Source organism: Pseudomonas azotoformans (genome assembly GCF_001579805.1).
Lineage (GTDB): Bacteria > Pseudomonadota > Gammaproteobacteria > Pseudomonadales > Pseudomonadaceae > Aquipseudomonas > Aquipseudomonas azotoformans_A.
In genome coordinates, this window is record NZ_CP014546.1 from 5314953 (window position 1) to 5372623 (window position 57671).

Here is a 57671-nt window from a genome sequence, read left to right on the forward strand (position 1 = left end):
CATCATCACCACCGCCAAGGGCCTGACCTCCGGCTACCTGCCGCTGGGCGCGTGCATTTTCTCGCAGCGTATCTGGCAAGTCATCGGTGAACCGGGCAAGGGTCGCTGCTTCACCCACGGTTTCACCTACAGCGGGCATCCGGTGAGTTGTGTGGCGGCACTGAAAAATATCGAAATCATCGAGCGGGAAAACCTGCTGGCCCATGTCGAAGAGGTTGGCGTGTATCTGGAACAACGCCTGAAAACCCTGGCCGACTTGCCCCTGGTAGGCGACATCCGCTGCCAGCGCCTGATGGCCTGCATTGAGTTCGTGGCGGATAAACGCACCAAGGCGCTGTTGCCGGACGCGGTCAACATCGGCGAAAAAATCCACCTGCGCGCCCAGGCCAAAGGCTTGTTGGTGCGCCCCATCGGCCATCTGAACGTGATGTCACCGCCACTGATCATCACCCACGCCCAGGTCGATGAGGTGGTGGAGACCCTGCGCCAGTGCATCCTCGACACGGCAGCCGAACTGCGCGCCAGCGGCGAGTACCAGGGCCGATGACCTATAGCGCCGAGCCCGTCTCGGCGTTGTGGCCTGGGCATCGACGGCCGGGTAGACTGGCCGTCATGACAACCACCAGCCCCGCCCCCTCCCTGCAGCAACTGGAAGCCTGGCACCACGCCCTGGGCCAGGCGCTTATTCATGTGGACGAGGCTTCGTTCCTCGAACACCTGGCCAGCGCGCTCTGCACGCTCACGCCCATCGAATCGATGATGATCAGCCTGGAGCGTCAGGGCCTGCCGCCGCACTTGCTGTACCAGCAAGGCATTCCCCGCACCTACCAGGACGAGATCATCCACCGCTACTTTTCCCGTGGCTACTTGCTCGATCCCTTTTGCCTGGCAGTGGACAAAGGCCTGGCCGAAGGTTTCTACCCCCTGGCCGAGATTGCCCCGGACGATTTTTTCAACAGCGAGTACTACAAGACCTATTACCTGCGCAGCGGCGGCGCCCAGGAGAGCTACTACATTGTCGACCTGTGTCCCCAGAGCAAGATTTCTCTGTGCATGTTCCAAGGCTTGAGCGCCGGGCAATTCACTGAGCCACAACTGGCGCTGCAGAAAGCCACCCAAGCCATGGTCCGCGAATTACTGCGCCGTTTCGGCACGAGCGGTGGCCTGACCAAAGTGATCAGCGACGACGCCTTCACCCAGACCCAAGCCCATCAGCAGATTGAAGCTGCATTCATGGAGTTCGGCAGCGGCGTATTGACCGTGCGGGAGCGTGAGATCGCCCACTTGATCCTGCGCGGGCATTCGGTGAAATCCACCGCGCAAGTGCTGGGCATTTCGCCGGAAACCGTGCGCATGCACCGTAAGAATCTGTACACCAAGCTGGCGATCAATTCCCAGGCCGAGCTGTTTGCGCTGTTTATCGAATGGCTGACCCGCAGTGGCGCCATGGCCCGCAGTTGAACCACTCAGGCAATCGGCGGGAACTTTGCCAGGAAATAACCGCCTGAATCCGGTAGGCTCACCCTTTTCATTCAAGGAGTTACTTCCCATGGCCAAAGCCACCGCCCGTCACATCCTCGTTTCCACTGAAGACAAGTGCAACGAACTCAAGGCCCAAATCGAAGGCGGCGCCGATTTCGCAGAGATCGCCAAAGCCAACTCCAGCTGCCCGTCCAGCCGCGACGGCGGCAACCTGGGTTCGTTTGGTCCAGGCCAGATGGTCAAGGAATTCGACACTGTCGTCTTCAGCGCCCCGGTCAACACCGTGCAAGGCCCTGTGAAAACCCAGTTCGGCTACCACCTGCTGGAAGTCACCAGCCGCCAGGACTGATCCAGTCCGCGCTGATGCTTTAAACAACGGCCCGCCTTTTGGTGGGCCGTTGTGCATGTGATGACTGGCGACGCTGATGCCGTTAGCGTACAAATCCCTTTTCTACTTCACACGGCGTTCAAGGCTGACAATGCGATTGGCTTTTTCCTACATTTTGAGTTCGACCCTGGCCCTGCTGCTGGCCAGCACCGCCGTGATCGCGGCACCTCAACCGTACCTGACCGTGTACGGCGAACCGGCCAAATACCCCGCCGGCTTTACCCATTTTGACTATGCCAACCCGAACGCCCCCAAAGGCGGCAGCCTGCGCCGCTCGGCCATCGAGATCGGGCGCTTTGACCACGTGTTGCCCTATATCGACAAAGGCATCGGCGTTTCCCAGGTCGACGGCTGGCTGTATGCGCCCCTGGCCCAGCGCTCCCTGGACGAGCCCTACACCGTTTACGGCCTGGTGGCCGAAAAGATGGAGCGCGCCGACGACGGCCTGTCGCTGCGTTTTTTCCTCAACCCCAAGGCCCGCTTTGCCGACGGCAAGGCCATCACCGCCGAAGATGTGCGCTACAGCTTCGAACTGCTGATGACCCAAGGCAGCCTGCGCTTTCGCACCCTGTTTGCCGACGTCAAGCACGTCGAAGTCGAGGGCGAACGCCAAGTGCGTTTCGATTTCTCCAGCAATGAAAACCGCACCCTGCCCCTGGACATCGCCACCCTGCCGGTCTTCCCGGAACACTGGTGGAAGACCCGCGACTTCGCCAATGGCGGCGGCTATGAGGCGCCTCTGGGCAGCGGCCCCTATAAAGTCAGCAAGATCGACTCCGGCAGCACCATCACCTTTACCCGCGATCCGAACTGGTGGGGCAAGGACCTGCCCGTCAGTCGTGGCCTGTATAACTTCGATCACCTGAGCCTGGAGTACTTCGGCGACACCGAAGTGGCCCGCCAGGTATTGCGCGGCGGTGCCTACGATTTCAACCGCGAGTTTTCCGCCACCGGTTACTCCATCGGCTACAACGGCCCGGCCTTGGATGACGGTCGCCTGCAACGCGCGCACCTGGCCAAGGAAATGCCGCAACCGGCCCAGGGTTATGTGTTCAATGTGCAAAAGCCGATGTTCAAGGACCGCCGCGTGCGCCAGGCCCTGGCGATGCTGTGGGACTTCGAATGGGCCAACCGACAGATGATGCGCAACATGTACATCCGCCAGCAGAGCTTCTTCTCCAACAGCCCGCTGGCGGCCAGCCAGCCGCCGACCCCAGAAGAACTGGCGATTCTTGAACCCTTGCGCGGCCAGGTGCCGGACGAGGTGTTCACCCAGGTGTTCAAGGCGCCGGTCACCGACGGCAGCGGCATGATCCGCGACAAGCAATTGCAGGCCCTGGCCTTGCTGGAGGAAGCCGGCTGGAAACCGGACGGCGACAAACTGGTGAATGCCGAGGGCGAACCGCTGGAATTCACTTTCCTTAATGCCCAAAGCGGCATGGAACGCCTGCTGCTGCCGTACAAGCGCAACCTGGCGCAAATCGGTATCACCCTGAATATCCGTCGTATCGACTCCTCCCAGTATGTGAACCGCGTGATGGCACGGGACTACGACATGATCGTCACCGGTTTCCCGGTCACCACCTCGCCCGGTATGGAGCTGTACAACTACTTCGGCTCGGCCGCCGCGTTCGATCCCGGCGCCAACAACTACATGGTGCTCAAGGACCCGGCCGTCGACAGCCTGATCAAGGGCTTGGTCAAGGCCGACAACCAGGCGCAGATGCTCACCTACGCCCACGCGCTGGACCGGGTGCTGCAATGGAATTACCTGTGGATTCCCAACTACTACCCGCCCGGCACGTCCGCCGCGTGGTGGAACCGCTTCGGCCGCCCGGCCATCGAGGCGAAAAACGACGAAGCCCTGGAAACCTGGTGGGAAATCAGCCCCACGCCCCTGACCAACGAACAAATGAACGCTGAGTTGAAAAAACGCGGAGGTGCGCGCTGATGTTTGCCTATATCGTGCGGCGCCTGCTGCTGATCATCCCGACGCTGGTGATCATCCTGCTGGTGAATTTCGTGATCGTACAAGCCGCGCCCGGCGGCCCGGTGGAGCAAGCCATTGCCCATTTGCAAGGCATTGGCGGCGGTGGCGTCGGTGGTTCCTCCGGCGAAGGCATCAGCGGCGGCTCCCGCGCCAGCCGTGGCCTGGACCCGAAGTTGATCGCGGACATCGAAAAACAGTACGGCTTCGACAAGCCTGCGCCGGAACGCCTGTGGCTGATGCTCAAGAGCTACGCGCAGCTGGACTTTGGTAACAGTTTTTTTCGCGGCAAGACGGTGATCGACCTGATCCTGGAAAAGATGCCGGTGACCATCTCCCTCGGCCTGTGGGCAACGCTGATCACCTACCTGGTGTCGATCCCCTTGGGGATTCGCAAGGCGGTGCGCCACGGCAGCAGCTTTGATGTGTGGAGCAGCACCGCGATTGTCATCGGCTATGCGATGCCGGCGTTTCTGTTTGCGATGTTCCTGATCGTGGTGTTTGCCGGCGGTACGTCGCTGAACTGGTTTCCGGTGCGCGGGCTGGTGTCGGAGAACTTCGAAGAACTCAGCACCGTGGGCAAGATTGCCGACTATTTCTGGCACCTCGTATTGCCAGTCACCTCGCTGGTCATCGGCGGGTTTGCCACGCTGACCATCCTCACCAAAAACTCGTTCTTGAACGAAATCACGCGCCAGTATGTGGTGACCGCCCGTGCCAAGGGCCTGAGCGAACGGCGCGTGTTGTACGGCCATGTGTTCCGTAACGCGATGTTGCTGGTGATCTCGGGGATTCCCCAGGCATTCATCGCCGTGTTCTTCGCCGGTTCCCTGCTGATCGAGGTGATCTTCTCCCTCGATGGCCTGGGCCGCATGAGCTACGAAGCCGCCGTCTCCCGCGATTACCCGGTGGTCTTCGGTTCGTTGTTTATCTTCACGTTGTTCGGCCTCTTGATAAAACTCATCGGTGACCTCTGCTACACCCTGGTGGACCCGCGTATCGACTTCGCCGCGAGGAACGCCTGATGCTAAACCTGTCTCCGGTGGCGCGCCGCCGTTTCGAGCGCTTCAAGAAAAACCGACGCGGCTGGTGGTCGCTGTGGCTGTTTATCGGTCTGTTTATCCTGACCCTCGGCGGTGAGTTGATCGCCAACGACAAACCCCTGGTGTTGAGTTTCAAGAACGAACTGTATTTCCCGGTGTTCAAGCGTTACACCGAGCAACAGTTCGGCGGCCAGTTGCCCTTCCAGGCTGACTACCGCAGTGACTACGTGAAAAAGCTGATCGAGCAGGACGGCGGCTGGATGTTGTTCCCACCAATCCCGTTCAGCGACGACACGCCCAACTACGAACTGACCCGCCCTGCCCCCAGCCCGCCCTCGGCGGTGAACTGGCTGGGCACCGACGATCAGTCGCGGGATGTGTTGGCGCGGGTGATCTTTGGTGCGCGGGTGTCGATCCTGTTTGCCCTGGCGCTCACCGCGATCAGCGCCGCCATCGGTATTGCAGCCGGTGCGTTGCAGGGTTATTACGGCGGCTGGGTGGATTTGATTGGCCAGCGCGTGCTGGAGGTGTGGTCCGGGCTGCCGGTGCTGTACCTGCTGATCATCCTGTCTGGTTTTGTCGAGCCCAATTTCTGGTGGCTGCTGGGGATCATGGCGCTGTTTTCCTGGCTGGCCCTGGTGGACGTGGTGCGCGCCGAGTTCCTGCGCGGGCGCAACCTGGAATACGTCAAGGCCGCACGGGCCTTGGGTTTGGGTGATGGCAAGATCATTCGCCGGCATATCCTGCCCAATGCCATGACCGCGACCTTGAGCTACCTGCCGTTCATCCTGACCGGCGCGATTTCTACCCTGAGCGCCCTGGATTTCCTCGGTTTCGGCATGCCGGCAGGCAGCGCCTCCCTGGGCGAGCTGATTGCCCAGGGCAAGCAGAACCTGCAAGCGCCCTGGCTGGGCCTGACGGCGTTCTTCACACTGGCGCTGATCCTGTCGCTGCTGGTGTTTATCGGCGAGGCATTGCGTGATGCCTTCGACCCACGCTCATGAGTGACCGCCTATGAACCTGATCGAAATCCGCGACCTCAGCGTCGCCTTCAGCGGCCAGACCGTGGTGCGCAACCTGAGCCTGGACGTACGCCCCGGCGAGTGCCTGGCGCTGGTCGGCGAGTCGGGCTCGGGCAAGTCGGTGACCGCCCACTCGATCCTGCAATTGCTGCCCGAAGCCGGCACCGAAACCACCGGCTCTATCCGCTACCGCGGCCAGGAGCTGATTGGCGCATCGGCGGCGACCCTGCAGAAGCTGCGCGGCAACCGTATTGCGATGATCTTCCAGGAGCCGATGACCTCCCTGAACCCGTTGCACAGCATCGAAAAGCAGATCGGGGAAACCCTGCTGTTGCACAAGGGCCTGGGAGGCAAGGCGGCCCAGGCGCGCATCCTCGAATTGCTTGACCTGGTGGGCATTCAGAAACCCCAGGAACGGCTCAAGGCCTATCCCCATCAACTGTCCGGCGGGCAACGCCAGCGGGTGATGATCGCCATGGCCCTGGCCTGCGAGCCGGAACTGCTGATCGCCGACGAACCCACCACCGCGTTGGACGTGACCGTGCAGCGCAAGATCCTGCTGCTGCTCAAGTCCCTGCAACAACGCCTGGGCATGTCGCTGCTGCTGATCAGCCACGACCTCAACCTGGTGCGCAGCATTGCCCAGCGCGTGTGCGTGATGCGCGCGGGTGAGATTGTCGAGCAGGCCGACTGCCAGAGCCTGTTCAATGCGCCCCAACATCCTTACAGCCGTTTGCTGCTGGATGCCGAGCCGGACGGTGATGCGCTGTGCAGCAATGAGCGCGAAACCGTGTTGCAGGTTGACGACCTGACCGTGCAATTCCCCCTCGGCGGCGGGTTGTTCCGGCGCAAGACCTACCTGCGTGCGGTGGACGGCATCAGCCTCAGCGTGCAACGCGGCAAGACCCTGGGGATTGTCGGTGAGTCCGGCTCGGGCAAATCCACCCTGGGCCAGGCGATCCTGCGGCTGCTGGACTCTACCGGCAGCATCCGCTTCCAGGGTGAAGCCCTCGACCCGCTGAATAACCAGCAGATGCGTCCATGGCGCAAGCAGATGCAGGTGGTGTTCCAGGACCCTTACGGCAGCCTCAGCCCACGCATGACCGTGGAGCAGATCATCAGCGAAGGCCTGGAGGTGCACGCGCCGTGCAGCCTGGCCGACCGTGATGCGCAGGTGATCCAGGTGCTCAAGGATGTGGGCCTCGACCCTGCCAGCCGCCACCGTTACCCCCATGAGTTTTCCGGCGGCCAGCGCCAACGCATTGCCATCGCCCGCGCCTTGGTGCTCAAGCCGGCGCTGATGCTGCTCGACGAACCCACCTCGGCCCTTGACCGCACCGTGCAGAAGCAAGTGGTGGCGCTGCTGCGTGAACTGCAGGAGAAATACGGCCTGACTTACCTGTTCATCAGCCATGACCTGGCGGTGGTGCGCGCGATGGCCCACGACATGATCGTGATCAAGGACGGCAAGGTCGTTGAGGCTGGCGCAAGCCATCGGGTGTTTGACGCGCCGCAGCATCCCTACACCCAGGAATTGCTGGCGGCCGCCTGCGGATTATCCTCATGAGTACCAGCCTCACGGATTACCAACAGGTTCGTGGCCTGGCCATTCAGTCGCTGTTCGAGATCATCGAGCAGTCCAGCGAAGGCACGGTGATTGTCGACCGCGACGCGAACATCGTGTGGATGAACGAACGCTACGCCAAACGCTTTGGCCTGAAAAGTGCCGACGAAGCCATCGGCCAGCCCTGCGAGCAGGTGATTTCCAACAGCCTGTTGCGCCAGGTGGTGCGCAATGATCAGCCGATCCTGTTGGACATCCAGGACACGCCCAAAGGCCCGCTGGTGGTGATGCGTTTGCCGATCCACAACGATGCCGGCGCGGTGATCGGCGCGATTGGCTTTGCATTGTTCGATGAACTGCGCAACCTGTCACCGCTGATCGAGCGCTACCTGAGCATGCAGCAGGAGTTGGCCTCGACACGCTCGTTGCTGCGCTCGCGCCAGAGCAAATACAACTTCGCGCACTTTATCGGCACCAGCGCCGCCAGCCTCGAAGTCAAGCGCCGGGCGCGGCGCAGTGCCAGCGCCGAGTCGCCGGTGTTGCTGCTGGGCGAGACCGGCACCGGCAAGGAATTGCTGGCCCAGGCGATTCACGGCGCTTCAAGCCGTGCGCATAAGGCCTTTGTCAGCATCAACAGTGCAGCGATTCCCGCTGACCTGCTGGAGGCCGAGTTCTTCGGCACCGCACCGGGCGCGTTTACCGGCGCCGACCGCAAGGGTCGTGCGGGCAAATTCCAGATTGCCCAGGGCGGCACGCTGTTCCTCGATGAAATCGGCGACATGCCGCTGCCGCTGCAAAGCAAATTGCTGCGGGTGTTGCAGGAGAAGGAATTCGAGCCGGTGGGCTCCAACGAGATGCTGCACAGCGATGTGCGGGTGATTGCGGCCACGTCCATGGATCTTGAAGCGGCGATCAAACGCGGTGAGTTTCGCGCCGACCTGTATTACCGGCTGAATGTGCTGCCGATCCAGGTGCCGCCGTTGCGTGAGCGGCTGGAGGATATTCCAGCGTTGAGCGAGGCGATTCTTGAGGAGTTGCGCAGCCAGCATGAGTTGGACCGCGAAGCCTTGGCCCTGCTGGCGCAGCATGCGTGGCCGGGGAACATCCGTGAGCTGCGCAATGTGTTGGAACGCGCGGCGCTGCTGAGTGATGACCTGGTGCTGAATGCCAGGGAAATACGGGCGGCCATTGGTACCTTTACGCCGGTGGCGCGTAACAGCGCCGTCGCGACGGTTGAGGGGGAAAGTTTCAACACAGCGCGGGAACGGTTTGATCGGCAGATCATCACGGCAGCGTTGAGGGCGTGTGAAGGCAATGTGGTGGAGGCAGCCAAGCAGCTCGGGCTTGGGCGGTCGACGCTGTACAAGAAGATGGTGGCGTTGGATCTTGCCCAGTCTCAATAGAGAGACACAATTCCATATACGAAGACATTTCAATGTGGGAGCGGGCTTGCTCGCGAATATGGTGTGCCAGCCGCCTGATTCTTGGTTGATACAGCGCATTCGCGAGCAAGCCCGCTCCCACATTTGATCTTCATAAGTCTCAAATAAGGGACAAATCTGATAGCGCCAATCCAATATCTGAAATTTATTCATATATTTCAAAAGCTTAGCTAGTTGGCACATATCTCGCTATAGCCCCTTCCTACAGCAACACCCCACAAAAATAACAATCCGATGGAGACACACCATGAGTGTGATCATTGCCCTGGCAGCGCTCGCGTTGCTGATGCTGGCTGCCTACCGTGGCTATAGCGTTATCCTGTTTGCCCCCATTGCCGCCCTAGGCGCTGTGCTGCTCACTGACCCCTCCGCCGTCGCGCCTGCCTTTACCGGGGTGTTCATGGAGAAGATGGTCGGCTTTATCAAACTGTATTTCCCGGTGTTCCTGCTCGGCGCGGTGTTCGGCAAGCTGATCGAGCTGTCGGGCTTTTCGCGCTCCATCGTTGCCGCAGCGATCCGCTTGCTCGGCACGCGCCAGGCGATGCTGGTGATCGTCCTGGTCTGCGCCCTGCTCACCTATGGTGGCGTGTCGCTGTTTGTGGTGGTGTTTGCGGTGTACCCGTTCGCGGCGGAGATGTTCCGCCAGAGCAATATCCCCAAGCGCCTGATCCCGGCGACCATCGCCCTCGGCGCGTTCTCGTTCACCATGGACGCCCTGCCCGGCACGCCGCAGATCCAGAACATCATCCCCAGCACCTTCTTCAACACTACGGCCTGGGCCGCGCCATGGCTGGGCCTGATTGGCACGATCTTCGTGTTCTGCGCCGGCATGCTGTACCTGGCACGCCAGCGCAACAAGGCGCAACGGGCCGGTGAAGGCTACGGCACCGAGCTGCGCAACGAGCCGGAAACGGCCGACAACCTGGCGCTGCCCAACCCCTGGATCGCGCTTTCGCCGCTGATTCTGGTGGGCGTGATGAACCTGCTGTTCACCCATTGGATCCCGCAGTGGTACGGCAAGACCCACAGCCTCGCCCTGCCAGGGATGACCACGCCGGTGACCACCGAAATCGCCAAGCTCACCGCGATCTGGGCGGTGCAAGCGGCGTTGCTGGTGGGCATCGTCATGGTGTTGGTGTTTGGCTGGTCGGCCATCAAAAGCAAACTCGCCGAAGGCAGCAAAAGCGCGGTCAGCGGTGCGTTGCTGGCGGCGATGAACACCGCTTCCGAATACGGCTTTGGTGCCGTGATCGCCTCGCTGCCAGGCTTTCTGGTGTTGGCGGACTGGCTCAAGGGCATCCCTAACCCACTGGTCAACGAAGCGATCACCGTAACCCTGCTGGCCGGTATCACCGGCTCGGCGTCGGGTGGGATGAGCATCGCCCTGGCGGCCATGTCCGAGAGCTTTATTTCGGCGGCCCATGCGGCCAATATCCCCCTTGAAGTGCTGCACCGCGTCGCGGCCATGGCCAGCGGCGGCATGGACACCCTGCCCCACAACGGCGCGGTGATCACGCTGCTGGCGGTCACCGGCCTGACGCACCGCGAAGCCTACAAGGACATTTTCGGCATCACGATCATCAAGACCCTTGCGGTGTTCGTGGTGATCGGTACTTTCTACGCCACCGGCATTGTGTGAGGTTTTCATGACGACATTGAACGGCAAGACCGCCCTGGTCACCGGCTCCACCAGCGGCATCGGCCTGGGGATTGCACTGAGCCTGGCCAAGGCCGGCGCCAACCTGATCCTCAACGGCTTCGGCGACGCCAGCGCGGTGATCGCCCAGGTACAGGCGTTCGGCGGCAAGGTCGGCCATCACCCGGCGGACGTCAGCGACCCGGCGCAAATCGCCGACATGATCGCCTACGCCGAGCGTGAATTCGGCGGCGTGGATATCCTGGTGAACAATGCCGGCATCCAGCATGTGGCGGCGGTGGAAGACTTTCCGGCCGAGCGCTGGGACTCGATCATTGCAATCAACCTGTCGTCGGTGTTCCACAGCACGCGGTTGAGCTTGCCAGGCATGAAAGCCAAGGGCTGGGGGCGTATCGTCAATATCGCCTCGGTGCATGGCCAGGTCGGTTCGGTGGGCAAGGCCGCCTATGTGGCAGCCAAACACGGTGTGATTGGCTTGACCAAGGTCGTCGGCCTGGAAACCGCCACCAGCAACGTGACGTGCAACGCCATCTGCCCCGGCTGGGTGCTGACGCCGCTGGTGCAGAAGCAGATTGATGACCGTGCCGCCGCCGGCGTTGACCCGCAGCAGGCGCAGCATGATCTGCTGGCGGAGAAGCAGCCGTCCCTGGAGTTTGTCACGCCGCCGCAACTGGGCGAGCTGGTGCTGTTCTTGTGCAGCGAAGCCGGCAGCCAGGTGCGCGGCGCCGCGTGGAATATCGACGGCGGCTGGCTGGCACAATAACAAGAGGCCCACTATGTCCGAGATCCTCTGGCAACCCTCCCCGGAACGCATCGCCCACACGCGGATGGACCAGTTCCGGCGCTACATCAACCAGCGCTACAGCGTGCAACTGAGCGACTACCCGGCGCTGCATCAGTGGAGCATCGACCAGCGCGCGGATTTCTGGCGGGCGATCGTGGAATACTTCGACGTGCAATTTCGCAATCCGCCCACGGCGGTGCTGATCGAAGACGCCGAGATGCCCAGCGCCCAATGGTTTCCCGGCGCGACCCTGAACTTCGCCGAGCACCTGTTGCGCCGTCGCGACGATCACCCCGCTGTGGTCGCCCTCAGCGAAGACGGCCAGCGCGAGCAATTGACCTACGCCGAACTGGCGGCCCATGTCGCCGGCCTGCAAAACAGCCTGCGGGCCGCCGGTGTCGTGCAGGGTGACCGCGTCGCGGCCTGCATGCCCAACACCTGGCAAACCCTGGTGGGCATGCTTGCCACCACCAGCCTGGGCGCGATCTGGTCATGTTCGTCGCCGGACTTCGGCACCCAGGGCGTGATCGACCGGTTCGGCCAGATCGAACCCAAGGTGCTGATCACTTGCGCCGGTTATCGTTATGCCGGCAAAACCATCGACCAGACCGCCAAGCTCAATGAAATCCTCGAACGCCTGCCGTCCCTGGAGCAGTTGATCGTCGTGCCGTACGCGCGGCACCAGGCAAGGATCGAGGACTATCAAACCCACGCCCGCGTCGCGCTGTGGCAGGACTTCTACCAGCCCGGCGGCGCGCCTGAATTCGTCGCGGTGCCGTTCGACCATCCGCTGTACATCCTCTATTCCAGCGGCACCACCGGCGTGCCCAAGTGCATCATCCACGGCACCGGCGGCGTGCTGCTCACCCACCTCAAGGAACACGGCCTGCATGCCGACCTGTCCCGCGAGGACTGCCTGTTCTACTACACCACCTGCGGCTGGATGATGTGGAACTGGCTGGTTTCGGTCTTGGCGATCGGCGCCACGGCGGTACTGTATGACGGTTCGCCGTTTCATCCGGGGCCCGAGCGTTTGATCGACCTGATCGATGTCGAGAAGATCAGCGTGTTCGGCACCAGCCCCAAGTTTCTCGCCACCTTGGAAAAGGCCGGCTTGCAACCGCGCCTGAGCCACGACCTGAGCAGTCTCAAAGGCTTGATTTCGACCGGTTCGCCCCTGTCGCCGCAGAGCTACGACTACGTGTACCGCGAGATCAAGGGCGAGCTGTGCCTTTCCTCCATGTCTGGCGGCACCGATATCGTCTCCTGTTTTGTGATCGGCAATCCGGTGCTGCCGGTGCGTCGCGGCGAAATGCAGTGCAAGAGCCTGGCGATGGCCATTGAGGTGTGGGACGACCAGGGCCAGCCGTTGGTCGGCGAAAAAGGCGAACTGGTGTGCACCCGGCATTTCCCGGCCATGCCGATTGGCTTGTGGAATGACCCGGAGCGTAAAAAACTGCGCGCTTCGTATTTCAGCCAGTTTCCCGGCGTCTGGGCCCAAGGGGACTACGCCGAACAGCGCCCCAACGGCAGCCTGCTGATCCACGGGCGCTCCGACGCGGTGCTCAACCCCGGCGGCGTGCGGATCGGCACGGCCGAGATTTATCGCCAGGTGGAAAAAGTCCCACAGGTGCAGGAAAGCCTGGCCATCGGCCAACGCTGGCAGGACGACGTGCGCGTGGTGCTGTTCGTACGCCTCAACGAGGGTGTCGAGCTGGACGACGCGCTGGAGCAGCAGATCCGCCAGGTGATCCGCGCCAACACCACACCGCGCCATGTGCCGGCGAAGATCCTCGCTGTCACCGATATCCCCCGCACCATCAGCGGCAAGATCGTCGAATTGGCGGTGCGCAATGTGGTGCACGGTGAGCCGGTGAAGAACACCGACGCCCTGGCCAATCCGCAGGCGCTGGAGCAGTTTCGCGACCGGCCTGAACTGGCGAACGGATGAAAGGTTTCAGCGCTGACGCACTCATTTGAAGACAAACCCCGAATGCATGCTATTTTTCGGGGGTAGTCACCCATTCCCAAGTCACGGGATAATGGGTGTTGTCATCTTTCAAAGCGTTACGCTCAGGGCTTTTTCATGATTGGAACATCCACCGGTAGCGAAGCCGCTGCATTGATTGCGCGGCTGGACTGGGCGCAAAGCCCGCTCGGTGAGGCCACTGATTGGCCGCAAAGCCTGCGCACCGCCGTGGATATCGTTGTCCACTCGCCGATGCCGATGCTCCTGCTGTGGGGCAGCCAGCTCACGCAGCTTTACAACGACGGCTTCGCCCAACTCGCCGGCAACAAACACCCTGAAGCGATGGGCCAGCCGGCGCATCAGACCTGGCCGGAGCTGGAAAGCTTTACCGCGCCGATCTACGACGCCGTGCTCAGCGGCCAGGTGCGCACCTTCAGCGAGCAGCGGTTCGTGCTGCAACGCAACAATCGCGACACGGAAATCTGGCTGGACCTGACCTACAGCCCGATCCGCGATGAAAGCGCGCGCGTGGCCGGGATTCTGGTCACCGCCATCGAAACCAACGAACGCCGCAAGGCCCAACACAACACCGAACAACGCTTGCAGTTGGCCTTGGCCGCCACCGACGCGGTAGGCACCTGGGATTGGGACATCGGCGAAGACCGCTTCATCGCCGACGCGCACTTCGCCTACTTGCACGGCGTCGACCCCAGCGATGCGCGTTCGTTGCCGATCAGCGATTACCTGCATGGCGTGCACCCGGAAGACCGTGGCATGGTGGCGCGCAGCATCAAGCACTGCATCACCTTTGGCACCGAGTACGCCGAGGAGTATCGCTTGCTGCAAGCCGACGGCCAGGTACGCTGGGTGTTCGCCCGTGGCCGTTGCTACAAGGATCATCAAGGCCGCCCGGCACGTTTCCTCGGGGCCGCGCTGGACCTCACCGAGCGCAAGAACACCGAGCAGGCCTTGCGTCAGAGCCAGACCGAATTGCAACTGATCATCAACGCCATGCCGGTGTTGATCGGTTATGTCGACCATGCACAGCGCTTTCGCCTGAACAACAGCGCGTACCTGGAATGGTACGGCATGACGCCCCAGGAGCTGTACGGCAAGACCATCCGCGAAGTGCTCGGCGAGGAGGTGTACGCCGGGCGTGAAGACAAGATAGCCGCCGCGCTCAAGGGTAAGGCCTGCAGCTTCATGACCATCACTCCGCACCACGATGGCCGTCCGCGCCATGCGTTGATGAAGTACCTGCCGCGTTTCAGCAATGACGGTTCAGTCAATGGTTTCTACATCTTCGTGATCGACGAGACCGAACGCAAACTCACCGAAGAAGCCCTGCGCCACCTCAACGAAAACCTTGAAGAGCGGGTGGCTCAGCGCACCCAGGCCCTGGCCGAAGCCAATCAGCGCCTGCAAAACGAGATGTACGAGCGTGAGCGTGCCGAAGACGCGTTGCGCCATGCGCAAAAGATGGAAGCCGTGGGCCAGCTCACCGGTGGCATTGCCCATGACTTCAACAATATGCTCACCGGTATCATCGGCAGCCTGGACCTGATGCAGCGCTACATCGCCGCCGGGCGCAGTGACGAGATCGGCCGTTTTACCGATGCCGCCGTGTCCTCCGCCCATCGTGCGGCCGCTCTCACCCATCGGTTGCTGGCGTTCTCGCGCCGTCAGTCGCTGGACCGACGCCCGCTGGACCCCAACCAATTGGTCGCCTCCCTGGAAGACTTGTTCCGTCGCACCAAAGGCGCGCACATCGGGCTCAAGGTGCAACTGGGCCACGACATCTGGCCGGTGAACACCGACGCCAGCCAACTGGAAAACGCCCTGCTCAACCTGGTTATCAACGCGCGCGACGCCATGCCCGACGGCGGCGAACTGCTGATCGAAACCGCCAATAGCTACCTGGACGGAACCGACATCACCACCCTTGAACCGGTCAAGGCCGGCGACTACGTGATGCTCGGCGTGTGCGACAACGGCACCGGCATGGCGCCGAAAATCCTGGCCAAGGCGTTCGACCCGTTCTTCACCACCAAACCCATCGGCCAGGGCACTGGCCTGGGGCTGTCGATGATCTACGGGTTTGCCCAGCAGTCCGGTGGTCATGTGACCATTCATAGCGAGCCGGGCCAAGGCACGTGCGTACGTCTGTACCTGCCGCGCCTGTATGGCACGGCGCTGGAAAGCAGTTTACCTGCCAGCCTCGGTGAAGCACCGGTGGCCCTGGCCGGCGAAGCGGTGGTAGTGGTCGAAGACGACCCGGCAGTGCGCATGCTGGTGGTCAATGTGCTCGACGAACTGGGCTACACCGCGCACCAGGCGGCGGATGCGCGGGCGGCACTGCCGCTGCTGGAGTCGGACCTGCGCGTCGACTTGTTGGTCACCGATGTTGGCCTGCCGGGCATGAATGGCCGGCAATTGGCGGAGATTGCCCGCCAACACCGGCCTGGCTTGCGCGTCTTGTTCATGACCGGTTATGCCGAAAAAGCCGCCGAACGCCAGGGATTCCTGGAGGACGGCATGGACATGGTCGCCAAGCCGTTCTCCATCGACCTGCTGGCCACCAAAATCCGTAGCATGATCAGCGTCGACGCATGAGTTCAGGCATAATCGCGCGCCGTCGCACACCTGGTAGAGATCAATGAAAGCCCAAGCCCGTCACATCCTGGTGAAAACCAGCGAAGAAGCCGAACAACTCAAGCAGCGCATTGCCAAGGGCGAAGCCTTTGATGTGTTGGCCAAGAAGTACTCCACCTGCCCGTCCGGCAAGCGTGGCGGCGACTTGGGTGAAGTGCGGCCGGGGCAGATGGTGGGGGCGATTGATGCGGTGATCTTCAAGAAGCCGGTGAAGGTGGTTCACGGGCCGATCAAGAGCAAGTTCGGGTATCACTTGGTGCAGGTGTTTTACCGCGACTGATAAACCGGTGCCAAACCTACCTTTTGTGGTGAGCAGGCTTGCCCTGCGCAAGCCCGCTCACCACAAGGGTTCGGTCTACACTTCGGGGATGAGTGCGCCAGGCACTTGGATGACCCGGCTTGCCAACCGATGTCCCGCTAACGCGGCTTGCTCAGGCGAACAACCTTTAAGCCGACTGGCCAAATACGCCGCACTGAACGAATCCCCCGCCGCTGTCGTGTCCACCACCTTTTCCACCTTCAGCGCCGGCACCGCAAAGTGCTCGCCGTTGCAACGGATCAGACATTCATCCGCCCCACGCTTGAGCACCACTTCTTCAATCCCAGGATACGCCGCGAACACCTGCTCGCTGTCGGCATAACCAAACAACGCACGCTCGTCGTCCTCGGTCAGCAAGGCGATATCCACCTCGACCAACACACGGTGATACGCCGTGCGCGCCGCGTCCACACTGGCCCACAGACGCGGCCGATAGTTGTTGTCGAACACCACCTTGCCCCCTCGCCGACGGGTCTCGACCAGGGTTTGCAGCAAACGCTTACGGCCGATATCACCCAACACCGCCAGGGTGATGCCGCTGAAATACACCACGTCGTAGTCCGGCAAAGCGGCCAGGATCGGCTCGGCGGCGGGCGTGGTGAAACAGTCACGCACGGCCGCTTCGTTGCGCCAGTAGAGGAATTTGCGTTCGCCATTGGCGTCGGTCTGGATGCAGTACAAACCCGGCAGGCGTCCGGGCAGGCGCTGGACCCTTTCCAGGCCCAGGCCTTCCTGCGCCCATTGCTGGCACATGGCATCGCTGAAGCTGTCATCGCCCAGGGCGGTGACGTAATCAACGTTGCCCGTTTCGCCCAGCTCGCGGCGCAGGTACACCGCCGCATTTAAAGTGTCGCCGCCGAAGCTCTGGTGCAGGCTGCCATCGGCGCGGTGTTGCAGTTCGATCATGCATTCGCCGATGAGGGCGATGCGTGGGGACAAGCGGGTCATGGCTTTACACTCAGAATCGGGTTTCCAGGGATTCGATCACCTGCAACTGCTCATCCACCAGGCAACCCACCTGCCACTTGTCGAACGTCAGGCAAGGATGGGAAGTACCGAACGAAATGATGTCGCCAATACGCAACTCAACCCCCGGCGCCACGGTCATGAACGCATGCTGGTCCATCACCGCGGTGACTTTGCACGTGCCCACGTCATCACCTTCTGCCGGCAAAATACCGGCCTTGTAGCGTTTGAGCGGCACCGGCAAACCGGCGTCGTAGGCCACGTCACGTTTGCCCAGGGCGATCACCGCAAAGCCCGGTTCGGGCAACGATTGCACATGGGCCCAGACTTCCAGGGCCGGGCGCAGGCCTTCGCTGAGGTCGCTGCGACGGTCGAGCACGCAGCATTGCGCCTCTTTGTAGATGCCATGGTCATGAGCTACGTAGCTGCCAGGGCGCAATACGCTGAGGAAGCGGCCAGCAGCGTTCTGCTCTTCGAAAGACTCGGCAATCAGGTCATACCAGGCTGAACCCGATGCCGTGACGATGGGCTTGGGCAGGTCGAAAGAACCGTTGTTCTGCAGGTCTACCGCCAGCCGCACCAGGCTGGCGGCGAAATCGCGAATGCCGCTGATGGCGTGTTCGCCATGAATAACCCCTTCGTAGCCTTCGATACCGGTGAGGGCCAGGGCCGGTTGGGCCTTGATCGCCTTCGCCAGGTCACGCACTTCCTGCTCGCTGCGGCAGCCGCAACGACCGCCGACCACACCGTATTCGATCATCACGTTCAGGCGCAGGCCACGGGCGGCGAAGAACAGGCCCAGGTCGGCGACGTTGTCCGGGTGATCGACCATGCAGTGGAAGTCGAAGTCCTTGTCGGCCAACAGGTCAGCGATCAACGCCATGTTCGGCGCGCCTACCAGTTGGTTGGCCATCAGCACGCGACGCACGCCACCGGCATAGGCGGCACGGGTCTGCACGGCATTGGCCAGGGTGATGCCCCAGGCGCCCGCCTCGATCTGGCGCTGAAACAGTGCCGGCATCATGCTGGTCTTGCCATGGGGCGCCAGCTGCGCGCCGCTGTTGCTGACGAAGTCCTGCATCCAGCGGATGTTGTGTGCCAGAGCGTCACGGTGCAGCACCAGGGCAGGCAGGCTGACGTCACGGACCAGGTGGGCCCCAACGGCGGCGGCGCCCTTTTCAACGGCATTGATGGCAGACATGGAAAACTCCTATTCGTTGATACGCCGGGCCAGGTTGTTGGCGCTGTCGATCAACACCCGGCGATAGTCGTTGTAGTTTTTTGTGGCATCGGCGCGTGGGGCGACGATGCACAGCGTCGCGATGCTGATACCTTGCGCGTCCCGTACCGGGGCGGCAAAGCAATGGGTAAAGGTGTCGGCCACGCTGTCGAAGGAAAAGAAGCCATCGAGGGTGGCCTGACGGATTTGCGCCAGGAAGGTCTCCAGCGGCAGGCGCTGGCCGTCCGGCAGGATGAAGTCATCGTGATCGATCAGGTCGATGATCTGCTGGTCGCTCAAGTGCCCCAGCAACAGGCGTCCGGAAGCGGTCCACGGAATGGGAGCGTTTTCGCCGATGTCCGAAGAAATACGGAAATGCCGCTCGCCCTCACGCATCAGCGCCACCGTGTATTTGCGCCCGTTGAGCAGGCACATCTGCGCGGTTTCGTGGGTCTGGCTGACGATCTCCTGCAGGGCGTGATCGGCCTCGCGGGTCAGGTCGAAATGACGCAGGTGCGCCTGGCCGAGAAAATACAGCTGGCGGCCGAGGTAGACGTGACCATCCTTGCCCACCGTTTCCAGGATGCGCCGCTCAAGCAGCGACGCCACCAGTTCATAGACGGTGGACTTGGGGCTGCCGATGCCGCTGGCAATATCATTCGGGCGCAGGGGCTGGCCGATTTCCTTGAGAAAATCGAGGATATCGAATGCACGGTCCAGGCCTTTGGCGCGGCGTTTGATGGTGTCTTCGGTCATGGCAGTTGTCGGTCCGGTCAGAAGGTTGCTATCAACACATATCCCCTGTGGGAGCGGGCTTTAGATCCAGGCATTTAGCCTTTTTTCTTGTACGCCACGCAATCGATCTCCACCTTGCAATCGACCATCATATTGGCCTGCACGCAGGCCCGCGCCGGGGCGTGTTCCGGGGTGAAGTACTCACCGAAGACCTTGTTGAAACTCCAGAAGTCCCGCGGGTCTTCCAGCCACACGCCGACGCGCACGACATCCTTCAATTCGTAGCCGGCTTCTTCGAGGATCGCCACCACGTTGCGCATGGTCTGGCGGGTCTGTTCGATGATGCCCCCAGTGATGATTTCGCCGTCCACCGCAGGCACTTGGCCTGAGACGTACAACCAACCATCGGCTTCCACCGCACGGGCGAAAGGACGGGGCTGACCACCGCCGGCTGTGCTACCGGCACCGTAACGAGTAATGCTCATAAAAAAGGCTCCTGATTAAAAACGAATGTTCTTGAGAAATTCCGCCAGGCGCGGCGATTGCGGGCGTTCGAAGATGTCCTTCGAGGTGCCCTGCTCTTCAATGCGGCCCTGGTTCATGAAAACGATCTTGTCCGAGACTTCGTAGGCAAAACGCATTTCGTGGGTGACCAGCAACATGGTCATGCCCTCTTCCGCCAGGCCCTTGATCACGCTGAGCACTTCGCCCACCAACTCCGGGTCGAGGGCCGAGGTGACTTCGTCGAACAGCATCAGGCTGGGGTTCATGGCAATGGCGCGGGCAATCGCCACACGCTGTTGCTGACCGCCGGACAGCTGACCGGGGAAGTGATTGCGACGTTCCAGAAGGCCGACGCGGTCCAGCCATTTTTCCGCCAGTGCGACGGCTTCGTCCTTGCCCATCTTCTTGACCTTGAGCAGGCCAAGGGTGACGTTCTGCAAGGCCGTCAGATGCGGAAACAGGTTGAATTGCTGGAACGCCATGCCGGTCATCGCACGGTGCTGGGCAATCACCCGTTCGGGATGGCGCACGCGCTTGCCGGCGATTTCGCTGTAGCCGATGGACTCGCCATCCAGGGTGATCTGCCCGCCCTGGAACTCTTCCAGCAGGTTCACGCAGCGCAACAGCGTGGTTTTGCCCGAGCCGCTGGAGCCGATCAAGGTCACCACGTTACCGCGCTGCATGGACAGGTCGACGCCCTTGAGTACTTCCACTTGGCCGTATTGCTTACGCAGGCCGCGAATGTTCAGCAGCGGTTGGTTGGTTTGAGATTGATTCATGGCAAGGCCACCCGCTTTTCAATGTAGCGCCCGAATAACTCGATGGCGTAGTTGATGACAAAGAACATAAAGCCTGCGAACAGGTAGAACTCCAGGGTCATGAAGGTGCGCGCGATCACTTGCTGGGTACTGAGCAGCAACTCGGCCACGCCGATCACCGACAGCAAGGTCGAGGCCTTGACGATTTCCGTGGAGGAGTTGACCCAGGTCGGCAAAATCTGGCGCAGCGCCTGGGGCAGCAGCACGTAGCCCAGGGACTGGTAGAACGTCAGGCCGATCGCCTTGCCCGCTTCCAGTTGCCCACGGGGAATGGCTTGCAGCGCGCCGCGCACAATCTCGGAGACGTGGGAGCCACAGAACAGCGTCAACCCGACCGCACCGGCCTGGAACGCGGTGATCTGCCAACCGAGCGCCGGCAGCATGTAGAAACACGCGAGCACCAGCACAAACACCGGCGTACCACGGATCAGGTCGACATACAGCCGGAATGGCGCACGCATCCAGAACTTGCCGTAGGTCAGGATCAACCCCGCGACAATGCCGATCAGGGTACCAAAGATAATTGCCAACGCAGACACATAAACGCTGGCTTGAAAGCCCGCCCAGAGGGTGTCCCGGGCGATCCACAACTCATGCAGCCAGCTGGGGGATTCGTACATGGAAACCTCGCTTAACGACGGATCGCCAGACGCTGTTCCAGGTAACGGAGCAGCATGGCAATAAGGTAACAGGCAGCTACGTAGAGCGCGGTCGTGACCAGCCAGGTTTCAATCACCCGGTAGCTTTCGACGTTGATCTTGCGGGCGTAGTAGGTCAGCTCCGGCACCGCGATGGCGGCCGCGAGCGAGGTATCCTTGAACAGCGAAATGAAGTTGTTCGACAGCGCGGGCAGTACGTTGCGCAGCATCACCGGTACGGTGATATAGGCGCGGATACGCCACTCACCCAGGCCGATGGCCAGCCCGGCTTCGCGCAAGCCCTTGGGAATATTCAACAGCCCGGCGCGGAACACTTCGGTCAAGTAAGCGCCGGCGTACAGCGACAAGGTGATGATGAACGACGGGATTTTGTCCAGACGGATCCCGAGGCTGGGCAACGCAAAGTAGATCAACAGGATCAACACAAGGATCGGCGTATTGCGCACCACCGTCACGTACACCGAGGCAAAGACCCGCAACGCCCGGTGCTTGGACAGCATGGCAAAGGCCATCATCAGGCCGATCACACAGCCGATGGCGATCGACAGCAGCGCCAGCTCAAGGCCCAGGCCGAGCCCCGCCAGCAAGCTGGGGAAGTCGCGCCACACGGCGGCAAAGTTCAACTGATAGTTCATGGTCAGCAGTACCTGATTGGGGCGCCGTCAGCGACGCCCCAGGGTTTCGATTTACTTGAACTCAACCGGGAAGCCGATCGCAGGTTCCGGCAGGTCGACACCGAACCATTGCTTGAACGAGGCCTTGTAGGTCGGGAACTCGACACCGGTCATGGCTTCATGCAGCGCAGTGTTGACGAAGTTCAGCCAGTCCTGGTCGCCACGCTTGACGGCGCACGCGTAGGTCTGCGGGCTCCAGGCGTACGTCGGGCTGCGGTAGCGGCCTGGGTTCTGCACCATCAGGTACTTGACCGAGGACTGGTCGGTGGCGGCAGCATCGGCGCGACCGGAGTTCACGGCCTGGTACATCAGGTCGACGCTGTCGTACTGGTCGACCTTGGCCTTGGGCAGCGCCTGGTGCACCAGTTCTTCGGCGTATACGTTTTGCAGCACAGCTACGGTGACGCTGTCGCCGGCGGCCTGCAGGTCTTCAATCTCTTTGTACTTGCTGTTGTTCGGCAGCAGCAGGCCCACGCCTTCGCGGTAGTACGGCAGGGTGAAAGCCACCTGCTGGGCACGGCTGGCAGTGACGGTAATGAACTGGCAACTCATGTCGACCTTATTGGTCAGCAGGTTGGGAATCCGTGCGTCAGACGACTGCACCACGAACTCGACTTTGCTCGGGTCATTGAACAAACCCTTGGCCACGATGCGGCCGATGTCGATATCAAACCCCTGCAACTTGCCATCCGCTCCCTGGAAGTGCCACGGCGCATTGGTACTGCCTGTACCCACGATGAGGTGCCCACGTTTGAGCACATCATCGAGCTTGCTGTCCGCCGCCTGCACGATGCTGGCGAGGGAAGCCGATGCGGCGAAGAGAAAAACACACGCTTTAAACACGGAAGGTCGGTGATGCATGACAAGCACTCCAGGAGTTGTGTATTCCGCTATACCGGAACCTAGTATGTAACAACGGAATAGACAGCAGAAAGTGTGCCACACGCGGTAACAGAAAAAAACGACATGGATAAATCTGTTTTAAATCAACCAGATAAAAGATGAAGTGGAGTAAGGCGTTGAGCCAGCACCTGAAATCACTTTGCTACCCAAGGCCCCATACAGCGGTGACAGCCCCACTTGCGTGCGCCACAAAGGCGTTACCGCGCACCGTTGCAGTGCGCTTGGCGCGTGGAAAAATCCCCACGCTGGGCTAGCCTTGGCACATTCATTTCGACAAGGACTCCGCCCTGATGAAGTTGCGCCTCACCCTGGTTTTGCTCTCCTTTGTGGTGGCTGGCAGCGCATTGGCCAGTAACGACCGCCGCGAGTGCAAGGAAGAACTACGCAAGCTCAACGCAGCCCTGAGCACCAATTACACCAGCCAGAATCATCATGGCTATCGCCAGGCAAAGGCTTCGAGGGACAACCTTGAATACAAGAAATGCGCAAGCCAGGCGCGCAAGGCACGGGAACGCCTGGAGCGCGATAGCGACCTGTGAAGGTTGACAGTAGACGGTGATGATCCCTCGACTTAGCGTTGGCAGACACCAGCGCTATCTAAAGAGGGATCACCATGGGGACTGCTACCTGGAAAATTGCCGATGCGAAGGACTTTCAACGAATCCTCAATACACCACGCCCCGTGTTCATCCTGTTTGTTTCAGAACACTGCCCCGCCTGTGGAGAGTCCGCCCCCTTGTTCGAACAGGCCGCCTGGAAGCACCCATGGATAGTGAGCCTGGTAGTGGATTGCGCGAGCACACCCCGGCACCCCGACGTCACGGGCACTCCAACGCTACTAATCTATTGGAACGGCGTATTGGAGGAAAAACTCAAGGGCTTCGGCCCACGGGAGAACCAGGCGCAAGTGGTTGAGGCTACGTTCAAGCGCTACAACCGCATCCACCGCCCCACCACATCCGCGCTTGCACACCCTTGACCACGGTCTACGCTGCTGAGTGCCGTCTCAGCCGAACCAGGGTCAGCAATGTTCAAGACCATTGAAGCCGAAGTCCTGAAGAAACACCCCTCACCCGCCCTGCAACGTGAGTTCGCCCAGCATGATTTCGAGCGACTCAAGCCTTTCTGCCTGCTGATCTACACCGCGAGCATCTGCATCTGGCTGGTGTTCGACCTGATCGTCAGCTTTCCGGGCGGCCAGGGTTTTACCGGGCTTTCGATGCTCTTTCTCGCGCTGCTGACCATCAACACCATTACCTTGGGATTTACCCGCGACGCCCAGCACTTCCAGTGGATCAACCTGATATTCGTCGCGATCATCGCCCTCGGCACCCGCCTGCTGATCGAAGGCTTACCGATGGACCTGCACCCCAGCTGGTTGATCCTGGCCGCTTCGAGCATCCTCTATAGCGCATCGGTGCTACCGCTCAAGCATTGGTCGTTCGTCACGACGATGCTGATCACCTGGGCATTGCTCAACCCGTTTCACCTGGCCCAGCTCTCATTGCTGGAAGTGCGTGGCGCCCTGGTGACCTTCTATTCGGTGTTCCTGACCTTCCTGACGCTCTACAGCTTCCTGAAACTGCGCCAGGCCAAACTGCATAACTTCATCATGTCCAAACTGCTACTGGAACAGGCCTACCTCGACACCCTTACCGAAATCCCCAACCGTCGCGCCTTCATGACCAGCGCCGGGAAAAAGCTCAGCCAACAGCCCAAGGCGCACGATCACTACCTGGCGATGATCGACATCGACAACTTCAAGAAAGTGAATGACGTGTATGGCCACGACATCGGCGATGACGTCCTCAAGCGCGTGGCCCAGGACATCAAGACGGTCATGATCGACTTCGATTACGCCCGGCTGGGCGGCGAAGAGTTCGGGATCTACTTGGCGGGCGTGCGCCGCGAGGATGCGGCGCACTTGGCGAACCTGCTCTGTGCCCGAGTGCGTGAGGAAGCGACCCAGCACCCGGTGACCATCAGCATCGGCCTGGCCCGGGTGGAGGACGGCGAAACCCTGAACCAGGCACTGATCAAGGCGGACCAGGCGCTGTACGTATCAAAGCACTCGGGCAAGAACCGCTTTACGTTTCACGCACCATAGACACCTGGGTCACGCGCCGCTCCTCGACGGCCGCCACACTCAGGCGCCAGCCTTCATGCACCAGGCTGTCGCCCACCACGGGCAGGCGGTCCAGCAGGCTCATCACCAGGCCGGCCAAGGTCTGGTAATCGTCGGTCGCAACCGCGTTGAAACCCGTGCGCTGACGCACCTGATTGAGGTTCAGCGCACCGTTGGCGCGAAAACCTGCGCCCTCTTCGACGATATCCGGCCCCTCGATTTCGCTGGCGTCCGGCAGTTCACCGGCGATGGACTCGAGAATGTCGGTCATGCTCAACACACCCATGAAGTCACCGAATTCGTTGATCACGAACGCGATGTGGGTAGATTCCTGACGCATCTGCTCCAGGGCGTTGAGCACCGAAAAGCTGTCCAGCAGGTTGATCGCCCGGCGTGCCAGGTTCTCCAGGTTCGGCTCGTGACCGGCCAGGTATTCCTTGAGCAACTCCTTCTTGTGCACGAACCCTAGCGGCTCATCGACCGCGCCATTGCGGATCAACGGCAGTCGCGAGTAGGACGAATGCATCAGTTTCAGGCGAATACTCTCGGGATCGTCCGCCAGGTCGATGCAGTCGACCTTGGCCCGAGGTGTCATCAGCGTGCGGATCGGCCGTTCGGCCAGTTGCAGCACGCCACTGATCATCACGCGCTCGCGTCGATCAAACACCGGGCCTTGCGCCGCATCCGGCTCGCCCAGCAGATCGGCAACCTCATCGCTCACCTCTTCCACCGCCAGACTCCGACCACCCAGCAAGCGCATCACCGCATGAGCCGTGCGCTCACGCACCGGCAACACACCTTGCGCCGACTTCTTGCGGCGGGCCCGTGCGATCTGGTTGAACAATTCGATCAGGATCGAGAAGCCGATCGCCGCGTACAGGTAGCCTTTCGGGATATGGAAGCCCAGGCCTTCGGCGGTCAGGGCGAAACCGATCATCATCAAGAAGCCCAGGCACAACATGATCACCGTCGGGTGCGCATTGACGAAGCGAGTCAATGGCTTGCTCGCCACGATCATCACACCGATGGACACGATCACCGCGATCATCATCACCGCCAGTTCGTCCACCATGCCCACGGCGGTAATCACCGCGTCCAGGGAGAACACCGCATCGAGCACCACGATCTGCGCCACGATCGGCCAGAACATCGCGTAGGCGGCATTGCCTGTGCGCTGGGCCACGTGACCTTCGAGGCGTTCGTGCAATTCCATGGTGGCCTTGAACAACAGGAACACACCACCGAACAGCATGATCAGGTCACGGCCCGAGAAGCTCTTGTCGAACACCTCGAACAGCGGCTGGGTCAGGGTTACCAGCCAGGAAATACTCGCCAACAGGCCCAAACGCATCAGCAATGCCAGGGACAGGCCAATCAACCGCGCACGGTCACGCTGCTCCGGGGGCAGCTTGTCCGCCAGGATCGCGATAAACACCAGGTTGTCGATGCCCAGTACCAGTTCCAGCACAATCAAGGTCAACAGGCCGAGCCAGGCCGTTGGATCCGCTAACCATTCCATTTATTAAGTCTCTTCAGTCATCGATTTTCAGAATGCCGGACACGGCAAGGCGCGGTCAGTGGACCGGTACAAGGTTAGCAGTCGGAATACGGGGTGCTTCAGAGGGAACAGCGGCAGCGGTTGTCTTGGAGAAAGACGACTGGGAGGCTCCGAGAGGGTGTTCATGCAAATCCTGCGATGACAAAAGGACTTGAATCGTACAGCCGAAACAGAAAATTCCCACAACACAAAACTATTACAAGATCTGTAACTGTTGCCAGATCTGTACGATCATATGATCATCTATTGAAATTTATATCACACAAACAACAACAAAATGCATGCCACAAATCGCCACTCCATTCATGAAAACCCACAAAACACGCTATTTAAGCATTTTTAGCGAAAGCGTTTGACTGATCAGATTTTCATTTGATAAACATATGATCAGTGCAAGGCAATGAATGACCGACTGACTACAACAATAAATGGGGTGCTCATCATGAAACTTGGTACGACCTTCGCCGCCGCTGCGGCCCTCTCCCTCCTCGCCAGCAGCATCGCCCTGGCCGCCGACGGCAAGACCTACAAGGTCGGCGCGGCGGTCTACGGCCTCAAGGGCCAATTCATGCAAAACTGGGTGCGCGAGCTCAAGGAGCACCCTGCCGTCAAAGATGGCACCGTGCAGCTCACGGTGTTCGATGGCAACTACGACGCGCTGACCCAGAACAACCAGATCGAAAACATGGTGACCCAGCACTACGACGCCATCCTGTTCGTGCCCATCGACACCAAGGCCGGCGTGGGCACCGTCAAGCAAGCCATGAGCAACGACGTGGTGGTCATCGCCTCCAATACGAAAGTAGCCGATGCCTCCGTGCCTTATGTGGGCAATGACGACGTGGAAGGTGGCCGCCTGCAGGCCCAGGCCATGGTCGACAAGCTCAACGGCAAGGGCAATGTGGTGATCATCCAGGGGCCGATTGGCCAGTCGGCACAGATCGACCGCGAAAAAGGCGAGCTGGAAGTGCTGGGCAAGCACCCGGACATCAAGATCATCGAGAAAAAGACCGCCAACTGGGACCGCGCCCAAGCCCTGACACTCACCGAGGACTGGCTGAACGCCCACCCCAAAGGCATCAACGGCGTGATCGCACAAAACGACGACATGGCCCTCGGCGCCGTGCAAGCGCTCAAGTCCCACGGCCTGACTTCCAAGGATGTGCCAGTCACGTCCATCGACGGCATGCCGGACGCGATCCAGGCGGCGAAAAAAGATGAAGTCACCACCTTCCTGCAAGACGCCCAGGCCCAGTCCCAAGGCGCCCTGGATGTGGCCCTGCGCGCATTGGCCGGCAGCGACTACAAGCCGCAATCGGTGATCTGGGAGCGCTACGCCAAAGACGTGAAATGGGGTGACGGCACCGCGAAAAACTACATCCTGCCCTGGGTGCCGGTCACCAACGCCAACGCCGACGCGCTGTACAAACAAGTCAGCGGCGCCAAGTAAGTCGTGTCGAATTATCGCTCCCCGCGCGGGAGCGATAGGTTCATCTTTGTTGTGAGGCCAGCCATGTCCACCGTCACCGAACGCCCGCAAGAACAACTGTCCCCGATCATTCCGAAAACCATGCAGGCCGTGGTCTGCCATGGCCCGGAAGACTACCGGCTGGAAACCGTCGACGTGCCCACGCCCGGCCCTGAGGAAGTCCTCACCAAGGTCGAGCTGTGCGGCATCTGCATGGGCGACATCAAGACCTATCGCGGCGCGCCCTCGTTCTGGGGTGATGCCGAACAACCGCGCTATGTGAAACCGCCAATGATCCCCGGCCATGAGTTCGTCTGCCGCGTGGTCGCCCTCGGCCCTGGCGCGGAAAAACGCGGCGTGAAGATTGGCGACCGGGTCATTTCCGAGCAGATCGTGCCGTGCTGGGGCTGCCGCTTCTGCAACCACGGCCAGTACTGGATGTGCCAGAAACACGACCTGTATGGCTTCCAGAATAATGTGCAGGGGGCCATGGCCCAGTACATGATCTTCACCAAGGAAGGCATCATCCATAAAGTCCCCGACTCCATCGCCCCGGACGAAGCCATCCTGATCGAACCGCTGGCCTGCTCGCTGCACGCCGCCGAACGCGCCAATGTGGATTTCGATGATGTGGTGGTGGTCGCCGGCGCCGGCACACTGGGCCTGGGCATCATCGGCGCGGTGCGCATGCGCAACCCGAAAAAGCTCATCGTGCTGGACATGAAGCCCGAACGCACCGCCCTCGCCCTGCGCATGGGCGCCGACGAGGTGTGGAACCCCGCCGAAGTCGACGTGCTGGCCAAGATCCGTGAAATCACCGACGGCTACGGTTGCGATATCTACATCGAAGCCACCGGTCATCACAAGGCGGTCAACCAGGGCCTGGCGATGCTGCGCAAGCTGGGGCGCTTCGTCGAGTTCAGCGTGTTCAATGACGAGGCCACGGTGGATTGGTCGATCATTGGCGACCGCAAGGAGCTGGATGTACTCGGCTCGCACCTGGGGCCCTACATGTACCCGCGCGCCATCGACTTTATCGGCAACCGCAAGATCGACATGCGCGACGTGGTCACCCACAAGTTCGCCCTGGCGGATTTCAAGGAAGCCTTTGCCGTGATGGAGCGCGGCGACAAATCCCTCAAGGTTGTGCTTGAGCCCTGACCTGCTGGATGTACCGCACCACCGCCGGCGCTTTTTCGAAGCGCCGGTGAATCAACGACAGCCAGGACGACGCGTCACTGCCTTGGATCGTGCGATACACCACGCCCGGCAAGCTGGCATGCCCCACCACCGACGCCGGCACCACGGCCACGCCCTGCCCCAATGACACCAATGCGACCACCGCCACCAAACCTCCGGGTTGCGGCCCCAGGCGCGGCGCAAAATCGCCTTGGGCGGCCACGTGCAGCGTGCCGCTGATCTGTTCCGGCAGGATGAAGGTTTCGTTTTGCAAATGCTCACAGTGGATGGCTTTCAACCCCAGCAGCCACGAATCCTGCGGCAGCGCCAGCACAAAGCCTTCACTGTCGAGGCGTAGCGCTTCCACACTCTCCGGCAAGGTCATCGGTGAGCGGATATAGCCGATATCGCAGCGCCCGTCCGCAACCGCACCCGGCAACGTGGCCATGGCGCATTCGCGTACGTTCACGCTGACATCGGGAAACGCCTGGCAAAACCCGCGCATCTGCCGCTGCAGCACCCCGGAATACACCGCCGATGCCACATAGCCCAGCTCAATGTGGCCGATCTCACCACGCCCGGCGCGCTGGGCATTGCGCTGGGCGAACTCGAACTGACGCACCGTCGCCTCCGCCTCGATCAACAACGCAGCACCCGCCTCGGTGAGGCTGACTTCGCGTTGCTGACGGATAAACAGCCGTGTGCCCAGGCTGGTTTCCATGTCCTGAATCTGTCGACTCAACGTCGGCGGAGCAATCCCCAGTTGCTCGGCAGCGCGGGTGAAATTGCGCTGCCGGGCGACGGCCAGGAAGTAGCGAAAGTGGCGGATGTCCATTGCTGGATTAGCTCAAAGGTAATGAAGTGGTTCCGCCTGGCTAACAAGGACTTTGGGCAGCGCGGATATGCTGGAGCGACTAGAACAGTAGAGAGCCCTTGCGATGTCCGTCAACTGCATTTTCTTTGTTGCCTTTGAGGTAATTCAATCATGAGCCGGGTCAGCCCACGCCTTACCTTGCTGACCGCTTCCGGTGTTTGCTCACTGATTGTGCTCGACACCAATATCGTCGCCGTGACCCTGCCGAGCATTGCTCGCGACCTGGGGGCAAACTTTGCCGACATCGAGTGGGTGGTCAGCGCCTATATGCTGGCGTTTGCCGCCTTACTACTACCGGCGGGCAGTATCGCCGACCGCTTCGGGCGCAAGAAAACCCTGATCTGGGGCTTGAGCCTTTTCATCCTCGCGTCACTGGGTTGTGGTGCAGCGCCCACTGCGCTGTTGCTGGATATCGCTCGTGCCATCAAAGGCGTGGGCGCGGCGCTGTTGCTGACGTCAGCCCTGGCATCCATCGGCCACACCTTCCACGATGAAGCGGAACGGGCCAAAGCCTGGGCCTTCTGGGGCGCGTGCATGGGCGTGGCGATGACTGCCGCACCGACACTCGGCGGCCTTATTACCCAGTATTTGGGCTGGCGCTGGATCTTCTACCTCAACCTGCCAGTGGGCCTGGCGCTGATGAGCCTGGTGCTGCGCGCCATTCCGGAATCCCGCGATACCCAGTCCGCACGGCTCGATCCTTGGGGCAGCCTGGCGTTCAGCGCGAGCCTGTTGTGCCTGATCTGGGGGTTGATCGAGGCCAATCGGATTGGCTGGGATAACCGGCTGACTTATGCGCGGCTGATCGGCGGCGCGGCATTGCTGGGCGTGTTCGTACTGGTTGAACGCCTGCAGCAGCGGCCCATGGTCGACCTGCAATTGTTTCGCCACCCACGCTTTATCGGCGCTCTGCTGGGCATGTTTGCCTACGCCGGTTGCGCTCAGGTGATGATGACGTTGCTGCCGTTTTACCTGCAAAACGGCTTGGGTTTCTCCGCAATTGCCTCGGGCCTGGGCATGCTGCCGTTTGCCTTGACCATGCTGGCCTGCCCACGCATTGGCGCGCGCCTGGCCGAACGCTTTACGCCCGCGACGATGATGTCCACCGGATTGACCCTGGTGGGTTGCGGCAATTTGCTGAGTGCCTGGGCGGTCAATCTGGGCGGCTACCTGCCCTTTGCCCTGGCCATCGCCGTGACGGGCGCCGGTGCGGGCCTGCTCAATGGTGATACGCAGAAAAACATCATGGCCTGCGTGCCTCGGGACCGCGCAGGGATGGCTTCCGGCATGAGCACCACCATGCGTTTCAGCGCGATCATGTTGGCGATTGGCGTGTATGGGGCGTTGCTGAGCAGCCACAGCGAACAGCTGCTGAGTGCAAGCATCGACACGCAATGGCAGGCGCACGTGAACGGGATTGCTTCACGCGTGGTGGCCGGGGATATGCCGGCGGCGATGGGATTGCTACCGGAGTCGGCGCGAGAGGTGGTGCAACCGCTGGCACGGCAGGCATTTGTGGGTGGGTTCAGTGGTGTGCTGTGGGTCGCGGGCTTGCTGGGTTTGCTGGGGGCTCTAGTCGTAGGGACATTGATGAGAAACCCAATACCAGCGGTGCAACAGGCCTCCACGAAACCTGTACACCGCTGATCAGCCTTACCAGAACCGCTGCTGGGTCAACCGGCTCCACCAGGTCAACAGCACGCGGTCCACCGAGCCACTGGCGGCCAGGCCCACGCGCTCCTGCAAACTCTTGCGCTCGGCATAGTGCAGGTGGAACACCTCGGCGGTCTTGGCCTTGGTGGCCAGGTATTCGTCGCTGGTTTGCAGCTCATCGACCAGTTGCTTGTCGAGGGCTGCAACACCCAGCCACACTTCTCCAGTCGCAACATCGTCGATCGCCAGCTGCGGGCGGTAACGCGAGACAAAGTTCTTGAACAACTGGTGAGTGATGTCCAGGTCTTCCTGGAACTTCTCGCGACCCTTCTCGGTGTTTTCGCCAAACACGGTGAGGGTGCGTTTGTACTCACCGGCGGTCAGCACTTCAAAGTCGATGTCGTGTTTTTTCAGCAGGCGGTTCACGTTAGGCAGCTGTGCGACCACGCCGATGGAACCGAGGATGGCAAACGGTGCGCTGATGATCTTCTCGCCGATGCACGCCATCATGTAGCCGCCGCTGGCCGCGACCTTGTCAATGCACACGGTCAAGGGCACGCCCGCCTGGCGGATACGCGCCAGTTGCGACGAGGCCAGGCCGTAGCTGTGGACCATGCCGCCGCCACTTTCCAGGCGCAGCACCACTTCATCCTTCGGCGTGGCCAGGCTCAGCAAGGCGGTGATTTCATGGCGCAGGCTTTCAGTGGCCGAGGCCTTGATGTCACCATCAAAATCCAGCACGAACACCCGTGGCCTGGCCTCGGCTTTCTGCTTGCCTTTCTTCTTTTCAGCCTTGCCTTCGGACTTGCGCAGGGCCTTGAGCTGATCCTTGTCGAGCAAGGTCGATTCCAGGCGCTCACGCAGGCCTTTGTAGAAGTCATTGAGTTTGCTGACCTGCAATTGGCCGGCGGATTTGCGACGACCTTTGCTGCGCAGCGACGCAAAGCTGATCAGTACCACCAGAATAGCGACCACCAGGGTGACGGTCTTCGCCAGAAAGCTCGCGTATTCGGCCAAAAAATCCATGGTTCTCCTTACAAGTGCAGTGCGCCAGGCGCGGATTGACCAAGCATACCGACGGGGCTTGCCGGGAGCCAGTGCTCAAACCGCCACCAAGCGCCCTCTAACGAGCTTTTAAAACAAGCGTATGTTTTTTCATTGACAGCTCGCAGGCATCCTCATAACCTCGCCAGACTTTCAACGTACCGGGAAAACGGACGTGGGCAGCATCTATCTGATTCGACATGGCCAGGCCTCCTTCGGTGCAGACGACTATGACGTCCTGTCGCCCGTCGGCGTGGAACAGGCACAGGTACTCGGCCGCCACCTGGCGGAAATGGGCCTGGTGTTCGACCGCTGTGTGGCCGGCGACCTGCGCCGCCAGCAGCACACCGCCACCGCTGCGTTCGATCAGTACAGCGCCCTGGGCCTGCCGGTACCGGCACTGGAAACCGACAGCGCCTTCAACGAATTCGATGCCGACGCAATCATCCGCGCCCTGCTCCCCGACCTGCTCACCACCGAACCCGAAGCCCTGGAGATCCTGCGCAACGCCGCGCAGAACCGCAGCGAATTCCAGCGCATTTTCGCCCTGATCATCGAGCGCTGGCTGGCCGGCACCTACGACCCGCCAGGGCTGGAAAGCTGGCTGAGCTTTGTGGAACGTGTCCAGGGTGGCCTGCAACGCATTCTTGAAGCGGCGGACAACGCGCAGAAAATCGCCGTGTTCACCTCCGGCGGCACTATCACCGCCCTGCTCCACCTGATTACCCGGATGCCTGCCGCGCAAGCGTTCGAACTGAACTGGCAAATTGTTAACACCTCGCTCAACCAGCTGAAATTCCGCGGTCGCGAGGTGGCACTGGCTTCCTTCAACAGTCATGCCCACTTGCAACTGTTGAAGGCGCCGCAGCTCATCACGTTCCGATGAGCTGCGGCCAACCGTGACCCCAAGGTCACTGGACTCTACCCTAAAGGATCGAAACCATGACTGACGTAGCCAAAGCTGTAGAAGCAATGAAAGCCAAATTCAACCCAGCCGCCGCCGACGGCCTGGACCTGGTGTTCGGTTTCCGCATCGACGACACCCAGAACTTCTCGCTGGTGGTGAAAGACAACACCTGCGAACTGCTGGAAGGCGAAAACCCAGACGCCCAGGTCACCTTGGTGATGGACGCTGACACCATGAAAGGCATCGTCAGCGGCGAGACCGACGGCATGCAGGCCTTCATGGGCGGCAAGCTGCGCACCGAAGGCGACATGATGCTGGCGATGAAGCTGAGCGAACTGTTCCCGGCTTGATTCACGGGCAACCCTGAATCCGATCCCGCCTTTACAGGCGGGATTTTTAGTTGGGCTGTAGCAACAACACCACCAACGCACTCCACCCCGTCTGATGCGAAGCCCCCAACCCGCGTCCGGTCTCGCCATGAAAATACTCATGGAATAACACCAGGTCGCGACTCTCCGGGTCAGCCTCCAGCTGCGCATACCCGGCCATCGACGGCCGCAGGCCATTCTCATCGCGTAGAAACAACCGGGTCAGTCGCTGACTGAGGCTGTCAGCCACTTCCTCCAGGGATGACAGATAACCACTGCCCGTCGGGTACTCCACCGAGAAGTTATCGGCGTAATAGCGGTGAAATTCGCGCAACGATTCGATCAGCATGTAGTTCACCGGCATCCACAACGGCCCGCGCCAGTTGGAGTTGCCGCCGTACAGCCGCGAGTCGGATTCGCCCGGCTGGTAACTCGCACACAGGGTATTGCCGTTCATCTTCAGCGCCAGCGGTTGTTCGGCGAACGCCTTGGACAAGGAGCGCACACCAAACGCCGACAAGAACTCATTGTCATCCAACATGCGTCGCAACAGGTCCTTGGTGCGTTCACCGCGCAGCAGCGCCAGCAACAGGCGATTGCCCTGCCCTGGCTCGTTCCAGCGCGAGACCAGTTTGGCCAGGTCCGGCCGGTGCTTCATGAAGCCCAGCAAACGCTCGCGCAACCCTTCCAGGCCTTCATGCTCACGCTGCTCCAGCACCAGCACCGCAAACAGCGGCATCAGCCCGACGATGGAACGCAGGCGCACCGGCTCGTTCTGGCCATCGGGGCGGTGCAGCACATCGTAGAAGAACAGGTCCTGCTCATCCCACAGGCCTTCGGCGCCGTCGTCGACGCGGTTGATGGCGCCGGCGATATACAGGAAGTGCTCGAAGAACTTCACCGCGATGTCGACATACACTCCGTTGCGCTTGGCCAGCTCCAAGGCGATGCGCATCAAGTCCAGCGCATACGCCGCAACCCACGCCGTGCCGTCGGCCTGATCCAACTGGTAACCCGGTGGCAACGCGGCCGAGCGGTCGAACAAGGCGATATTGTCCAGCCCGAGGAAGCCGCCCTGGAACAGATTGCGCCCCTCGGCGTCCTTACGATTGACCCACCAGGAAAAATTCAGCAGCAGCTTGTGGAAAATCCGCTCCAGGAAATCCATATCGCCGACGCCGGTCAGCGCCTTGTCCTGCTGATAGACGCGCCAACTGGCCCAGGCATGCACCGGCGGGTTGGCGTCGTCGAAGCGCCATTCGTAGGCCGGCAACTGGCCGTTGGGGTGCATGAAGCGGTCTTTCACCAGCAACAACAGTTGCTGCTTGGCATAGCCCGGATCGATCAATGCCATGGCCACTGCCTGAAAGCCTTGGTCCCATGAGGCGTACCACGGGTATTCCCAGGTGTCGGGCATGGAAAGGATGTCGAAATTCGACAAGTGCCGCCAATGGGTATTACGGATATGCAGGCGTTCGGGCGGCGGCGCGGGTTGTGCCGGGTCGCCGTCGAGCCACTGGTTCACATCGAAATAGTAAAGCTGCTTGGACCACAGCAACCCGGCCAGGGCCTGACGCTGCACATTGCGCGCGTCCTCATCGGCGATACCGTGTTGCAAGGCGGCGTAGAAGTCATCGGCCTCTTGGCGGCGTTGCTCGAACAGCTTGCGGACGTTGACTGGCGGCGCGTCGGCCGGCGCAAAACGCAGGTAGAGGGTTTTGCTTTCCAGGCCTGCCAAGTCGAGGATGAAACGCGCGGCGACTTTAGTCCCGCTGTCGCGTCGAATCGCAGCGTGGTCACCGCCGACTACGTAATCATTGATTCCGTCCTTGAACGGCCCCGGCGCCGCCTGCCCATCCAGCCGGGAAATATTGGTTTCGTTCTCGCAGAATAACCACTCCATCCCGTCCTGGCCCCAGGCGCTGAGATGGCGATCCGCCAACTCATGATGACGCGCCAGCACCTGCTCGCCGTCCAGCGTCAATTGCGGCTTGGGTGCGTCGAAGGTCCAGCTCCAGTCATTGCGCGCCCACAGGTGGGGCAACACCTGCACACGGGTTGGCTGGTCAGAACGGTTGTGTACGGTGACACACATGAAGATATCGTCGGGCTGATGCTTGGCATATTCGACGCTGACATCGCAGTAGCGGTTGTCTTCGAACACGCCGGTATCGAGGATCTCGTACTCGGCATCCGCCAGGCCACGGCGGGCGTTTTCGCTGATCAGGTCGGCGTAGGGAAAGGCGGCATGGGGGTATTTGTAGAGCATGCGCATGTAGGCATGGCTCGGTACTCCGTCGACGAAAAAGTACAGTTCCTTGACGTCTTCACCGTGGTTGCCCTCGGCGTTGTTGAGGCCGAACAGACGCTCCTTGAGGATCGCGTCACGCTCGTTCCACAGGGCCAGGCCCAGACACCAGCGTTGCGCCTTGTCGCTGAAACCCGCCAAACCATCCTCGCCCCAGCGATAGGCGCGGCTGCGCGCGTGTTCATGGGGGAAGTAGGTCCAGGCATCGCCATCGGCGCTGTAGTCTTCGCGCACCGTGCCCCATTGGCGTTCACTCAGATAAGGGCCCCACTCGCGCCAACGCTCGGCATCCGGCTGCGCCAGGCGTTGGCCTTCGAGGGTTGCACGTATTCGGTTGTCGGGTGTGGCCGTCATCGGGTCCTCCATCGCCTACCAGATGAGAGGCAGTGTAGAGCCCAATGACGCCCGGGTGCACATGAAGACTTAGAAGATGGCGTAGGTGTAGTTGAAGATCAGGCGGGTCTGGTCCTGGTCGGCGGTGCCGGTGTTCTTGCCGTGATAGGTGCCGGTACGGAAAGTCGTACCGAAGCCTTTCAGAGGACCGGCCTGCACGACGTAGTCCAGGCGGAAGTCGGCTTCGTTTTCTTTCTGGTCAGGGCCACCGGCTACCTTCGACTTGATGTCCCGGCCATCCAGGTAAGCCACGGATGCCTTCAGACCCGGTACGTAGGCCTTGAAGTCATACGAGTACTGACCAAAATTGACCTGCTCGCCCGCGCGGGAGAACTGGCCCACCACAGCATCGGTGAACAGGTAGAAGTCGCTACCGCCGGCGCCTTGTGCATGCGGATCGGCCAGGCTGCCCTGGTTCACCCACACAAAGCCGCCGTCGTCGCTCACGCCAATGTGGCCGAGCATCAAGCTGCTGCCGCCCAACTGGTAGGTGAAGGCCGCACTGTAGGTTTTGTTGTCCACTTCGCCGGCGTGCTTGGCGTAGCCGCCGTTGTTGTTGAACTGGTAGCCGCTCTCACCGTTCTTGCCGTCGCTGCTGCTGTCGAAGTAGCGCAGGTCGGTCTTGAACGACTGGTCATTGCCCAGCGGCAAGACGTGGACCAGGCCGAAGTAGTTCTGTTTGTAGAAGTCTTGCAACTGCGCGTAGTAGTACTGCAACGTCAGGTTTTTCGCGATGACGTTGTCGGAAGAACCAAACGGTTTGTAGTCCACCCCACCGAACTTGAAGCTGTCACTGTCGCGCGTCCCACCGGCCACGCTCAAGCCTGTGGAGTTGCTGGAGGCTCGGCCTTCGGCACGGTTCAGCTCACCGCCGGTAAAGGTGACGTTGGGAATGTCGTTGGAGGTCAGGATGCCGCCGTCAAAGGTCTGCGGCGCTACGCGGCTGTCGTTGGACACCAAAATCGGCAGCACCGGCGCCAAGCCACCACCGACATGCAACTCGGTCTGGGAAACGCGGAACTTCACATTGCCCGCCGCACGACCAAAGGAATCGGCGGGTTCGGTGCCGTTGTTCTTGGTCGGGAAGAAGCTGTTGCCGTTACCCGACAGGCCCGCGCCCGCCGTGTGGCCATCACCGCCGTCCAGGCGCAGCGCGCCGAAGGCCATGACGTCAAACCCCAGGCCGACGGTGCCTTGGGTGAAGCCGGATTTGTAGTCAAAACGCAGCGCCGTTGCAGTTTCGCGCAGGTCGTTGTTGGTCCCCGAGCGGTTATCCGCGCTGTAGTACATAGTCCGCGAGCTGATGGCCGCGTGACTGTCTTCAAGGAAACCGCTGTGACCGTTGCCCGTGCCCAGCGAACCGAGCCCGAAATCATCAGCGAATGCCTGTTGTGCAAGAACGGCGGCGGTGATCGACAACGCCAGTGTAGAAATTTTCATTAACGACAGCCCCTAAACATTTTTTTATGTGTCTGGTGTGCATAACGGCGTTTTCATCCTTGCAAACGTGACGATTCTTTCATGCCGACCGGGGCGGACTCCGTGAAGAATTAGTTAGGAAAACCGCCCTTAAATGAAATTTCTCACGGGCTGTTTTTTGTCATATTCACGTCATCTCATTCATTTGCAGAATGAAGTCCTGAGGATTCTTCGTTTGCAAGCGTGCCTTGCGCTCAACAAAATCCAGGCAAAGGTCACCTCTATCGTCATCGCCATCAGGAATTTTTCTATGCCCAGCACCGCACATGTCAGCCCAGACGAGATCCGCAAGGGCTTTTCCAAGGCCATGTCCGACATGTACCGAGATGAAGTTCCCCTGTATGGCGCGCTGATGGAGCTGGTGGCCGAGACCAATGCCCACGTGCTCGACACCCAGCCGCACCTGGCGCAGCAGCTGCAACGCACCGGCGAAATCCAGCGCCTGGACATGGAACGCCACGGCGCGATCCGCCTGGGCACGGCAGAAGAGCTGGCGACCATCAGCCGCCTGTTCGCAGTGATGGGCATGCAACCGGTGGGCTACTACGACCTGACACCGGCTGGCGTACCCGTGCACTCCACCGCATTTCGCGCCGTGCATGAGCAGGCGCTGCAAACCAGCCCGTTTCGCGTGTTCACCTCATTGCTGCGCCTGGAACTGATCGAGAACCACGACCTGCGCGCCTTTGCCGAAACCGCCCTGGCCAAACGCTCGATCTTCACCCCTGGCGCCCTGGCGCTGATCGAACAAGCGGAAAAAGACGGCGGCCTCAACGTTGCGGACGCCGATGAGTTCATCCGCCAAGCCCTGGAAACCTTCCGCTGGCACCACACCGCCACCGTCACCGGCGCGCAGTACCAGCAACTGAGCGACCAGCACCGCCTGATCGCCGACGTGGTCGCCTTCAAAGGCCCGCACATCAACCACCTGACCCCGCGCACCCTGGACATCGATCAGGTCCAGGCCGCGATGCCCGGCAAAGGCATCACGCCAAAAGCCGTGATCGAAGGACCCCCTTGCCGCCAGTGCCCGATCCTGCTGCGCCAGACCAGCTTCAAGGCCCTCGACGAACCCATCGCCTTCACCGACGCCCAAGGCAGCCACAGCGCACGCTTCGGCGAAATCGAACAACGCGGCGTGGCGCTCACCCCCAAAGGCCGTGCGCTGTACGACCAGTTGCTGAACGCCGCGCGCGACGAATTGGGCGCTTTCCCCAATGAGGGCAACGCCGCACGTTATATGCAATTGATGGAACATCACTTCCAGGCCTTCCCGGATAACCACGCGCAGATGCGTGAACAGGGCTTGGCGTACTTCCGCTACTTCACCACCGCACAGGGCCTGGCGGCGCGCGGAACGGCCGAGCAACCGCGTACTCTTGAAGCATTGATCGCAGCGGGCCACATCGATGTGGAGCCATTGGTGTATGAAGATTTTCTGCCGGTGAGTGCGGCGGGGATTTTCCAGTCAAACCTGGGGGATGCGGCGCAGAGTCACTACGCGGCCAATTCGAACCAGGCCGAATTTGAAAAGGCACTGGGCCGTCGGACCATTGATGAATTGAAGCTGTATGAAGAGACGCAGCAGCGCTCGATTGATGACTGCACAAAGGCTCTGCTGGCGTGAACTGAAGTACCCACCCGGCTCACCAGCGCAATCCTTGCGCCGCAACAGTCCCCAGAGCCGGGTGCCCCTCAGTTGTAAACCCCTCCTAATATCCCGGAAAGGTCGTTGCCAGAAACAACCTACACGTTTTTAGGAAGCCCATGGTTTGAGATAAATCCTAATCGAGACGAAGCTGAAAGTACGTGATCCCCCGTACAGCGTTAATCGTGTCGAACAGGAGATATCATGACAACAGCCACGAATATTCTGATGTACCCCATGATAAATGAGGAAGAATATTTTGGTCACGCCACACACAAACTCATAAAACAAAATAATAAATCATGAACCCAAGGAAGATAGACCAACAACACCTGGCAGCAGGTCTATCCGGACTTGCAAACTTGCTCCTCGGTGCATCTTCTCTTTACTGGAAAGCACTTAGCGATTTTTCATACATAACATTACTTATATACAGAGTCACGTTATCCAGCGCCACTCTCGCTTTGCTCCTCCTTGCATTCAGGCGACTTGGCAACTTCAAAAACATTACAACAGGATTAATCCTCACGCACTGCGCAGCCGCAACAATGATTGCTTTCAACTGGGGAGCCTTCATTTGGTCATCCCTCAATGGACATCTATTAGAAAGTGGTCTCGGGTACCTTCTAGCTCCTTTCATCTCCATTGGGATGGGCTGCTTGATTTACCATGAACCCATCACACCGCGAAAAATGCTGTCCACCATCGTTGCGCTAAGCTCGGTCGTATCTCTCGTTCTCCTCAGTGAAAACCTAAATCACTGGACCTACCTGCTGATCGCCACGACATGGGGCTCATATACATATCTAAAAAAAACCACCTCATTAGACGCAGTAAGTGGGTTATTTCTAGAAACGCTTTTTTTGTCCGCGTTTCTGACTCTCGCTATTTGGGCATTCAACCTCACCATCATTCAACCCAATGAATCCCCTTACCAAAACTTATTAATCTTGCTCGCTGGCGTGGTATCCGTAACGCCATTGCTGATGTTTTCTTTCGCCACCAACAAAATACCACTATCAGCAACTGGGTTTTTACAGTTTATATTACCGCTCACACTGTTCAGTATCGGCATTATTTTCTACGAGCAGACAATACCCAAGTTATCCCTGGCACTACTCATGGCAACAGCCAGCATACTAGCAATACTCCTTGCTTACGACTTATCCACCGCCACATCATTAAATGCAAAAAAAATTAGAGACGAAAAACATCTATGAAAGCATCATTATGCGAAATGAGATGAAAGCAGCATTCGAGTCAAGTGCATTGCTCTATCGCTTGCGATGCCAGATTGGGCATGCTGAAGAGGCTATCCGTTCGGTGGGGGCCGTAGCTCAATTTTGGTGGCAGGGTTGAGATCTCGGGAGTTCTAGTCTTGGCGTTGAAGCACTAGCACGCGGCCGCCAAACCTATGTCAGATCAGCGTGCTCAGGGCACGGATTTAAACCCGACCGATTCGGCTCAACGTCACCCCGATGAAGTACCCACCCGGCTCACCAGCGCAATCCTTGCGCCGCAACAGTCCCCAGAGCCGGGTGGGCGGTGGGCATCATAGGCAGTGAAAGCCGCCCTGTCCTTCAGACAATTCTGAACAAATGTGTCCGCGCCCTGTAGGAGCGCGGACCATCGCCTAACCCAACTTCGCCACAATGTCGTCTTTGATCAACAGCCGTTTCTTCTTCAGCTTCTCCACATCCTCATCGCTGGCGCTTGCCGATTCTGCCTTCAGCACCTCCTTGTCAGCGTCATCGTATTGAGTGAGCAGCGAGTCCAGGCGTTTGTCGCTCGCCCTGCGTTCGTGAACCTCTTCCTTGCTCTTCCCCAAATCCAGATACAGGTCGTGTTTCACTGGCATGGCGTACCTCCGCACGTTGATCAATGGCTTACTACGACCTAGAAGCTAGACCATTGCGAGGGGTCTTGTCATGTCCGGGGTCAATACAGCCCCGTTCGTCGCGGCGCAGGTGTTTGGATCAAACCTTTGCGGCGCCCTGCCCTCCACTCTAGATAGCCATTCGAGGGAGACCGGTTTCATGACTCATGCCGCCACCGCTGTCGACACCCAATGCATCAACACGATCCGCACCCTGGCCATGGACGCCGTGCAGAAGGCCAATTCTGGCCATCCGGGCACGCCCATGGGCCTGGCGCCGGTGGGTTATACGCTGTGGAGTCGGTTCCTGCGTTATCACCCGGAGCACCCTGACTGGCCTAATCGTGACCGCTTTGTGTTGTCGGTGGGGCATGCGTCGATGTTGCTGTACTCGCTGTTGCACCTGGCCGGTGTGGTGGAGATCGATGCCCATGGCAAGCGTACTGGCCAGCCGGCGATCAGCCTGGACGATATCAAGCAGTTCCGGCAGGCCGATTCAAAAACGCCGGGCCATCCCGAGTACCGCATGACCACTGGCGTGGAAACCACCACCGGGCCACTCGGCCAGGGCTGCGCCAACAGCGTCGGCATGGCGATGGCCGAGCGATGGTTGGGTGAGCGTTTCAACCGTGAGGGCCAGGTGTTGTTCGATTACAACGTCTACACCCTGTGCGGTGACGGCGACATGATGGAAGGCATCAGCAGCGAAGCCGCGTCGATGGCCGGGCATTTGAAGCTTGCGAACCTGTGCTGGATCTACGACAACAACACCATCAGTATCGAAGGGCACACCGAGTTGGCGTTCAGCGAAGACGTGATCCAGCGCTTCCAGGCCTATGGCTGGCACACGCTGCACGTGACCGACGCCAATGACTTGCAGGCCTTGAGCGCGGCGCTGGAGACCTTCAAAAGCAATACCGGCGCACCGACCCTGATCGTGGTCGACAGCGTGATCGGCTACGGCTCGCCCCACAAGCACAACACCGCCGCCGCCCATGGCGAACCGTTGGGCGATGAAGAAATCCGCCTGACCAAGGCCGCTTACGGCTGGCCGCAGGATTCAAGCTTCCTGGTGCCCGATGACGCGCGTTCTGTTTTGCGTGACGCTCTGCTGGAACGCGCCGAACCGCTGTATCAACAGTGGAACCAGACGCTGTCCGACCTCGACCCGCAATTGGCCGATGAGCTGCGCCGCATGCGCGCGGGCGAAATGCCGGAACAGTGGCAGGCGCAACTTCCCAGCTTTGAGACCGATGCCAAGGGCGTAGCCAGCCGTGCATCAGGTGGCGAGGTGCTCAACGCCTTCGCCCAGCAAATCCCCTGGCTGCTTGGCGGCTCGGCAGACTTGTCGCCGTCGACCAAAACCAACCTCACCTTCGATGGCGCCGGGCGTTTCAGTGCCGATGACTACAGCGGGCGCAACCTGCATTTCGGCATTCGCGAACATGCCATGGGCGCGATTGCCAATGGCATGGCGCTGTCCTACCTGCGGCCCTACACCTCGACCTTTCTGGTGTTCAGCGACTATATGAAACCACCGATCCGCCTGGCGGCGATCATGGAATTGCCGGTGGTGTTTGTGTTTACCCATGACTCGATTGGCGTGGGTGAAGACGGGCCGACGCACCAGCCGATCGAACACCTCACGCAACTGCGCGCCACACCGGGGTTGCTGACGCTGCGGCCCGGCGATGCCAATGAAACCCTGGAACTGTGGAAGGTCGCCTTGGCGCAAACCCATCGACCAAGCTGTGTGGTGTTGTCGCGTCAGCCGTTGCCGACATTGAATCGTACGAAATATGCGGCGGCGTCCGGGGCCGCCAAAGGGGCTTATGTGTTGGCGAGTGCGGACGAGCCCAAGGTGATTCTGTTGGCGACCGGCAGCGAGGTCAGCCTGGCGGTGGCGGCGTATGAACAGTTGAAAAGCGAAGGGATCGCTGCTCGGGTGGTCTCGATGCCGAGTTGGGAGTTGTTTGAAGACCAGGACCAGGCGTATCGCGACAGCGTGTTGCCGCCAGCGGTGAAGGCGCGGGTCGTGGTGGAACAGGCTGGGCCATTGGGTTGGGACCGGTATGTCGGGCAGACCGGGGCCAAGGTGGTGATGAACAGCTTTGGCGCGTCGGCGCCGTTGGCCAAGTTGCAGGAGAAGTTTGGGTTTACTGTGGAGAATGTGGTGGAGCAGGCTTTATCGCAGGTTCAACTGATTCAGGGTTGAGCTGAAAGTGGGATTGCGGGCGAATGCGGGGGGGATTTTTTGATCGGGTACATATCCGTTTCTTTGGTAACGGCTGGTATTGGTTCCGCTCTTACAGCGGGTCACTTTTGGAAAAGAGCCCCAAAAGTAACCAAAAGGGCTCTTGCCCCAACACTCGGTACCTCGCCTAGGCTCGGTATGCCCGTAATCCGACAGGTATTTGGGGGGCCGCCGCCACGCGCCATCCATGGCGCGGGGCGGCTAAACCGGCATCCCTGCCGGTTTACCCCCCAAATCCCTATCGAATTCCGGCCAGCGTGTTTGACGGGGCGCCTAAGATCAAAAACAAAGCCAGAGCCAGAGCCAGAGCAGATTGATATCTACCTGATATAGCAGATCTAAATTGTGGGAGCGGGCTTACTCGCGAAAGCGGTGGATCAGTTAGAAATGTAATCGCTGACACGCCCCCTTCGCGAGCAAGCCCGCTCCCACATTTGAAACTGAGACCGGCTTCCAGAAACCGGTCGGCTACCAGGCCGCCGCGCTTTCGCTTTTGATTTTGATCTCAGGCGCCCCGTCAAACACGCTGGCCGAACGCAGGCTTGAATCCGTGGGTAACCCGGCAGGACGCCGGGTTAGCCGCGCTGGGCCAAGGATGGCCCATCGCGGCGGCCCACGGATTCAAGCCGGAGTGAGGGCACACCGAGCCTAGGCGAGGTGCCGAGTGTTGGGGCAAGAGCGCTTTGGTTACTTTCGCGCTTTTCGAAAGTGACCCGCCGTAAGGGCGGAACCCTAAGTAGCCGTTACCTAAACAACGGATATGTACACCAACCCCCCCCCCCACATTTGCTCAAAATCACCAGTTAGACCAGCTCTCGAGCCAGAAACGGCGCAGTCCGGCTCACCTTGCTTTTCGCAACTTTCTGCGGCGTACCACTGACAACCACCTTCCCCCCCAAATCCCCCGCCCCCGGCCCGATATCAATCACCCAATCACTCTGCGCCACCACGCGCATCTCATGCTCCACCACAACCACCGTATGCCCCGCGTCCACCAGATGATTCAACTGGCTGAGCAAGCGGTCCACATCCCGTGGATGCAGCCCGGTAGTCGGCTCATCCAGCACATACAGGGTCGCGCCCCGCGCATTGCGTTGCAGCTCGGTCGCCAGCTTGATGCGCTGCGCTTCACCGCCCGACAACTCAGTGGCCGGTTGGCCCAGGCGCAGATAACCCAGGCCGATGTCCCGCAGCACCTGCAACGAGCGCAGCACACTCGGTTGCTCGGCAAACACGTCCACCGCTTGCTCCACCGTCAGCCCCAATACTTGGGCGATGGTCAAGCCTTGCCATTTCACCGCCAGGGTCTCGGGGTTGTAGCGCGCTCCATGACAGGTCGGGCACGGTGCGTACACGCTGGGCATGAACAGCAACTCGACACTGACAAAACCTTCCCCTTCGCAGTTCGGGCAACGGCCCTTGGCGACGTTGAACGAGAATTGCCCGGCATCGTAGTGACGCTTCTTCGCCGCCGGAGTGGCCGCGAACAGCTTGCGCACGTTGTCGAACAGGCCGGTATAGGTCGCCAGGTTGGAGCGCGGGGTGCGGCCGATGGGCTTCTGGTCCACCTGCACCAGGCGGCGGATATGCTCCAGCCCGGCGCTGATGTGCCCGCCGCTGGTTTGCGGCGCGTCGTCTTCCAGGCTCGGTTCTTCGTCGTTTTCCACCACGCGACCAAGACCGGCGCCCACCAGCTCCAGCAGCGCCTGGCTGACCAGGCTGGACTTGCCCGACCCGGAAATCCCGGTGACCGCCGTGAAGCAGCCCAACGGGAAATCGACGTTCAGGTCCTTGAGATTATTGCGCGTCACCCCTTGCAGTTTCAGCCAGCCGGTCGGCTCGCGGCGCGCTTGCTCCGATACACGCTTGTCAGCAAACAAATACTCACGGGTCTGCGACGCCTGCACCTGCGCCAATCCTGCCGGCGGGCCGCTGTACAACACCTGCCCGCCATGCTCGCCGGCGGCCGGGCCGACATCGATCAGCCAATCGGCGCGGCGCATGGTTTCCAGGTCGTGTTCCACCACAAACAACGAATTGCCCGCGGCTTTCAAACGTTCCAGGGCGGTGAATAACGCCTCGCCATCCGCCGGATGCAGGCCCGCCGAGGGTTCATCCAGCACATAGATCACGCCGAACAACTGCGAACCCAACTGGGTCGCCAAACGCAACCGTTGCAACTCCCCTGATGACAGGGTTGGTGTGCTGCGTTCCAAAGACAAATAACCCAGGCCCAACTCGGTCAACGTGCTGACCCGCTCCAGCAAATCCTGGGCAATCCGCTGGGCAGCCAGGCGTTTTTCCACCGACAGTTTCATCTTGTCTTGCCCCGCCGCCACTGGCCGCAGCAACTCGGCCAATTGCGCCAACGACAACTGCGACAACTCACCGATGTCCACCCCGGCAAACTTCACCGACAGTGCCGCCTTGGTCAGGCGTTTGCCCTCGCACAGCGGGCAGGCGCTGCCCTGCATGAACTGCGACACGCGCTTCTTCATCAGCGCGCTCTGGGTGTGGGCGAAGGTGTGCAGGATGTAGCGCCGGGCGCCCATGAAGGTGCCTTGGTAGCTCGGCTCCAGTTTGCGCTTGAGCGCGTCGCGGGTCTGTTCCGGCGTGAAGCCGGCGTAGACCGGTGCGGTGGGGGTGTCCTCGGTGAACAGGATCCAGTCGCGCTGCTTTTTCGGTAGATCACGCCAGGGGATATCCACGTCGTAGCCCAACGTCACCAGGATGTCGCGCTGGTTCTGGCCTTGCCACGCCAATGGCCACGACGCCACCGCACGCTGGCGGAGGGTCAGCGAAGGGTCCGGCACCATCAGCGCTTCGGTCACCTCGTACACGCGGCCCAGGCCATGGCATTGCGGGCACGCGCCCTGGGGCAGGTTGGGCGAGAAGTCTTCGGCGTACAGCATCGGTTGCCCCGGCGGATAGCTGCCGGCGCGGGAGTACAGCATGCGGATCAGGCTCGACAGCGTCGTCACGCTGCCCACCGACGAGCGTGCACTCGGCGTGCCGCGCTGCTGTTGCAGGGCCACGGCGGGCGGCAGGCCTTCGATGCTGTCCACGTCCGGCACGCCGACCTGGTCGATCAGCCGCCGCGCATAAGGCGCCACCGACTCGAAATAACGCCGTTGCGCCTCGGCATACACCGTGGAAAACGCCAGGGACGATTTGCCGGAACCCGACACGCCGGTAAACACCACCAGGGCATCCCGGGGAATATCCACATCGACGTTACGCAGGTTGTGCTCGCGGGCGCCGCGCACGCGGACGAAACCGCTTGGCTGGGCAGTGATCGCAGGGATGTTGCGCTGTGAAGTCATGGACAACCTTGTCGGGCGGTGAGCACGCTGCGCACCCGTTGCGTCAGGGCTTCGGGGCTGTAGGGTTTGCTCAGCAGATGAATGTCGGCGCTCAGCAGATGATTGCTGGAGAGAATGTCGCGGGTATGGCCGGAGGTGAACAGCACCGCCACCGGCGGATCCTGCACACGGGCCCAGTCGGCCAGATCGGTGCTTTTGACGCGGCCGGGCATGACCACATCGGTAAAGATCAGCTCCGGCTGCAAACCGGCTTGCAGCTTGAGCATGGCCTGGTCACCGTCATCGGCCGTGAGCACGGTGTAGCCGGACTGTTCGAGCAACTCGACGACGGTCAGGCGCACGCCTTCGTTGTCCTCGACCACCAGGATGGTTTCCTGGCCGCCACTCTGGGGGAGCTGGTCGATGTGCACATCGAGGCTTTCCGGCTCTAGGCTGTGGGGGAAATACATCTGCACCACCGAGCCTTTGCCCTGCTCACTCCACATTTCCACATGCCCGCCGCTCTGGCGCACAAAGCCGAACACCATGCTCAGGCCCAGGCCGGTGCCATGGCCTTCGCGCTTGGTGGTGAAGAAGGGTTCGAACGCACGTTTCAGCGTGGACTCGGACATGCCCACACCGGTGTCGATCACCGCCAGGCGCACATACTCGCCGGGCTTGATGCTTTTACCCGCGCAATCATCCGGGTTGAGGATGATGTTCTCACCGGTGATACGGATCACGCCCTCGCCCTGCATGGCGTCCCGGGCGTTGATCGCGAGGTTGAGCAGCGCATTTTCCAGCTGGTTGCGGTCCACGTTGATAAACCAGGAGTCCTGGGGCAATTGCACATCAATGTGGATGGTTTCCCCCAGCGCCCGTTGCAGCAGTTCGCCAAGCCCCGCGTAGATGCGTTGCGGGTTGTACACCGCCGGCGACAAAGGTTGGCGACGCGCAAACGCGAGCAATTGCGACGACAGCTTGGCACCACGCTCCACCGCCGCAATAGCCGCGGCGACACGGCGCTGCACCTGGGCGTTGTCCGGTTCGTGGCGGGCCAGCAAATGCAGGTTGCCGGCGATCACTTGCAGCAGGTTATTGAAGTCGTGGGCCACGCCGCCGGTCAGGCCGCCGATGGCTTCGAGTTTCTGCGACTGGCGCAGTTGGTCCTCGGCAGCGGAGCGTGCCTGCACTTCGGCGGCGACCCGTTGTTCCAGGTTATGCGTGAGTTCCTGGCGCACCTGTTCGGACTTCACCAGTTCGGTGGTCTCCACCACAATCGCCAATACCCCGGCGGGTTGTTGGTTGTCGCCGGCGACCGGGCTGTAATACAGGTCCAGCCACACGGTTTCCGGCTGACCATTGCGCAGCAGCACCAGGTCCTTGTTGTTGAACGACAGGGTGCCACCCGCCAGGCAAGTGTCCATCACATGACGATTGAACTCGGCCACTTCCGGCCAACCCAGTTCTACCGGCGTGCCCAGCAGGTACGGGTGACGGCCACCGGCAAAGGCCGAGTAGCTGTCGTTGTAGATCATGTACCCCCATTGGCCCCACAGCATCACCATCGGCACGGGTGACGCCAGCATCATCTGCACCGTGCAGGTCAGGCTGGTGGACCATTGGTCGATAGGGCCCAGATCGGTGGTTGCCCAATCGAACGCGCGGATCCGCTGGGCCATTTCACCGGCCCAACCTTCACAGCCGTGGGGGTTGGATAAAAATTGCATCGGTTGGCTCTGTGCGCAAAGAGAACATCGGCAAGTTTTGGAGCGCTGTAAACCTGGATGGTTTCAACTCATCTACTGTAGGCGTTAATTACAGCAGAAAGCACTGGCCTCAGTGAAAATCCCGGCTGCGCACCGTGATGCCTTCCAGTAACGGCGTCAGGTCGGTGAGACGCCCGGCGATCAGGTGCCGCACTTCGCCTACCGCTTCCCAGCGGCCGTCCACTTTCAACAACCGCGAGCCGACCAATGCCTGGCGTTGACGCTCAGCCAGGTCACGCCAGACCACCACATTGAGGTTGCCGAATTCATCTTCCAGGGTGACAAAGGTCACCCCGCTCGCCGTGCCCGGACGCTGACGACCGGTGACCAGCCCCGCGACGCTGACATTGCGCCCATGCTCCACCGCCATCAGCTCCTGGGAACTACGGCAGCGTCGCTTGCGCAGTTCCGCCCGCAACAACGCCAATGGATGCGGGCCCAGGGTGGTGCCGACCGTGGCGTAGTCGGCGTGCAGGTCCTCGCCCACGGTAGGCGTCGGTAACTCCACCACGGCTTCGTCCGGGCTTGGCAGGCCGGCAAACAGCCCGAGTTGCTTGTGTACGCCGACCACTTCCCAACGCGCCGTGTGCCGGTTGCCAGCCAGGGCGCGCAAGGCGCCGGCATCCGCCAGCAATGCCTGGGCGCGTGCATCCAGCCCGGCACGCGCGTCCAGGTCGGCAATATCGCTGAACACCTGATATTGGCGCGCCGCTTCGATGCGCCGCGCATCCTCCTCACGAAACCCTGCGATCATGCGCAAGCCCATGCGAATCGCCGGCTGTGCGCCGTCGATCGGCTCCAGGCTGCAATCCCAGTCGCTGGCCTGCACGTCCACCGGGCGGATCTGCAAACGATGGCGCCGCGCGTCCTGCAGGACCTGGTCCGGGCTGTAGAAACCCATGGGCCAGCTGTTGATCAACGCACAGGCAAACGCTGCCGGCTCATGGCACTTGAGCCAGCAACTGGCGTAGGTCAACAAGGCGAAACTGGCCGCGTGGGACTCGGGGAAGCCATAGCTGCCAAAGCCCTTGATCTGCTCGAAAATCTGCGCGGCAAAGGCCTCGGTGTAACCGTTTTTCAGCATGCCGGTGCGCAGGCGCGCCTGGTGCGGTTCCAGGCCACCGTGGCGTTTCCAAGCGGCCATGGAACGGCGCAACTGGTCGGCCTCACCGGGACTATAGTCGGCGGCGACCATGGCGATCTGCATCACCTGTTCCTGAAACAGCGGAATGCCCAGGGTACGTTTCAACACCACTTCCAGTTCCGGCGAAGGGTAAGTGGTAGCCTCCTCCTTGTTCCGCCGCCGCAAATACGGGTGCACCATGCCGCCCTGGATCGGCCCCGGCCGCACGATGGCGACCTCGATCACCAGGTCATAGAACGTCTGCGGCTTGAGCCTGGGCAACATCGACATCTGCGCCCGCGACTCGATCTGGAACACGCCGATGGTGTCGGCCTTGCTGATCATCGCGTAGGTGGCCGGATCTTCCTTGGGCACCGACGCCAGGCTCATGTCACGGTTGCGATGGCGGCGCAGCAGATCGAAGCAGCGGCGAATCGCACTGAGCATGCCCAAGGCGAGGATATCCACCTTGAGCAAGCCGACGGCGTCGAGGTCGTCCTTGTCCCACTGGATGATGGTGCGCTCGGCCATGGCGGCATTTTCCACCGGCACCAGGGTGTCCAGTGGGTATTCGGAAATCACGAAACCGCCAGGGTGCTGGGACAGGTGCCGGGGGAAGCCGATCAATTGCTGGGTGAGCGTGAGCACGCGGCGCAGGATCGGGCTGTCAGGATCGAAGCCACCTTCGCGCAGGCGATCCAGCGGAGGCGCGTCGTCACTCCAGCGCCCGCAGCAGTCGGCCAGGGCGTTGATCTGGTCTGGCGGCAACCCCAAGGCCTTGGCCACATCGCGCACCGCGCCGGACGCGTGGTAACTGCTGACCACCGCCGTCAGCGCCGCGCGGGTGCGGCCGTAACGCTGGAACACGTATTGCAGCACTTCTTCGCGGCGTTCGTGCTCGAAGTCCACGTCGATATCCGGCGGCTCATTGCGTTCCCTGGAGAGAAAACGCTCGAACAACATGCTGGTCAGGCTCGGGTCGATCTCGGTGATGCCCAAGGCAAAACACACCGCCGAGTTGGCCGCCGAGCCGCGCCCCTGGCACAGGATCGAGCGGCTGCGGGCGAACTGCACAATGTCGTGCACCGTGAGGAAGTAGCTTTCGTAACCCAACTCGCTGATCAACTCCAGCTCGCTGTCGATCTGCTGCAAGGTCTTGGCGTCGACACCCTGCGGCCAACGTTTGGCGATGCCTTCTTCGGTCACGGCGCGCAGCCAGGATTTGGCATTGTGGCCGGCGGGCACCAGTTCGCGCGGGTAGTGATAGCGCAATTGGCTGAGGTCAAAGGTGCAGCGGCGGGCGATGACCTGGGTTTCGTCGAGCAACGACGCGGGGTACATAGCGCTTAACGCCTCCAGGCTGCGCAGGTGCCGCTCGCCATTGGGGTGCAGCCGTGTGCCGGCTTCGGCCACCGGGACGTGATGGCGAATGGCGGTCATGGTGTCTTGCAGCGCGCGGCGACCGCGCGCATGCATGTGCACATCACCGCACGCCACTGCCGGGATGTGCAGGCTGGCAGCCAGGTTCAGGCGTTGCTCCAGGTGACGCGCATCGTCCTGGCCGCAATGCAGGTGCACCGCCAGCCACAGGCGTTCGGCGAAGGTTCGGCGCAGCCATTGGACGTCGGCCTGGGTGTCGCTGTCTTCGGCTACCCACAGCGCCAGCAGGCCGGGCAACGGTTGCTCGAAGTCTTCGCGCAGCAGGCGATAGCGGCCTTTTTCGGCACGCCGTCGGGCCAGGGTGATCAAGCGGCACAGGTGCTGGTAGCCGCTGAGGTCTTCCACCAGCAGCACCAGTTTCGGGCCGTTGTCGATACGCATCTCGCTGCCAATGATCAGCGGCAACTCCACCGCCTTCGCCGCCTGCCAGGCGCGCACGATGCCGGACAACGTGCATTCGTCGGTGATCGCCAGGGCGCTGTAGCCTTGGCGCTTGGCGCGCTCGAACAGTTCCAGTGCACTGGAAGCGCCGCGCTGGAAGCTGAAGTTGGACAGGCAGTGCAGCTCGGCGTAGCTCATGCAAACCAGCCCTGCAGCCACAGGCCATCGCCCTGCCCCACGGTGCGAAAGGCCCAGCCTTGCTGACCGGCGCGGGTCTGGATCAGGTAGTAGTCGCGACGGATATCAGCGCCGTCCCACCAGCCGGACTCGATGCGTTCCGGGCCCATGAGGATCTGCACGCCCTGCTCGCCCAGCAAGGTCGGCTCGCTCAGTAGCCATCCGGGACGCTGCACTGTGTTCAAGGTTGGGCACGGATTTTTATCCGCCGTCGCTTGCCAGGCGCATTCGGGGCGGTGGTCGGCGTGGAAGCGCAGGCCCTGCACCGCCTCATCGCCCAAGCGCGCACGCAGGCGTTCGCGCAGTTGCTCCCACGGCAGGGTTTGTTGCGGGCGGTCGTCGAACAGGTCCTGACGCTGGGGCACAAACACCGGCAGGTCCTGGGCTACCAGGCGAAAGCCGCGTACCGGTGAGGTGACCTGGACTTGCTCCAGGCGGCCGCGGGCCAATTCAAACAGCATCGCCGGTTCACGCTCGGCACTGAGCAGGCCGACCTTGATCACGCTGTCGGGCGCCTGAGCGTGTTCCAAATGCAGGTCGAAACGCTGCACGCCACTGTCGCGGCCGCATAGAAATGCGGACAGATCGCCCGTCAAACGCCTTAACGGAAACAGCAGTGCCTGATGGGATTGCACGTCAAAATTCAGTTCGATACGCACATCGAACCGGTCTGGCGGCTGATAGAACGCCAGGCCCAGCGGCCGCTGCCCGGCCAGTGCATCCAGGTGCTTGAGCAGGCTGGCCTCAAAGCGGCGTGCCAGGGTGTGCCGAGGCAGCGCCTGCACCTGGGCCAATGTGCGCAGGCCCATGCGCGACAAAGCCGTGGCGGCCTGTGGGTCGAGGCCGGCGCGGTCGATGGGCAGCGGCGCCAGGGCCTGCATCAAGCCGTCATCCTGCACCGCCAGGCCATCCTTGATATTCGCCAGCACCCGCGCCGCTACCGGGTTAGGCGCAGCGACGATACGGTGACGAAAACCCAGTTCGGTCAACTCCTTGCGCAAGCGCGCTTCAAAGCGTGGCCATGGCCCGAACAGCCCCAGGCTCGACTCGATCTCGAACAACAAGGCGCGCGGATAATACAGGCTGACCTGGGAACTGAACTGATAGGCCCAGGCAGCGAGGAACTGCTGATAGCGCTCGATCTCGGCGGGATCATATTCGGCGGTGGCAAAGGTCTTCGCCAGGGCATGCGCCGCCGTCAGGGATTGACCGGGCCGCAGGCCCAGGGCGCGGGCGGCATCGTTGACGGTTTGCAGCACACGGCGTTGCGGCGTGCCGGCCAGCAAGACCAGGGGTTGGTCTGGCTCAGGGTGCACACGCTGCACCCCGTCCAGCGCCAATTGCGGGAAGACAATACACACCCAGCGCATGGCAACCTCAATGCCCCGCCAGTGCAATCGGCGCCGGATGGGCCAGGCCGCCCCGGCACTTGAGCACGCGCACCTGCGCGGGTTTGGCCTCCACGGCCAGGCGCAGGGCGGCAGGCGATGAGTTGATCGCCTCACTCAAGGCACGCCAGGCAAAGGCCAGGGTCTGTCCGGTTTCCGCCGCCACTTGCAGGCGCCGCAGTGCCCGATCATCGGCCTTGCGTGGCCAGCACAACACCGCGCCGCAACTGCCGGAACGCAGGCATTGTTCCACTGCCCACAAGGCGTCGCGCTCCTCGGCCTGGATCACCGACAGCAAGCGCAGATCCACCCCAGCGTTCTGCCAGGCATGGGGGTACGGTGTGTAGGGCGGCGCGACCAACACAATGCGCTCCCCCATTTTTGATAAGCGTGCCAGGGTCGGCAGCACCAGTTGCAGTTCGCCCACTCCCTCCTTAGCCATGAGGATTTCACTCAAGGCCGCCTCCGGCCAGCCGCCCGTGGGCAACACCGCATCCAGCGCCGCCAACCCGGTGGGATGCACACTGGCCGGCGGCGCGGCAGGCCGGCCTTTCCAGACACGCCCGCCATTGAACAGCGTGTCCAGCGCAACCACGGCGCCCATCAGCCTTGCCTCACCAGACCGCAGAACACCCCTTCGATCGCTAGGTCCTGATCGGGCCCGACCACAATGGGTTGGTACGCGGGGTTGCGCGGCAGCAAGCGCACACTGTCGCCCTGGCGTTCGAAACGCTTGATGGTCACTTCACCGTCCAGGCGCGCCACCACAATCTGCCCGTTCAAGGCCTCGGCACTGCGACGCACGCCCACCAAGTCACCATCGAGAATGCCGTCCTCGATCATCGAGTCGCCCTGCACCCGCAACAGGTAATCCGGGGTTTTCGCGAAGGTCGACGGGTCCAGTTGCAAGCGGTTGTGCACCTCCGCATCGGCACCGATGGGCAAACCAGCCGCCACACGGCCGAGTACCGGCACATCCAGCCACTCTGGACGCTTCGGTTGATTGAGCAGGCGAATGCCGCGTGCCTGGTTCGGGTTGACCTCGATAAACCCGGCTTCCGTCAACGCCAGCACGTGCTTGCGCGCCACGCTGCGCGAGGCAAAGCCGAACGCCTCGGCGATCTCGGCGAGGCTGGGAGGCTGGCCTTGCTGCGCGATGCGGTCGCGGATAAAGGTCAGGATGGCGGTACGGCGGGGGGTTAGAGTCGTCATGGAGTACATTTGTACTCCTGTGGGAAATTTCTGACAATAGCCGCTAGTCGTGTAGGGGACGACGAGGTTTGTCGAAACCTCCCACATGGATGCCGGATTAGCTCTACTCCCCTCCCCTGCAAAGGTCCGCAAAGTCCCTCGCCTGAATACACAGTGCGAGGGATTGCGGATGGCGTTATTTGTTTGGCCCCCGGTGGACGGGGCTGTCTCATGATTGAATTGACCAGCCAAACCATTGGTTATCTAGTACTGGCCACCCTGGATTCGAAAACGCGAGACGTCGAATCCGTCATCCGCGATTTCAAGCGCTGCCTCAATCACTACGACGCCTGGGCGGAGAGCTTTTTCAGCTTTTCGGCGCTGGATATCGAGCAGGTCTTCAAGGTCGGGGATGAAGTAGCACTGGTCGCGCCGATCAACCGGTCCCTGTTTCCCAGCACCACCACCGCCACCTGCCAGGCCAACGGCTCGTTGACCCTGGTGCACATGTTCCAGAGTTCACGCTTCGTGCCCATTGGCAATACGCCCGTGATGGTGCAACGCATCGACCCCAACGGCGGCCCGCTGGGTGAGCCCATTCATAAAACCATCGGCCCCAGCGGCATTCTCGAAATCACCGAATGTGATCGCAACCAGCAGTACCGAGTCAGTTTCTACCCCAACGTCTCCAACACGCATTTCAAGGCGCTGTACGCCTCTTATCAGGCGGTTATCGCACCGCTGGAAGGTTGGCTGCGTGCGGAATGGACCAGCACCTTTGAACCGCTGTGGGAAGGCTACTCCGAAGCCAACTTCCTCAAACGCTATCTCTCGCTGCACCAAGCCTACGCCCGCGGCTTTGGCGAGGCGCTGTATGCGCTCTGGGACAGCCTCAAGCAGCTGTTCCAGTGGCTTTCTGACCCAATGGGTTATGCGGAAAAACTCCTGCATTACCTCTCCCAGGAGGAATTCGAAAAGCTGTTGAAGCTCGGCACTGAAAGCCTCGCGAAAGGCTTGTTGGTGCTGAGCGATGAACCGCTGCTGTTCATTTATGTGTCGGCAATGGTCAGTTGGATGCGGATGTTGCCGCCGCCTTACATGAACGAGCTGCTGGGGGAAATCAGTGCCGACGTCCTGATCAATTTGCTGCTGTGTCTCGCCACCGCCGGGATCGGGATGGTGGTGCGCTTGAGTACGAAGGTGCTGGGCGGCATCAAGTCTCAGCGGGCGCGCAGGTGGTTGGAGCACATGGCTGGGCAGTTCGGGAAATTTCGTGTGGATGATCACGCGGAGGTGGCTAAACCGATATTGCTGGGTAGCCCGGCGACACCGATTCGGACGGTTCCGGATGTGCCGTTGAAGGCTGGGGATCAGGTGGTTTCGAATCCTGTGCCGTTGGTGCGGGACAAGGTTGGGCAGCGGACGGTGTTGGTGCGGCAGGAGCCTGTGGATGATGTGCCTGTTTCTGCTCGAAATCCGGCGGGGGATGCGGCTGATTCTTCGGACAAGACGGCCACTAACGGCTGCCCTGTGTCGATGGTCACGGGCGAGGAACTGCTGACGCTGACCGATGGCACGCTGGACGGGATCTTGCCGTTTGAGTGGACGCGGTTGTATCGCACCAGCGCGGTGGAAGTGGATTGTGGGTTGGGGTTTGGCTGGAGTCACTCGCTGGCGCATCGGCTGGCTGTTTCCCGGGATGCGGTGGTGTGGACCGATCATGAGAATCGGTCGACTACCCTGCCCTTGCCCACGGTTTCTCGGCCGGCGATTACCAATAGCCTGGCCGAAGCCGCGATTTATCTGGGCGCTTTACCCGATGAATTAGTCCTGTCTCAAGGGGCACGTTTCTACCACTTCCGCGACGGCGTGCTGACGGCGATCAGCGATGCGTATGACAACCGGTTGCGCATTTTCCGTAATTACCTGGGGCAGATTGAGCGGCTGGATAACGGCGTGGGGCGCTCGTTGTTTTTGCGCTATGCGTCGGGCCGCATCGTGGCGGTGGATTACCAGGTTGAGCGGGCGGTGGATGACGGTCCGTTTGTCTGGGTGACGGAGCAGAACGTTGTTGCCTACGCCTATGACAATTTTGGACGACTGGTTTGCGCGACCAATGCCGTAGGCGAAAGCGAGGTTTATCGGTACGACGAGCAGCACGTCATTCTTGAGCGTGGACTGGCCGGTGGGGCGAGTTTCTTCTGGGCGTGGGAAAGGTCTGGCAAGGCCGCGCGGTGTGTCCGGCATTGGGCCAGTTTCTCGCAGATGGACACGCGCTATGCCTGGGACGATAACGGCCAGGTCACGGTGTTTAACGCCGATGGCAGCCAGGAAGTCTATGTGCATGACCAGCGGGCGCGGCTGGTGCAGCGGGTGGATCCTGATGGTGCTGAGCACTTCAAGTCCTACGATGACAAAGGCCGGCTGACGGTTGAGCAGGATCCGCTGGGGGCTATTACGGCCTATCAGTACGACGAAGCTGGGCGTTTGGTGGCGGTGTTTCCTGGGGATGATGAGCCGACGACCTACGAGCATGACAATGGATTCGTACGGGTTGTACGGCGTGGTGAAGCGGTTTGGAAGTATGAACGTAATGACCAGGGCGATGTTACGCGTAGGACCGGTCCTGACGGTCATTCGACTGAGTACAGCTACAACAAACGCGGACAACTGACGCAGGTTTGGTATCCCGATCACAGCTGTCATCGGCTGGTTTGGAATGAGCGGGGTCAGTTGCTTGAGGAGCAGTTGCCGAATGGCGGAGTCAAGCGTTATCGCTATGACGATCTGGGGCGACAGGTTGTCCGCGAGGATGAACATGGCGCGCTGACCCAGTATCAATGGGACGCCGCAGGCCGCTTGCTGAAACTGACTCAGCCCGGGGGGGCCACACGGGAATACAGCTACAACGCTTACGGA

At 61.0% G+C, this 57671-nt stretch carries 45 protein-coding genes (2 of these 45 cut by a window edge); 25 read left to right on the forward strand and 20 right to left on the reverse strand.

What is annotated here, in order from left to right:
• The 13 genes from AYR47_RS24270 to AYR47_RS24330 form a co-directional block, all read left to right on the forward strand.
• Window positions 1-547 carry the 3' portion of an aminotransferase gene (locus AYR47_RS24270; protein WP_033902352.1) on the forward strand. The gene continues 872 nt to the left of window position 1, outside the view, so only the last 547 of its 1419 coding nucleotides appear in the window; its start codon lies off the left edge, out of view; it ends in the stop codon at window positions 545-547.
• Window positions 548-612: 65 nt separating this feature from the next.
• Window positions 613-1461, forward strand: coding sequence for a response regulator transcription factor (locus tag AYR47_RS24275; RefSeq protein ID WP_033902351.1), 849 nt, complete (start codon window positions 613-615; stop codon window positions 1459-1461).
• 88 nt (window positions 1462-1549) lie between these two features.
• On the forward strand, window positions 1550-1831 hold the full coding sequence (locus AYR47_RS24280) for a peptidylprolyl isomerase (RefSeq protein ID WP_010210937.1): 282 nt from the start codon (window positions 1550-1552) through the stop codon (window positions 1829-1831).
• 130 nt (window positions 1832-1961) lie between these two features.
• Window positions 1962-3821, forward strand: a complete 1860-nt coding sequence (locus AYR47_RS24285; RefSeq protein ID WP_061448795.1) for an extracellular solute-binding protein — start codon at window positions 1962-1964, stop codon at window positions 3819-3821.
• Entirely contained in the window at window positions 3821-4882 is a 1062-nt protein-coding gene (locus AYR47_RS24290) for a microcin C ABC transporter permease YejB (RefSeq protein WP_016976573.1), read from the forward strand. The genes AYR47_RS24285 and AYR47_RS24290 overlap by 1 nt, the downstream gene beginning before the upstream one ends.
• Entirely contained in the window at window positions 4882-5904 is a 1023-nt protein-coding gene (locus tag AYR47_RS24295) for an ABC transporter permease (protein ID WP_028616409.1), read from the forward strand. The genes AYR47_RS24290 and AYR47_RS24295 overlap by 1 nt, the downstream gene beginning before the upstream one ends.
• A gap of 10 nt (window positions 5905-5914) precedes the next feature.
• Window positions 5915-7489 (forward strand): ABC transporter ATP-binding protein, encoded by a 1575-nt coding sequence (locus tag AYR47_RS24300; RefSeq protein ID WP_061448796.1) that lies wholly within the window; start codon window positions 5915-5917, stop codon window positions 7487-7489.
• Entirely contained in the window at window positions 7486-8889 is a 1404-nt protein-coding gene (locus AYR47_RS24305; RefSeq protein WP_061448797.1) for a sigma-54 interaction domain-containing protein, read from the forward strand. The genes AYR47_RS24300 and AYR47_RS24305 overlap by 4 nt, the downstream gene beginning before the upstream one ends.
• Before the next feature lie 286 nt (window positions 8890-9175).
• Entirely contained in the window at window positions 9176-10567 is a 1392-nt protein-coding gene (locus tag AYR47_RS24310) for a GntP family permease (RefSeq protein ID WP_033902346.1), read from the forward strand.
• Between the two features lie 7 nt (window positions 10568-10574).
• The gene (locus AYR47_RS24315; RefSeq protein ID WP_033902345.1) at window positions 10575-11348 is read left to right on the forward strand and encodes a 3-hydroxybutyrate dehydrogenase; all 774 of its coding nucleotides are present in this window, start codon (window positions 10575-10577) and stop codon (window positions 11346-11348) included.
• A gap of 13 nt (window positions 11349-11361) precedes the next feature.
• A complete protein-coding gene (locus AYR47_RS24320; protein ID WP_061448798.1) occupies window positions 11362-13320 on the forward strand; it encodes an acetoacetate--CoA ligase in 1959 nt (652 codons plus the stop codon).
• Window positions 13321-13455: 135 nt separating this feature from the next.
• Window positions 13456-15951, forward strand: a complete 2496-nt coding sequence (locus tag AYR47_RS24325; protein WP_033902343.1) for a PAS domain-containing hybrid sensor histidine kinase/response regulator — start codon at window positions 13456-13458, stop codon at window positions 15949-15951.
• Between the two features lie 43 nt (window positions 15952-15994).
• A complete protein-coding gene (locus tag AYR47_RS24330; protein WP_003174397.1) occupies window positions 15995-16270 on the forward strand; it encodes a peptidylprolyl isomerase in 276 nt (91 codons plus the stop codon).
• Between the two features lie 75 nt (window positions 16271-16345).
• Here AYR47_RS24330 and AYR47_RS24335 read toward each other — a convergent pair whose 3' ends face one another.
• The 8 genes from AYR47_RS24335 to AYR47_RS24370 all read right to left on the reverse strand — a co-directional run bounded on the left by AYR47_RS24335 (window position 16346) and on the right by AYR47_RS24370 (window position 22745).
• Window positions 16346-17257 carry a sugar kinase gene (locus tag AYR47_RS24335; protein ID WP_061448799.1) on the reverse strand — a complete coding sequence of 304 codons (912 nt, stop codon included), beginning with the start codon at window positions 17255-17257 and terminating at the stop codon, window positions 16346-16348.
• A gap of 10 nt (window positions 17258-17267) precedes the next feature.
• Window positions 17268-18476, reverse strand: coding sequence for an amino acid deaminase (locus tag AYR47_RS24340; protein WP_061448800.1), 1209 nt, complete (start codon window positions 18474-18476; stop codon window positions 17268-17270).
• Between the two features lie 9 nt (window positions 18477-18485).
• Complete coding sequence (locus tag AYR47_RS24345; protein WP_016976583.1) at window positions 18486-19250, reverse strand: IclR family transcriptional regulator; 765 nt, start codon at window positions 19248-19250, stop codon at window positions 18486-18488.
• A 74-nt stretch (window positions 19251-19324) separates the two neighbouring features.
• Window positions 19325-19714, reverse strand: a complete 390-nt coding sequence (locus AYR47_RS24350; protein WP_010210958.1) for a RidA family protein — start codon at window positions 19712-19714, stop codon at window positions 19325-19327.
• 15 nt (window positions 19715-19729) lie between these two features.
• On the reverse strand, window positions 19730-20512 hold the full coding sequence (locus AYR47_RS24355) for an amino acid ABC transporter ATP-binding protein (protein ID WP_033902339.1): 783 nt from the start codon (window positions 20510-20512) through the stop codon (window positions 19730-19732).
• Entirely contained in the window at window positions 20509-21171 is a 663-nt protein-coding gene (locus tag AYR47_RS24360; RefSeq protein ID WP_016976586.1) for an amino acid ABC transporter permease, read from the reverse strand. Before AYR47_RS24360 ends, AYR47_RS24355 begins: the two co-directional genes overlap by 4 nt.
• Before the next feature lie 11 nt (window positions 21172-21182).
• On the reverse strand, window positions 21183-21845 hold the full coding sequence (locus tag AYR47_RS24365; RefSeq protein ID WP_010210962.1) for an amino acid ABC transporter permease: 663 nt from the start codon (window positions 21843-21845) through the stop codon (window positions 21183-21185).
• Window positions 21846-21896: 51 nt separating this feature from the next.
• The gene (locus AYR47_RS24370) at window positions 21897-22745 is read right to left on the reverse strand and encodes a transporter substrate-binding domain-containing protein (protein WP_033902337.1); all 849 of its coding nucleotides are present in this window, start codon (window positions 22743-22745) and stop codon (window positions 21897-21899) included.
• A gap of 332 nt (window positions 22746-23077) precedes the next feature.
• Here AYR47_RS24370 and AYR47_RS24375 point away from each other — a divergent pair, with 332 nt between their 5' ends.
• The 3 genes from AYR47_RS24375 to AYR47_RS24385 all read left to right on the forward strand — a co-directional run bounded on the left by AYR47_RS24375 (window position 23078) and on the right by AYR47_RS24385 (window position 24894).
• Window positions 23078-23326 (forward strand): hypothetical protein, encoded by a 249-nt coding sequence (locus AYR47_RS24375; RefSeq protein WP_061448801.1) that lies wholly within the window; start codon window positions 23078-23080, stop codon window positions 23324-23326.
• 74 nt (window positions 23327-23400) lie between these two features.
• Window positions 23401-23766: a thioredoxin family protein gene (locus AYR47_RS24380; protein WP_061448802.1), complete on the forward strand. Its 366-nt coding sequence runs from the start codon at window positions 23401-23403 to the stop codon at window positions 23764-23766.
• Between the two features lie 48 nt (window positions 23767-23814).
• The gene (locus tag AYR47_RS24385) at window positions 23815-24894 is read left to right on the forward strand and encodes a GGDEF domain-containing protein (RefSeq protein ID WP_061448803.1); all 1080 of its coding nucleotides are present in this window, start codon (window positions 23815-23817) and stop codon (window positions 24892-24894) included.
• Here the strand turns inward: AYR47_RS24385 and AYR47_RS24390 are convergent.
• Complete coding sequence (locus AYR47_RS24390; RefSeq protein WP_033902334.1) at window positions 24875-26431, reverse strand: TerC family protein; 1557 nt, start codon at window positions 26429-26431, stop codon at window positions 24875-24877. The genes AYR47_RS24385 and AYR47_RS24390 overlap by 20 nt on opposite strands.
• Window positions 26432-26912: 481 nt before the next feature.
• Here AYR47_RS24390 and AYR47_RS24395 point away from each other — a divergent pair, with 481 nt between their 5' ends.
• Together AYR47_RS24395 and AYR47_RS24400 are read left to right on the forward strand one after the other, a co-directional pair.
• The gene (locus tag AYR47_RS24395; RefSeq protein WP_033902333.1) at window positions 26913-27920 is read left to right on the forward strand and encodes a substrate-binding domain-containing protein; all 1008 of its coding nucleotides are present in this window, start codon (window positions 26913-26915) and stop codon (window positions 27918-27920) included.
• A gap of 63 nt (window positions 27921-27983) precedes the next feature.
• Window positions 27984-29099: an MDR/zinc-dependent alcohol dehydrogenase-like family protein gene (locus AYR47_RS24400; protein ID WP_033902332.1), complete on the forward strand. Its 1116-nt coding sequence runs from the start codon at window positions 27984-27986 to the stop codon at window positions 29097-29099.
• Here the strand turns inward: AYR47_RS24400 and AYR47_RS24405 are convergent.
• Window positions 29077-29952 carry a LysR family transcriptional regulator gene (locus AYR47_RS24405; protein ID WP_033902331.1) on the reverse strand — a complete coding sequence of 292 codons (876 nt, stop codon included), beginning with the start codon at window positions 29950-29952 and terminating at the stop codon, window positions 29077-29079. The genes AYR47_RS24400 and AYR47_RS24405 overlap by 23 nt on opposite strands.
• Window positions 29953-30102: 150 nt before the next feature.
• Between AYR47_RS24405 and AYR47_RS24410 the strand changes: the two genes are divergently transcribed.
• Window positions 30103-31638, forward strand: a complete 1536-nt coding sequence (locus AYR47_RS24410) for an MFS transporter (protein ID WP_033902330.1) — start codon at window positions 30103-30105, stop codon at window positions 31636-31638.
• Between the two features lie 6 nt (window positions 31639-31644).
• Here AYR47_RS24410 and sohB read toward each other — a convergent pair whose 3' ends face one another.
• The gene (gene sohB, locus AYR47_RS24415; RefSeq protein WP_033902329.1) at window positions 31645-32670 is read right to left on the reverse strand and encodes a protease SohB; all 1026 of its coding nucleotides are present in this window, start codon (window positions 32668-32670) and stop codon (window positions 31645-31647) included.
• Between the two features lie 193 nt (window positions 32671-32863).
• Between sohB and AYR47_RS24420 the strand changes: the two genes are divergently transcribed.
• The gene (locus AYR47_RS24420) at window positions 32864-33574 is read left to right on the forward strand and encodes a histidine phosphatase family protein (RefSeq protein ID WP_061448804.1); all 711 of its coding nucleotides are present in this window, start codon (window positions 32864-32866) and stop codon (window positions 33572-33574) included.
• Between the two features lie 56 nt (window positions 33575-33630).
• Entirely contained in the window at window positions 33631-33945 is a 315-nt protein-coding gene (locus AYR47_RS24425; protein WP_033902327.1) for an SCP2 sterol-binding domain-containing protein, read from the forward strand.
• Window positions 33946-33991: 46 nt separating this feature from the next.
• On the opposite strand, the gene AYR47_RS24430 is transcribed toward AYR47_RS24425, so the two are convergent.
• Window positions 33992-36625 carry an MGH1-like glycoside hydrolase domain-containing protein gene (locus AYR47_RS24430; RefSeq protein WP_061448805.1) on the reverse strand — a complete coding sequence of 878 codons (2634 nt, stop codon included), beginning with the start codon at window positions 36623-36625 and terminating at the stop codon, window positions 33992-33994.
• Between the two features lie 69 nt (window positions 36626-36694).
• The gene (locus AYR47_RS24435; protein ID WP_033902325.1) at window positions 36695-38104 is read right to left on the reverse strand and encodes an OprD family outer membrane porin; all 1410 of its coding nucleotides are present in this window, start codon (window positions 38102-38104) and stop codon (window positions 36695-36697) included.
• 289 nt (window positions 38105-38393) lie between these two features.
• Here AYR47_RS24435 and hglS point away from each other — a divergent pair, with 289 nt between their 5' ends.
• Window positions 38394-39770 carry a 2-oxoadipate dioxygenase/decarboxylase HglS gene (gene hglS, locus AYR47_RS24440; protein ID WP_061448806.1) on the forward strand — a complete coding sequence of 459 codons (1377 nt, stop codon included), beginning with the start codon at window positions 38394-38396 and terminating at the stop codon, window positions 39768-39770.
• Window positions 39771-40093: 323 nt separating this feature from the next.
• A complete protein-coding gene (locus tag AYR47_RS24445; protein WP_156487826.1) occupies window positions 40094-41011 on the forward strand; it encodes an EamA family transporter in 918 nt (305 codons plus the stop codon).
• Between the two features lie 413 nt (window positions 41012-41424).
• Here the strand turns inward: AYR47_RS24445 and AYR47_RS24450 are convergent, their stop codons facing one another.
• On the reverse strand, window positions 41425-41649 hold the full coding sequence (locus tag AYR47_RS24450; protein ID WP_038843444.1) for a DUF465 domain-containing protein: 225 nt from the start codon (window positions 41647-41649) through the stop codon (window positions 41425-41427).
• A 178-nt stretch (window positions 41650-41827) separates the two neighbouring features.
• Here AYR47_RS24450 and tkt point away from each other — a divergent pair, with 178 nt between their 5' ends.
• Window positions 41828-43882 carry a transketolase gene (gene tkt / locus AYR47_RS24455; RefSeq protein WP_061448808.1) on the forward strand — a complete coding sequence of 685 codons (2055 nt, stop codon included), beginning with the start codon at window positions 41828-41830 and terminating at the stop codon, window positions 43880-43882.
• 842 nt (window positions 43883-44724) lie between these two features.
• On the opposite strand, the gene uvrA is transcribed toward tkt, so the two are convergent.
• From uvrA to lexA, 6 genes are all read right to left on the reverse strand, one after another.
• Window positions 44725-47244 (reverse strand): excinuclease ABC subunit UvrA, encoded by a 2520-nt coding sequence (uvrA, locus tag AYR47_RS24460; RefSeq protein ID WP_061448809.1) that lies wholly within the window; start codon window positions 47242-47244, stop codon window positions 44725-44727.
• Window positions 47241-48953 (reverse strand): ATP-binding protein, encoded by a 1713-nt coding sequence (locus tag AYR47_RS24465; protein ID WP_061448810.1) that lies wholly within the window; start codon window positions 48951-48953, stop codon window positions 47241-47243. Before AYR47_RS24465 ends, uvrA begins: the two co-directional genes overlap by 4 nt.
• A gap of 109 nt (window positions 48954-49062) precedes the next feature.
• On the reverse strand, window positions 49063-52155 hold the full coding sequence (locus AYR47_RS24470; protein WP_208603915.1) for an error-prone DNA polymerase: 3093 nt from the start codon (window positions 52153-52155) through the stop codon (window positions 49063-49065).
• Window positions 52131-53543 (reverse strand): Y-family DNA polymerase, encoded by a 1413-nt coding sequence (locus AYR47_RS24475; RefSeq protein WP_061448812.1) that lies wholly within the window; start codon window positions 53541-53543, stop codon window positions 52131-52133. The genes AYR47_RS24470 and AYR47_RS24475 overlap by 25 nt, the downstream gene beginning before the upstream one ends.
• Window positions 53544-53550: 7 nt before the next feature.
• A complete protein-coding gene (gene imuA / locus AYR47_RS24480; protein ID WP_033901882.1) occupies window positions 53551-54165 on the reverse strand; it encodes a translesion DNA synthesis-associated protein ImuA in 615 nt (204 codons plus the stop codon).
• Window positions 54165-54782 carry a transcriptional repressor LexA gene (lexA, locus tag AYR47_RS24485; protein WP_033901881.1) on the reverse strand — a complete coding sequence of 206 codons (618 nt, stop codon included), beginning with the start codon at window positions 54780-54782 and terminating at the stop codon, window positions 54165-54167. Before lexA ends, imuA begins: the two co-directional genes overlap by 1 nt.
• Window positions 54783-54983: 201 nt before the next feature.
• Here lexA and AYR47_RS24490 point away from each other — a divergent pair, with 201 nt between their 5' ends.
• Window positions 54984-57671, forward strand: the 5' portion of a protein-coding gene (locus tag AYR47_RS24490; RefSeq protein ID WP_061448813.1) for an RNase A-like domain-containing protein. 2031 nt of this gene lie beyond the right edge of the window; the window shows 2688 of its 4719 coding nt (coding positions 1-2688); its start codon is at window positions 54984-54986; the stop codon falls past the right edge of the window.

Coding starts and splice junctions, on each gene's coding strand:
- AYR47_RS24275 (WP_033902351.1), top strand. CDS start 613: ATGACAACCACCAGCCCCGCCCCCTCCCTGCAGCAACTGGAAGCCTGG.
- AYR47_RS24280 (WP_010210937.1), top strand. CDS start 1,550: ATGGCCAAAGCCACCGCCCGTCACATCCTCGTTTCCACTGAAGACAAG.
- AYR47_RS24285 (WP_061448795.1), top strand. CDS start 1,962: ATGCGATTGGCTTTTTCCTACATTTTGAGTTCGACCCTGGCCCTGCTG.
- AYR47_RS24290 (WP_016976573.1), top strand. CDS start 3,821: ATGTTTGCCTATATCGTGCGGCGCCTGCTGCTGATCATCCCGACGCTG.
- AYR47_RS24295 (WP_028616409.1), top strand. CDS start 4,882: ATGCTAAACCTGTCTCCGGTGGCGCGCCGCCGTTTCGAGCGCTTCAAG.
- AYR47_RS24300 (WP_061448796.1), top strand. CDS start 5,915: ATGAACCTGATCGAAATCCGCGACCTCAGCGTCGCCTTCAGCGGCCAG.
- AYR47_RS24305 (WP_061448797.1), top strand. CDS start 7,486: ATGAGTACCAGCCTCACGGATTACCAACAGGTTCGTGGCCTGGCCATT.
- AYR47_RS24310 (WP_033902346.1), top strand. CDS start 9,176: ATGAGTGTGATCATTGCCCTGGCAGCGCTCGCGTTGCTGATGCTGGCT.
- AYR47_RS24315 (WP_033902345.1), top strand. CDS start 10,575: ATGACGACATTGAACGGCAAGACCGCCCTGGTCACCGGCTCCACCAGC.
- AYR47_RS24320 (WP_061448798.1), top strand. CDS start 11,362: ATGTCCGAGATCCTCTGGCAACCCTCCCCGGAACGCATCGCCCACACG.
- AYR47_RS24325 (WP_033902343.1), top strand. CDS start 13,456: ATGATTGGAACATCCACCGGTAGCGAAGCCGCTGCATTGATTGCGCGG.
- AYR47_RS24330 (WP_003174397.1), top strand. CDS start 15,995: ATGAAAGCCCAAGCCCGTCACATCCTGGTGAAAACCAGCGAAGAAGCC.
- AYR47_RS24335 (WP_061448799.1), bottom strand. CDS start 17,257: ATGACCCGCTTGTCCCCACGCATCGCCCTCATCGGCGAATGCATGATC.
- AYR47_RS24340 (WP_061448800.1), bottom strand. CDS start 18,476: ATGTCTGCCATCAATGCCGTTGAAAAGGGCGCCGCCGCCGTTGGGGCC.
- AYR47_RS24345 (WP_016976583.1), bottom strand. CDS start 19,250: ATGACCGAAGACACCATCAAACGCCGCGCCAAAGGCCTGGACCGTGCA.
- AYR47_RS24350 (WP_010210958.1), bottom strand. CDS start 19,714: ATGAGCATTACTCGTTACGGTGCCGGTAGCACAGCCGGCGGTGGTCAG.
- AYR47_RS24355 (WP_033902339.1), bottom strand. CDS start 20,512: ATGAATCAATCTCAAACCAACCAACCGCTGCTGAACATTCGCGGCCTG.
- AYR47_RS24360 (WP_016976586.1), bottom strand. CDS start 21,171: ATGTACGAATCCCCCAGCTGGCTGCATGAGTTGTGGATCGCCCGGGAC.
- AYR47_RS24365 (WP_010210962.1), bottom strand. CDS start 21,845: ATGAACTATCAGTTGAACTTTGCCGCCGTGTGGCGCGACTTCCCCAGC.
- AYR47_RS24370 (WP_033902337.1), bottom strand. CDS start 22,745: ATGCATCACCGACCTTCCGTGTTTAAAGCGTGTGTTTTTCTCTTCGCC.
- AYR47_RS24375 (WP_061448801.1), top strand. CDS start 23,078: ATGAAGTTGCGCCTCACCCTGGTTTTGCTCTCCTTTGTGGTGGCTGGC.
- AYR47_RS24380 (WP_061448802.1), top strand. CDS start 23,401: ATGGGGACTGCTACCTGGAAAATTGCCGATGCGAAGGACTTTCAACGA.
- AYR47_RS24385 (WP_061448803.1), top strand. CDS start 23,815: ATGTTCAAGACCATTGAAGCCGAAGTCCTGAAGAAACACCCCTCACCC.
- AYR47_RS24390 (WP_033902334.1), bottom strand. CDS start 26,431: ATGGAATGGTTAGCGGATCCAACGGCCTGGCTCGGCCTGTTGACCTTG.
- AYR47_RS24395 (WP_033902333.1), top strand. CDS start 26,913: ATGAAACTTGGTACGACCTTCGCCGCCGCTGCGGCCCTCTCCCTCCTC.
- AYR47_RS24400 (WP_033902332.1), top strand. CDS start 27,984: ATGTCCACCGTCACCGAACGCCCGCAAGAACAACTGTCCCCGATCATT.
- AYR47_RS24405 (WP_033902331.1), bottom strand. CDS start 29,952: ATGGACATCCGCCACTTTCGCTACTTCCTGGCCGTCGCCCGGCAGCGC.
- AYR47_RS24410 (WP_033902330.1), top strand. CDS start 30,103: ATGAGCCGGGTCAGCCCACGCCTTACCTTGCTGACCGCTTCCGGTGTT.
- sohB (WP_033902329.1), bottom strand. CDS start 32,670: ATGGATTTTTTGGCCGAATACGCGAGCTTTCTGGCGAAGACCGTCACC.
- AYR47_RS24425 (WP_033902327.1), top strand. CDS start 33,631: ATGACTGACGTAGCCAAAGCTGTAGAAGCAATGAAAGCCAAATTCAAC.
- AYR47_RS24430 (WP_061448805.1), bottom strand. CDS start 36,625: ATGACGGCCACACCCGACAACCGAATACGTGCAACCCTCGAAGGCCAA.
- AYR47_RS24435 (WP_033902325.1), bottom strand. CDS start 38,104: ATGAAAATTTCTACACTGGCGTTGTCGATCACCGCCGCCGTTCTTGCA.
- hglS (WP_061448806.1), top strand. CDS start 38,394: ATGCCCAGCACCGCACATGTCAGCCCAGACGAGATCCGCAAGGGCTTT.
- AYR47_RS24445 (WP_156487826.1), top strand. CDS start 40,094: ATGAACCCAAGGAAGATAGACCAACAACACCTGGCAGCAGGTCTATCC.
- AYR47_RS24450 (WP_038843444.1), bottom strand. CDS start 41,649: ATGCCAGTGAAACACGACCTGTATCTGGATTTGGGGAAGAGCAAGGAA.
- tkt (WP_061448808.1), top strand. CDS start 41,828: ATGACTCATGCCGCCACCGCTGTCGACACCCAATGCATCAACACGATC.
- uvrA (WP_061448809.1), bottom strand. CDS start 47,244: ATGACTTCACAGCGCAACATCCCTGCGATCACTGCCCAGCCAAGCGGT.
- AYR47_RS24465 (WP_061448810.1), bottom strand. CDS start 48,953: ATGCAATTTTTATCCAACCCCCACGGCTGTGAAGGTTGGGCCGGTGAA.
- AYR47_RS24475 (WP_061448812.1), bottom strand. CDS start 53,543: ATGCGCTGGGTGTGTATTGTCTTCCCGCAATTGGCGCTGGACGGGGTG.
- imuA (WP_033901882.1), bottom strand. CDS start 54,165: ATGGGCGCCGTGGTTGCGCTGGACACGCTGTTCAATGGCGGGCGTGTC.
- lexA (WP_033901881.1), bottom strand. CDS start 54,782: ATGTACTCCATGACGACTCTAACCCCCCGCCGTACCGCCATCCTGACC.